General features: G+C 73.8%; 46 protein-coding genes, 3 tRNA genes and 2 rRNA genes (1 of these 51 only partly in view). 27 read left to right on the top strand and 24 right to left on the bottom strand.

The window, feature by feature from the left end:
- Positions 1 to 1,112: the 3' portion of a xylulokinase gene (gene xylB, locus ACA514_RS07750; protein WP_375040330.1), read on the top strand. Its footprint begins 277 nt before the window's first position; 1,112 of the gene's 1,389 nt are visible here — the last part of the coding sequence; the start codon falls outside the window, past its left edge; its stop codon occupies positions 1,110 to 1,112.
- Positions 1,113 to 1,123: 11 nt separating this feature from the next.
- Positions 1,124 to 2,281 carry a xylose isomerase gene (xylA, locus tag ACA514_RS07745; protein WP_375040329.1) on the top strand — a complete coding sequence of 386 codons (1,158 nt, stop codon included), beginning with the start codon at positions 1,124 to 1,126 and terminating at the stop codon, positions 2,279 to 2,281.
- Between the two features lie 136 nt (positions 2,282 to 2,417).
- On the opposite strand, the gene ACA514_RS07740 is transcribed toward xylA, so the two are convergent.
- Genes ACA514_RS07740 through ACA514_RS07725 form a run of 4 tightly spaced genes read right to left on the bottom strand, consistent with a single transcriptional unit; the run spans position 2,418 to position 5,903 of the window.
- Positions 2,418 to 3,635 carry an ABC transporter permease gene (locus ACA514_RS07740; protein ID WP_375040328.1) on the bottom strand — a complete coding sequence of 406 codons (1,218 nt, stop codon included), beginning with the start codon at positions 3,633 to 3,635 and terminating at the stop codon, positions 2,418 to 2,420.
- A complete protein-coding gene (locus tag ACA514_RS07735; protein WP_375040327.1) occupies positions 3,632 to 4,321 on the bottom strand; it encodes an ABC transporter ATP-binding protein in 690 nt (229 codons plus the stop codon). Before ACA514_RS07735 ends, ACA514_RS07740 begins: the two co-directional genes overlap by 4 nt.
- Positions 4,318 to 5,361 carry a peptidoglycan-binding protein gene (locus ACA514_RS07730; RefSeq protein WP_375040326.1) on the bottom strand — a complete coding sequence of 348 codons (1,044 nt, stop codon included), beginning with the start codon at positions 5,359 to 5,361 and terminating at the stop codon, positions 4,318 to 4,320. The genes ACA514_RS07735 and ACA514_RS07730 overlap by 4 nt, the downstream gene beginning before the upstream one ends.
- Positions 5,358 to 5,903 (bottom strand): hypothetical protein, encoded by a 546-nt coding sequence (locus ACA514_RS07725; protein WP_375040325.1) that lies wholly within the window; start codon positions 5,901 to 5,903, stop codon positions 5,358 to 5,360. The genes ACA514_RS07730 and ACA514_RS07725 overlap by 4 nt, the downstream gene beginning before the upstream one ends.
- A 160-nt stretch (positions 5,904 to 6,063) precedes the next feature.
- Between ACA514_RS07725 and ACA514_RS07720 the strand changes: the two genes are divergently transcribed.
- The 5 genes from ACA514_RS07720 to ACA514_RS07700 all read left to right on the top strand — a co-directional run bounded on the left by ACA514_RS07720 (position 6,064) and on the right by ACA514_RS07700 (position 11,294).
- Positions 6,064 to 6,720, top strand: a complete 657-nt coding sequence (locus ACA514_RS07720) for a response regulator transcription factor (RefSeq protein WP_375040324.1) — start codon at positions 6,064 to 6,066, stop codon at positions 6,718 to 6,720.
- Positions 6,717 to 8,000 (top strand): sensor histidine kinase, encoded by a 1,284-nt coding sequence (locus ACA514_RS07715; protein WP_375040323.1) that lies wholly within the window; start codon positions 6,717 to 6,719, stop codon positions 7,998 to 8,000. Before ACA514_RS07720 ends, ACA514_RS07715 begins: the two co-directional genes overlap by 4 nt.
- A gap of 35 nt (positions 8,001 to 8,035) precedes the next feature.
- The gene (locus ACA514_RS07710; protein WP_375040322.1) at positions 8,036 to 9,094 is read left to right on the top strand and encodes a sensor histidine kinase; all 1,059 of its coding nucleotides are present in this window, start codon (positions 8,036 to 8,038) and stop codon (positions 9,092 to 9,094) included.
- Between the two features lie 4 nt (positions 9,095 to 9,098).
- A complete protein-coding gene (locus ACA514_RS07705) occupies positions 9,099 to 9,782 on the top strand; it encodes a response regulator (protein WP_375040321.1) in 684 nt (227 codons plus the stop codon).
- Positions 9,783 to 9,857: 75 nt separating this feature from the next.
- Positions 9,858 to 11,294 carry a nitrilase-related carbon-nitrogen hydrolase gene (locus ACA514_RS07700; protein ID WP_375040320.1) on the top strand — a complete coding sequence of 479 codons (1,437 nt, stop codon included), beginning with the start codon at positions 9,858 to 9,860 and terminating at the stop codon, positions 11,292 to 11,294.
- A gap of 1,001 nt (positions 11,295 to 12,295) precedes the next feature.
- Here ACA514_RS07700 and ACA514_RS07695 read toward each other — a convergent pair.
- On the bottom strand, positions 12,296 to 12,547 hold the full coding sequence (locus tag ACA514_RS07695) for a protein phosphatase (RefSeq protein WP_375040688.1): 252 nt from the start codon (positions 12,545 to 12,547) through the stop codon (positions 12,296 to 12,298).
- Between the two features lie 141 nt (positions 12,548 to 12,688).
- On the opposite strand from ACA514_RS07695, the gene ACA514_RS07690 reads away from it, so the two are divergent.
- Positions 12,689 to 13,198: a DUF664 domain-containing protein gene (locus ACA514_RS07690; RefSeq protein WP_375040319.1), complete on the top strand. Its 510-nt coding sequence runs from the start codon at positions 12,689 to 12,691 to the stop codon at positions 13,196 to 13,198.
- A 354-nt stretch (positions 13,199 to 13,552) separates the two neighbouring features.
- On the opposite strand, the gene ACA514_RS07685 is transcribed toward ACA514_RS07690, so the two are convergent.
- Positions 13,553 to 16,666, bottom strand: coding sequence for a tetratricopeptide repeat protein (locus ACA514_RS07685; RefSeq protein ID WP_375040318.1), 3,114 nt, complete (start codon positions 16,664 to 16,666; stop codon positions 13,553 to 13,555).
- Positions 16,667 to 17,008: 342 nt separating this feature from the next.
- Here ACA514_RS07685 and ACA514_RS07680 point away from each other — a divergent pair, with 342 nt between their 5' ends.
- Genes ACA514_RS07680 through ACA514_RS07670 form a run of 3 tightly spaced genes read left to right on the top strand, consistent with a single transcriptional unit; the run spans position 17,009 to position 19,714 of the window.
- The gene (locus tag ACA514_RS07680; protein WP_375040317.1) at positions 17,009 to 18,154 is read left to right on the top strand and encodes a hypothetical protein; all 1,146 of its coding nucleotides are present in this window, start codon (positions 17,009 to 17,011) and stop codon (positions 18,152 to 18,154) included.
- On the top strand, positions 18,147 to 18,788 hold the full coding sequence (locus ACA514_RS07675; RefSeq protein WP_375040316.1) for a hypothetical protein: 642 nt from the start codon (positions 18,147 to 18,149) through the stop codon (positions 18,786 to 18,788). Before ACA514_RS07680 ends, ACA514_RS07675 begins: the two co-directional genes overlap by 8 nt.
- A complete protein-coding gene (locus tag ACA514_RS07670) occupies positions 18,785 to 19,714 on the top strand; it encodes a carbohydrate kinase family protein (protein WP_375040315.1) in 930 nt (309 codons plus the stop codon). The genes ACA514_RS07675 and ACA514_RS07670 overlap by 4 nt, the downstream gene beginning before the upstream one ends.
- A 13-nt stretch (positions 19,715 to 19,727) precedes the next feature.
- Here ACA514_RS07670 and ACA514_RS07665 read toward each other — a convergent pair whose 3' ends face one another.
- From ACA514_RS07665 to ACA514_RS07645, 5 genes are all read right to left on the bottom strand, one after another.
- Complete coding sequence (locus tag ACA514_RS07665) at positions 19,728 to 21,872, bottom strand: hypothetical protein (protein ID WP_375040314.1); 2,145 nt, start codon at positions 21,870 to 21,872, stop codon at positions 19,728 to 19,730.
- A gap of 130 nt (positions 21,873 to 22,002) precedes the next feature.
- Positions 22,003 to 23,232, bottom strand: coding sequence for an Ig-like domain-containing protein (locus ACA514_RS07660; protein ID WP_375040313.1), 1,230 nt, complete (start codon positions 23,230 to 23,232; stop codon positions 22,003 to 22,005).
- A gap of 163 nt (positions 23,233 to 23,395) precedes the next feature.
- On the bottom strand, positions 23,396 to 24,568 hold the full coding sequence (locus tag ACA514_RS07655) for an Ig-like domain-containing protein (RefSeq protein ID WP_375040312.1): 1,173 nt from the start codon (positions 24,566 to 24,568) through the stop codon (positions 23,396 to 23,398).
- 138 nt (positions 24,569 to 24,706) lie between these two features.
- Complete coding sequence (locus ACA514_RS07650) at positions 24,707 to 25,423, bottom strand: VC0807 family protein (protein ID WP_375040311.1); 717 nt, start codon at positions 25,421 to 25,423, stop codon at positions 24,707 to 24,709.
- Between the two features lie 252 nt (positions 25,424 to 25,675).
- Complete coding sequence (locus ACA514_RS07645; protein ID WP_375040310.1) at positions 25,676 to 26,602, bottom strand: LysR family transcriptional regulator; 927 nt, start codon at positions 26,600 to 26,602, stop codon at positions 25,676 to 25,678.
- 142 nt (positions 26,603 to 26,744) lie between these two features.
- Between ACA514_RS07645 and ACA514_RS07640 the strand changes: the two genes are divergently transcribed.
- Positions 26,745 to 28,091, top strand: coding sequence for a pyridoxal phosphate-dependent aminotransferase (locus ACA514_RS07640; RefSeq protein WP_375040309.1), 1,347 nt, complete (start codon positions 26,745 to 26,747; stop codon positions 28,089 to 28,091).
- A gap of 48 nt (positions 28,092 to 28,139) precedes the next feature.
- Here the strand turns inward: ACA514_RS07640 and ACA514_RS07635 are convergent.
- The 3 genes from ACA514_RS07635 to ACA514_RS07625 all read right to left on the bottom strand — a co-directional run bounded on the left by ACA514_RS07635 (position 28,140) and on the right by ACA514_RS07625 (position 28,426).
- Positions 28,140 to 28,227, bottom strand: a tRNA-Ser gene (locus ACA514_RS07635).
- A gap of 41 nt (positions 28,228 to 28,268) precedes the next feature.
- A tRNA-Ala gene (locus ACA514_RS07630) sits at positions 28,269 to 28,339 on the bottom strand.
- A 15-nt stretch (positions 28,340 to 28,354) separates the two neighbouring features.
- Positions 28,355 to 28,426: transfer RNA gene (locus ACA514_RS07625), tRNA-Trp, on the bottom strand.
- 329 nt (positions 28,427 to 28,755) lie between these two features.
- Here ACA514_RS07625 and ACA514_RS07620 point away from each other — a divergent pair.
- A complete protein-coding gene (locus ACA514_RS07620; protein ID WP_344277329.1) occupies positions 28,756 to 29,328 on the top strand; it encodes a hypothetical protein in 573 nt (190 codons plus the stop codon).
- Positions 29,329 to 29,343: 15 nt separating this feature from the next.
- On the opposite strand, the gene ACA514_RS07615 is transcribed toward ACA514_RS07620, so the two are convergent.
- The gene (locus ACA514_RS07615) at positions 29,344 to 30,918 is read right to left on the bottom strand and encodes a Na+/H+ antiporter (protein WP_375040308.1); all 1,575 of its coding nucleotides are present in this window, start codon (positions 30,916 to 30,918) and stop codon (positions 29,344 to 29,346) included.
- A 275-nt stretch (positions 30,919 to 31,193) separates the two neighbouring features.
- Here ACA514_RS07615 and ACA514_RS07610 point away from each other — a divergent pair, with 275 nt between their 5' ends.
- Entirely contained in the window at positions 31,194 to 31,751 is a 558-nt protein-coding gene (locus ACA514_RS07610; RefSeq protein WP_375040307.1) for a CGNR zinc finger domain-containing protein, read from the top strand.
- On the opposite strand, the gene folP is transcribed toward ACA514_RS07610, so the two are convergent.
- Positions 31,752 to 32,588 carry a dihydropteroate synthase gene (folP, locus tag ACA514_RS07605; protein ID WP_375040306.1) on the bottom strand — a complete coding sequence of 279 codons (837 nt, stop codon included), beginning with the start codon at positions 32,586 to 32,588 and terminating at the stop codon, positions 31,752 to 31,754.
- A gap of 244 nt (positions 32,589 to 32,832) precedes the next feature.
- Between folP and ACA514_RS07600 the strand changes: the two genes are divergently transcribed.
- The 5 genes from ACA514_RS07600 to ACA514_RS07580 all read left to right on the top strand — a co-directional run bounded on the left by ACA514_RS07600 (position 32,833) and on the right by ACA514_RS07580 (position 38,417).
- Positions 32,833 to 33,867 carry a GDP-mannose 4,6-dehydratase gene (locus tag ACA514_RS07600; protein ID WP_375040687.1) on the top strand — a complete coding sequence of 345 codons (1,035 nt, stop codon included), beginning with the start codon at positions 32,833 to 32,835 and terminating at the stop codon, positions 33,865 to 33,867.
- A gap of 65 nt (positions 33,868 to 33,932) precedes the next feature.
- Positions 33,933 to 34,163, top strand: a complete 231-nt coding sequence (locus ACA514_RS07595; protein ID WP_375040305.1) for a UBP-type zinc finger domain-containing protein — start codon at positions 33,933 to 33,935, stop codon at positions 34,161 to 34,163.
- Positions 34,164 to 34,209: 46 nt separating this feature from the next.
- Positions 34,210 to 35,787, top strand: a complete 1,578-nt coding sequence (locus tag ACA514_RS07590; protein WP_375040304.1) for an MFS transporter — start codon at positions 34,210 to 34,212, stop codon at positions 35,785 to 35,787.
- A 72-nt stretch (positions 35,788 to 35,859) separates the two neighbouring features.
- Positions 35,860 to 36,747, top strand: coding sequence for a LysR family transcriptional regulator (locus ACA514_RS07585; protein ID WP_375040303.1), 888 nt, complete (start codon positions 35,860 to 35,862; stop codon positions 36,745 to 36,747).
- Positions 36,748 to 36,821: 74 nt separating this feature from the next.
- Positions 36,822 to 38,417 (top strand): Na+/H+ antiporter, encoded by a 1,596-nt coding sequence (locus ACA514_RS07580; protein ID WP_375040302.1) that lies wholly within the window; start codon positions 36,822 to 36,824, stop codon positions 38,415 to 38,417.
- Between the two features lie 43 nt (positions 38,418 to 38,460).
- Here ACA514_RS07580 and ACA514_RS07575 read toward each other — a convergent pair whose 3' ends face one another.
- The gene (locus tag ACA514_RS07575) at positions 38,461 to 39,372 is read right to left on the bottom strand and encodes an Lrp/AsnC family transcriptional regulator (RefSeq protein ID WP_344277355.1); all 912 of its coding nucleotides are present in this window, start codon (positions 39,370 to 39,372) and stop codon (positions 38,461 to 38,463) included.
- Positions 39,373 to 40,091: 719 nt separating this feature from the next.
- Here ACA514_RS07575 and ACA514_RS07570 point away from each other — a divergent pair.
- From ACA514_RS07570 to ACA514_RS07545, 6 genes are all read left to right on the top strand, one after another.
- A complete protein-coding gene (locus tag ACA514_RS07570) occupies positions 40,092 to 41,528 on the top strand; it encodes a GuaB1 family IMP dehydrogenase-related protein (protein ID WP_375040301.1) in 1,437 nt (478 codons plus the stop codon).
- Positions 41,529 to 41,719: 191 nt separating this feature from the next.
- Positions 41,720 to 43,030, top strand: coding sequence for a hypothetical protein (locus ACA514_RS07565; RefSeq protein ID WP_375040300.1), 1,311 nt, complete (start codon positions 41,720 to 41,722; stop codon positions 43,028 to 43,030).
- A 110-nt stretch (positions 43,031 to 43,140) separates the two neighbouring features.
- Complete coding sequence (locus tag ACA514_RS07560; RefSeq protein WP_375040299.1) at positions 43,141 to 44,670, top strand: LCP family protein; 1,530 nt, start codon at positions 43,141 to 43,143, stop codon at positions 44,668 to 44,670.
- Positions 44,671 to 44,755: 85 nt separating this feature from the next.
- Positions 44,756 to 45,202: a hypothetical protein gene (locus ACA514_RS07555; RefSeq protein WP_375040298.1), complete on the top strand. Its 447-nt coding sequence runs from the start codon at positions 44,756 to 44,758 to the stop codon at positions 45,200 to 45,202.
- A gap of 81 nt (positions 45,203 to 45,283) precedes the next feature.
- Positions 45,284 to 46,351, top strand: coding sequence for an enolase C-terminal domain-like protein (locus ACA514_RS07550; RefSeq protein WP_375040297.1), 1,068 nt, complete (start codon positions 45,284 to 45,286; stop codon positions 46,349 to 46,351).
- Positions 46,352 to 46,371: 20 nt separating this feature from the next.
- Complete coding sequence (locus ACA514_RS07545; RefSeq protein WP_375040296.1) at positions 46,372 to 46,914, top strand: AAA family ATPase; 543 nt, start codon at positions 46,372 to 46,374, stop codon at positions 46,912 to 46,914.
- Positions 46,915 to 47,025: 111 nt separating this feature from the next.
- Here the strand turns inward: ACA514_RS07545 and ACA514_RS07540 are convergent, their stop codons facing one another.
- The 5 genes from ACA514_RS07540 to ACA514_RS07520 form a co-directional block, all read right to left on the bottom strand.
- Positions 47,026 to 47,220, bottom strand: a complete 195-nt coding sequence (locus ACA514_RS07540) for a hypothetical protein (RefSeq protein WP_375040295.1) — start codon at positions 47,218 to 47,220, stop codon at positions 47,026 to 47,028.
- Between the two features lie 116 nt (positions 47,221 to 47,336).
- On the bottom strand, positions 47,337 to 48,491 hold the full coding sequence (locus ACA514_RS07535; protein WP_375040294.1) for an acyl-CoA dehydrogenase family protein: 1,155 nt from the start codon (positions 48,489 to 48,491) through the stop codon (positions 47,337 to 47,339).
- Positions 48,488 to 50,488, bottom strand: coding sequence for an acetyl/propionyl/methylcrotonyl-CoA carboxylase subunit alpha (locus ACA514_RS07530; protein ID WP_375040293.1), 2,001 nt, complete (start codon positions 50,486 to 50,488; stop codon positions 48,488 to 48,490). Before ACA514_RS07530 ends, ACA514_RS07535 begins: the two co-directional genes overlap by 4 nt.
- A gap of 4 nt (positions 50,489 to 50,492) precedes the next feature.
- On the bottom strand, positions 50,493 to 52,025 hold the full coding sequence (locus ACA514_RS07525) for an acyl-CoA carboxylase subunit beta (RefSeq protein WP_375040686.1): 1,533 nt from the start codon (positions 52,023 to 52,025) through the stop codon (positions 50,493 to 50,495).
- A 56-nt stretch (positions 52,026 to 52,081) separates the two neighbouring features.
- Complete coding sequence (locus ACA514_RS07520; protein ID WP_375040292.1) at positions 52,082 to 53,866, bottom strand: acyclic terpene utilization AtuA family protein; 1,785 nt, start codon at positions 53,864 to 53,866, stop codon at positions 52,082 to 52,084.
- 97 nt (positions 53,867 to 53,963) lie between these two features.
- Here ACA514_RS07520 and ACA514_RS07515 point away from each other — a divergent pair, with 97 nt between their 5' ends.
- The gene (locus ACA514_RS07515) at positions 53,964 to 54,575 is read left to right on the top strand and encodes a TetR/AcrR family transcriptional regulator (protein ID WP_375040291.1); all 612 of its coding nucleotides are present in this window, start codon (positions 53,964 to 53,966) and stop codon (positions 54,573 to 54,575) included.
- 21 nt (positions 54,576 to 54,596) lie between these two features.
- The gene (locus ACA514_RS07510; RefSeq protein WP_375040290.1) at positions 54,597 to 54,902 is read left to right on the top strand and encodes a YciI family protein; all 306 of its coding nucleotides are present in this window, start codon (positions 54,597 to 54,599) and stop codon (positions 54,900 to 54,902) included.
- Positions 54,903 to 55,018: 116 nt separating this feature from the next.
- On the opposite strand, the gene rrf is transcribed toward ACA514_RS07510, so the two are convergent.
- Together rrf and ACA514_RS07500 are read right to left on the bottom strand one after the other, a co-directional pair.
- Positions 55,019 to 55,135: ribosomal RNA gene (gene rrf, locus ACA514_RS07505) — 5S ribosomal RNA — on the bottom strand.
- Between the two features lie 154 nt (positions 55,136 to 55,289).
- Positions 55,290 to 57,120 (bottom strand): 23S ribosomal RNA (locus ACA514_RS07500); the annotation flags it as partial.

Genomic DNA, 57,120 nt, shown 5'->3' with positions numbered 1-57,120 from the left:
GCTCGGCGCCGCAGGCCCGCGCCCTGGTCGCCGAGCACGGCGGCCCGAAGGCGTGGGCGGAGCGCACCGGCAGCGTGCCGCTCGCCTCGTTCACCGTCGGCAAACTGCGCTGGATGGCCGAGCACGAGCCGGACAACGCCCGCCGCACCGAGCGGGTGATGCTGCCGCACGACTGGCTGACGTGGCGGCTCGGCGCGACCGAACCGGTCACCGACCGGGGCGACGCGTCCGGCACCGGCTACTGGTCCCCCGCGACCGGCGCCTACCTCCCCGACCTGCTGCGCGCCGCGCTCGGCCACGACGCCGCGCCGCCTCGCGTCGCCGGTCCCGGCGAGACGGTCGGCGAGACGTCCTGGGGCGCGGCGATCGGGCCGGGCACCGGCGACAACATGGGCGCCGCGCTCGGCCTCGGGCTGGAGCCGGGCGACGTCGTGGTGTCGATCGGCACGTCCGGGACGGCGTTCGCCGTCGCGGACTCCGCCGCCGCCGACCCGTCCGGCCTGGTCGCCGGGTTCGCCGACGCGACCGGCCGGTTCCTGCCGCTCGTCTGCACGCTGAACGCGGCCCGGATCCTGTCGGCCGCCGCGTCCATGACCGGCGCGGGCCTGGACGAGCTGTCGGCGCTCGCGCTCGCCGCGGAGCCGGGCGCGGGCGGCCTGACGCTGCTGCCCTACCTCGACGGCGAGCGCACCCCGGACCGGCCGGACGCGACCGGCGTCCTCGCAGGGCTGACCACGTCGAACGCCACGCGCGAGAACATCGCGCGGGCGGCGGTGGAGGCGCTGCTGTGCTCCCTCGCCGACGCGGTCGGCCATCTCGCCGCGCAGGGCGTGACGCCGCGCCGCACCCTGCTCATCGGCGGCGGCGCCCGCTCGGAGGCCGTCCGCGCGCTTGCCCCGGCGATCCTGGGTACGCCGGTCACGGTGCCGGAACCCGCCGAGTACGTCGCCCTCGGCGCCGCCCGCCAGGCGGCGTGGGCGCTGGCCGGGACGCCGGAACCACCGCACTGGCCCGCGCCGCCCGCCACCGGGCACACCATCGACCACGCGGCGGACGCGGAGCGGATCCGCGCGCGCTACGCCGCGCTGCGCGACACCGCCCCGCAGATCTGAGAGGAATTCCCATGAGCGACTACACGCCCGTACCGGAAGACCGGTTCTCGTTCGGCATCTGGACGGTCGGCTGGCAGGGCGTCGACGTGTTCGGCCCCGGCACCCGGCCGCCGATGGCCGCCGACCGCGCCGTCCGCGAGCTCGCCGAGATCGGCGCCTACGGCGTCAACTTCCACGACAACGACGTGTTCGACTTCGACGCCTCGCCGGCCGAGCGCCAGGAGAAGATCGACGCGTTCAAGAAGGCCCTGGACGAGACGGGCCTGGTCGTGACCACCGCGACCACCAACCTGTTCTCCCACCCGGTCTTCAAGGACGGCGCGTTCACCGCCAACGACCGCGAGGTCCGCCGGTTCGCGCTGCGCAAGGTCATGGACAACCTCGACCTCGCGGCCGAGCTGGGCGCGAAGACCTACGTGTGCTGGGGCGGCCGGGAGGGCGCCGAGTCGGGCGCCGCCAAGGACGTCCGCGCCGCGTTGGACCGTTACAAGGAGGCGTTCGACGTCCTCGGCGACTACGTCGCCGACCAGGGCTACGACCTGCGCTTCGCCATCGAGCCGAAGCCGAACGAGCCGCGCGGCGACATCCTGCTGCCGACCATCGGCCACGCGCTCGCGTTCATCCAGACGCTGGAGTACTCCCAGAACGTCGGCCTCAACCCCGAGGTCGGCCACGAGGAGATGGCCGGCCTCAACTACGCGCACGGCCTCGCGCAGGCGCTGTGGCAGGGCAAGCTGTTCCACATCGACCTGAACGGCCAGCACGGCCCCCGCTACGACCAGGACCTGCGGTTCGGCGCCGGCAACGCGCGCGGCGCGTTCTGGGTCGTCGACCTCATCGAGAACAGCGACTACAGCGGCCCGGTCCACTTCGACTTCAAGCCGCCGCGCACCGAGGACGACGAGGGCGTCTGGGAGTCGGCGAAGGCCTGCATGCGCAACTGGCTGATCCTGCGCGAGAAGGTCCGCGCCTTCCGCGCCGACCCCGAGGTGCAGGAGGCCCTGCGCGTCGCGAAGCTCGACGAGCTGGCCGTCCCGACCCTCGCCGACGGCGAGGACTGGCGCGCCGTCCGCGAGGCGTCCCCCGACATCGAGGCGCTCGCCGCCCGCGGCGGCGCCTTCGAGCGCCTCGACCAGCTCGCCCTGGAGCACCTCTACGGCGTCCGGTAAAGGCGGCACCCAGGGCACGCCCGCCGACCGACAGGCCGTTTCACGCCAGGCGTGAAACGGCCTGTCGGTCGTTGACGGGGATTCCAGGGGGCGCCCTCCGGGCCGGCACAGCCCCCTGGGTCACACCGCCGCTGGGTCACACCGCCGCCAGCGCCTCGGTGGGGGCGAGGCGGGCCGCCCGGATCGCCGGGTAGAGGCCTGCCACGGCGCCTATCAGGAGGGTGGCGAGCACGCCGCCCGCCATCGCCCAGACCGGGACGACCGTCGGCCATCCCTGCGTCGCCGCGAACACGGCGGTGACGGCGATACCGAGGGCGACGCCGCCGACGCCGCCGAGGCCGGCGAGCAGCTGCGACTCGGTGAGGAACTGGAGCCGGATCTGGCCGCGGGTGGCGCCGAGGGAGCGGCGCAGCCCGATCTCGGCGCGGCGCTCCAGCACGGAGATCACCATGGTGTTGGCGACGCCGACGCCGCCGACCAGCAGCGCGACGCCGCCGAGGCCGAGCAGCAGCGCGGTGAACGTCTCGTCCGTGGCGTTCTCGGCGGCGAGCGCGTCGGACGGGCGGGCGACCTCGACCTCGGTGGGCGATTCGGGGTCGGCGGTGGCGGCCAGCAGGTTCCGGGCCCGCACCACCGCGTCCTTGCGGGCGCGGGCGTAGAGGGTGGTGGGGTGCCCGTCGAAGCCGAGGTGGGCGGCCGCGGCGTCCCAGCCGACGAGCGCGGCGCTGTCCAGTTCGGGGGCGAGCGGGTCCGGGGCCAGGATCCCGACGACGGTGAACCACTGCGAGCCGAGCCAGACCTGGACGTTCGGCGTGGAGATCCCGAGCGCCGCGGCGGCGTCCGAGCCGAGGACCACCGCGGGGTAGCGGGCCGTGCCGGCGTTCAGCCAGGTGCCCGCGGCCATGGTGAGGCCGACGGTGCGGGGCAGGTCGAGGCGGGCGGCGAGCACCGAGATGCCGCCGGTCTGGCCCTGGGGGATGTGGTCGTTGCGGAAGACGTCGGCGTCCTCCAGCTTGCCGGTGGCGGACGCCGACTCGACGTCGCGCATCCGCCCGACCATGCCGGTCGCCTCCGCGGGCAGCTCGCTGTCCGCGCCGAACAGGTCCTTGCCGGGCGCGACGGTCAGCAGGTTGGTGCCGAGCTCGTCCAGGGTGGCCTGGAGCTGGGCGCGGCTGGAGGTGGAGATGCCGACCACGGCGATCATGGCGGCGATGCCGATCGCGATGCCGAGGGCGGACAGGAACACCCGCATGGGGCGGGCGCGGAGCCCGGCGGCGCCGACGCGCACGACGTCGGCCGGGCCGAGGCGCGCGGGGACGTCGCCGCTCCTCGGCGGCGGTGCGGTGAGGGTCATCGCGCCGCCTCCAGTCCGGCGTCGTCGTGGACGATCCGCCCGTCGCGCATCCGGACCTGGCGGGGCATCGCCGCGGCGATGTCGCGGTCATGGGTGATGAGGACGACCGTGGTGCCGCCGCCCGCCAGCTCGTGCAGCAGGCCGAGCACGCCGGCGCCGGACGCCGAGTCCAGCGCGCCGGTCGGCTCGTCGGCCAGCAGCAGCGCCGGCTCCCCGACGACGGCGCGGGCGATCGCGACCCGCTGCTTCTCGCCCCCGGACAGCTGGTGCGGCCGGTGGCCCAGACGGTGCCCGAGGCCGACGCTCTCCAGCGCCCGGCGCGCCCTGCGGCGCCGCTGCGCGAGCGGCACGCCCCCGTAGAGCAGGCCGTCGGCGACGTTGTCGAGCGCGCTGACCCCGGCCGCGAGATGGAACTGCTGGAACACGAACCCGATGCGGCGGGCGCGCAGCGCCGACAGGCGGCGGTCGCTCATCGAGGACGCGTCCCGGCCTTCCACCAGCACGGTCCCGGTGCTCGGCCGGTCGAGGGTGCCGAGCAGATGCAGCATCGTCGACTTGCCGGAACCGGACGGGCCGGCGATCGCCATGAGCTCGCCCTTCCCCACGGTGACCGACACCGCGTCCAGCGCGGTGACGCCGCCCGGGTAGGTCTTGGTGACCTCGCGCAGCTCCACGACCGGCGTCATGAGGGCACCCCCACCTTCATGCCCTCCGACAGGCCGGATCCGGAGACCTCGACCTTGCCGTCGGTGAACACGCCGGTCTCCACCGCGACGGTGCGGACCGTCCCGTTCTGGACGACCTGCACCGCGTACCCGCCGTCGCCCTCCGCCAGCAGCGCGGCGATCGGCACGGCCAGCACGTTCGGATGCCTGCCGGCGATGAGGTTCACGCTTACGGGCGCCTTGTCGTAGGAGCCGAGCGAGCGCCGGCTCTGGAGGGCGATGGTGAGGTGGACGGTGGAGGGGTCGTCGCCCTGCCCCTGGGTGGCGACCTTCCCGACCGAGCTGATCGTGCCCTTCGTCGTGCTGTCGTCGGGCAGCACCACCTCGACCTGGGCGCCCTTCCTGACCAGCCGCTGGTACTGCACGTCCAGCTCGACGCCCACCACCCGGGTGGTTCCGGTGCAGGTCAGCACCGGTCCGCCGAGCTTGTCGCCGACCTGCGCCTTGTGGTCGGCGACGCGGATCCGGCCGGACGCGACGACCGCGGCCCCGGGCGCGATCGTCCCCGTCTCGTCCACCCCGAGGTCGTCCTGCCACTGCTTCACGGCCGCCGCGGTCGCGGAGCTGTAGGTCTTGTCGACGGTGAACCCGGTGTAGCCGAGCGCGGCGAGGTTCTTCTCGAACTGCAGGACGTCGGCGCCCTTCGTCCCCTCGGAGAGGGTGCGGTAGAGGGGCAGCTTCCCGTACAGCAGCGGCACGGGCTCGTTGTCGACCCGGTACACCGGCTGCCCGCGCGTGACCACGGCCCCTTCGCCGGCCAGCCAGGTCAGCGTTCCGCGGCCCGCGGCGGACATGGTGCGGGACGTGCCGTAGCCGAGCGTCCCGTCCACCTTCTGGGTCTCGACGAGGGTCGTCCGCTCGACCGCCGCGGTCGCGGGCGGCAGCGTGCTGTGCGCGGCCGACGGGCCGTCGCCGCCGCCCAGCCCGGCGGCGGCGAGGCCGGCGCCGCCGACCACCACGACGCCCGCCGCGCCGAGCGCGGCCGTGCGCCTCCGACTCACTTCCCGCCTCCGCCGGAGAGCCTGGGGGCGCCCTTGCGGCCGCCCGGCTGGTACTTCTGGCACGCCTTGTCGGCGGCCTTGAAGGTCTGGCTCTGCGGGTCGATCCCCGTCCCCTCGCCGGCCTCGATCTGCATGCCGCCGTCGGGCTTCGGGTCGGGGAACGCGGTGATGCCGTGGTCGCGCATGCACTTGGAGTAGGCGCGCATCTTGGCCAGCTCCGCCGTGGACGGCTTCTGCGGTTTGCCGCCGTTCGGCATGAGGTGCGCGCACTTCTTCTGCGCCGCCTCGATCTTCGGATCGGTGTGCTCCGGGCCGCCGCGCGCCGAGGGCTGCGCGCTCGCCCGGATCTCGACCCGGCCGTCCTTCGGGTCCTGCATGTCGACGCCGTTGTCGCGCATGCACTGGGCGAACTTGCGCATCTTGGCCTCGTCGCTCGCGGTCTTGGACGCGCCGGTGCCGCCGCCGTCCCCGCCGCCGCATCCCTGGAGCCCCAGGGCGAGGGCGGGCACCAGGGCCAGCATCGCGAGCGTGTTCCGTCTCATCGGTCGGTCTCCTCCGGCCGCCGGGCGGACGCCGGCGGGCGAGCGCAAGTCCAGCGTCCGGCGGGTAACCCCGCCGTAACCGGAACGCGTTATGCCGGCGTTACGCCCGATGGCGGAGGCTGGGCGCCGACGGTCCGGGCCGAGGTTGAGGACGGCAGAGGTGCGCGTATTGATCGCCGAGGACGAGCGGATGCTCGCCGACTCGATCGCCGAGGGCCTGCGGGCCGAGGCGCTGGCGGTGGACGTGGTGTACGACGGGGACGCCGCGCTGGAACGGCTCGGCGTCAACGACTACGACGTCCTCGTCCTGGACCGGGACCTGCCGGTGGTGCACGGCGACGACGTGTGCCGCGCCGTGGTGGAGTCGGGCGCGCTGGTGCGGGTGCTGATGCTCACCGCCGCCGCGGCCGTCCCGGCGCGCGTCGACGGCCTGCGGATCGGCGCGGACGACTACCTGACGAAGCCGTTCGCGTTCGAGGAGCTGGTCGCGCGGATCCTGGCGCTCGGCCGGCGGGCCCGCCCGGCGGCGCCGCCCGCGCTGGAGCGCGCGGGCATCCGGCTGGACCCGTCCCGCCAGGAGGTCGTGCGGGACGGCCGGTACGTGCGGCTGGCCCGCAAGGAGTTCGGGCTGCTCGCCGAGCTGCTGCGCGCCGACGGGACGATCGTGTCGGCGGAGCGGCTGCTGGAGAAGGTGTGGGACGAGCACACCGACCCGTTCACCAACACCGTCCGGGTGACGCTGATGAAGCTGCGCCGCAAACTCGGCGAACCGCAGGTCATCGAGACCGTGCCGGGAGCGGGGTACCGGATCCCGTGAACCGCCTCGCCGAACGCGTCCGCCCCACCATCCGGATGCGCCTCACCCTGCTCTACACCGGCCTGTTCCTCGGCGCCGGCATCGTCCTGCTCGGGCTGACGTACCTGCTGGTGCAGAACAACCTCGCGCAGGCCGGCCCCAAGGAGATCAGCGGCTCCACGCAGGGCGGCCCCAGCGACCGGGTCTACACACAGGCGCCGGCCGGCGCGGCCGCCGTCCCCGAGACCGGCAAGAAGATCACGCCGGGCGAGATGCAGGGCGTGCTGATCAGGGCGAAGCGGGACTACAAGGCCGACACGCTGAACGCGCTGCTGACGCAGGGCGGGATCGCGCTCGGGCTGGTCGGCGCGGCCGGGCTCGGGTTCGGCTGGCTGCTGGCCGACCGCGCGCTGCGCCCCGTCCACAAGATCACCGAGACGGCGGGGCGGGTGGCGCGCAGCCACGACCTCACCGAGCGGATCGGCTACGAGGGGCCCCGCGACGACGTCAAGGAGCTGGCGGACGCCTTCGACACCATGCTCGGCCGCCTCGCCCGCGCGTTCGACGGGCAGCGCCGGTTCGTCGCGAACGCCTCGCACGAGCTGCGCACCCCGCTCGCCATCAACCGGACGCTGGTGGACGTGGCGCTCCGCCGCCCGGACGCGACCGGCGACGTCAAGCGGCTCGGCGAGTCGCTGCTGGTCGTCAACACCCGGCACGAGCGGCTGATCGACGGGCTGCTCACACTCGCCGGGACGGAGAACGCCGTGGCCGGCACCGACCCGCTGGACCTGGCGGACGTCGCCGGGCACGTCCTGGACCAGGCCGCGCCGGAGGCCCGCGGGCACGGGGTCACCGCGGACCGGCGGCTCGGCCCCGCGCCGACCACGGGTGACCCGGTCCTGGTGGAGCGGCTCGTGCAGAACCTCGTGGAGAACGCGATCCGGCACAACCGCGAGGGCGGTGAGCTGTGGGTGTCGACGCGCGGCCGGGACGGCTGGGCCGAGGTGCGGGTCGCCAACACCGGGCCCGCCGTGCCGGCCTACGAGATAGAGACGATCTTCGAGCCGTTCCGCCGGCTGGGCAACGACCGGGTGCGCTCGGACCGCGGGTCGGGGCTCGGCCTGTCGATCGTCCGCGCGATCGCGGGCGCGCACGGCGGGACGGTGACGGCGGAGCCGCGGGCCGGCGGGGGCCTCGTCGTCACCGCCCGGCTGCCGTCCCGCATACCCGGGCCGCCACCGGCCCGCGGCGTCCATGCCGTCCGCGAGGACGAGGCGGTGTCTCACTCGCGCGGGTGAGGTGCGCGGCGGCCCCGGTCCCCGACACTGGCGGCATGCGCGACGCGAGGACCGCCGACCGGGCGGTGGCCGCCGCCGTCACCGCCGCGACCGTGGCGCCGGCGCTGTGGGCGGCGCGGCCGTGGTGGGTGGTGGCGCTGGCGCTGCTCGCGTCCGTCCCGGTGCTGTGGCGGCGCCGCGCCCCGCTGTGCGTCGGCATCGTCGTGGGCCTCGCGATGACCGCGCTGGTCGTGTGGCAGAAGCCGCTGCTGCTGCCGTGGGGGCCGCTCGTGGCCGTCTACACGATCGCCGCGCTGGGCCGGCCGCTGCTGCGGCTGCTGTCGGTCCCCCTGCTGACCGCCTCCGTCTACGCCTCGATCGTGCTGCCGGGCGAGGACTCCGACGTGTACCCGCTGCTCGGCACCGCCTTCACCGCCGCGTTCGCGCTCGGGACGGTCGAGCAGGCCCGCCGCGCGCAGGCCGCCGAGCACGCCGAGCGGACGCGCCGGCTGGAGCAGGAGGGGGCGATGGCCGCCACCGCCGAGCGGGCCCGCATCGCCCGCGACATGCACGACGTCCTCACCCATTCCGTCGGGCTGATGGTGGTGCAGGCCGAGGCGGCGCCGCTCGCCGGCCCGGACCGGGCGGACGAGGCGTTCGGGCGGATCGCGGATACCGGACGCGGCGCGCTGGCCCAGCTGCGCACCATCCTGGACGCGCTGCGCGACGACGCGGCGGCGCCCAGCAGCGCGCAACCGGGTCTGGCGACGCTGCCCGACCTCGTGCGCGACTGCGGGCTGCCGGCCGCGCTGACCGTGGACGGCGAGCCGCGCCCGATCGCGCCGGACGCCGGCGTCGCCGCGTACCGGATCGTGCAGGAGGCGCTCACCAACGTCCGCAAGCACGCCGGTCCGGTGGCCGCCGTGACCGTGGCGGTGCGCTGGCGGGACGCGCTGGAGATCGAGATCGCCGACGACGGCCGGGGCGGCGAGCCCGCCGCGTCCGGGCACGGTCTCGCCGGGATGCGCGAGCGCGCGGCCGCCTGCGGCGGCGCCGTGCGGACCGGACCGGGCCCGCGCGGATTCACCGTTCTGGCCCGGCTTCCGGTTGAATGAGCCCGTGACGGACGATCCGGCGCTGCGCGTTCTCGTCGCCGACGACCAGGACCTCTTCCGCGCCGCGTTCACGATGATCCTGGACGCGCAGCCGGACATGACCGTCGTCGGTGAGGCGACGGACGGCGCCGCCGCCGTCCGCGCCGCCGGGGAGCTGCGCCCTGACGTCGTCGTGATGGACGTGCGGATGCCCGTGATGAACGGGATCGAGGCGACGGAGCGGATCTGCGCCACGCTGCCCGCCAAGGTGCTCGTGCTGACGATGTTCGACACCGACGAGCACGTCTACGACGCGCTGCGGGCGGGCGCGGGCGGCTTCCTGCTGAAGGACATCCGGCGCGACGAGCTGGCGGACGCCGTCCGGGTCGTCGCCGCCGGGGACGCGCTGCTCGCGCCGGCGGTGACGCGGCGGCTGGTCGAGGACCTGGTGCGGCGGCCCGGCCACGGCGTCGTCCCGCGGCTCGCGGCGCGGCTCGCCGGGCTGACCGAGCGGGAGGCCGCGACGCTGCGGCAGGTGGCGCGGGGCCGGTCCAACGCGGAGATCGCCGGGGCGATGGTCGTCAGCGAGCACACCGTCAAGACGCACGTCAGCCATGTCCTGGGCAAGCTCGGGCTGCGGGACCGGGTGCAGGCGGTCGTGTTCGCCTACGAGTCCGGGCTGGTCGTCCCGGGCGACCCCGCGGACTGATACCCGCGGGAGTGAGGCGCGGATTCCCTCGTCCCGGCGACGCGGCGCGGGGCCCGCGCGGCCGAGGCTCGCTCCATGACCGTCATCGTCTCGACACTGCTGTCGTCCGTCCTGCTGCTGTTCGGCACCGGGCTGCATCCCGTGGCCTGGCTCACCTGGCTCGGCCCGCTGCCCGTCCTGTGGCTCGCGCCGCGGGTCGGCGGACGGGCCGCGTTCGCCGCCGCGTCCGTCGCCTGGCTCGCCGGGCAGAGCCGGATGTGGCCCTACTACCTCGGCACCCTGGAGATGCCGCCGCCTGCGGCGGCCGGGATCATCGTCGGCACCGCGCTGGTGTTCGGCCTGCTCGTGCTGGCCTTCCGGCGGCTGCTGCTGCGCGGCTTCCCGCTCGTCGCCGCGCTGACCGTCCCGGCGGGCTGGGCGGCGCTGGAGTACGCGCTGTCCCTGGCGGCGCCGCACGGCGCGTGGCTGAGCCTGGCCTACACGCAGGCGGACGTCCCGCCGGTCGTGCAGACCGCGTCGCTGACCGGCCCGTGGGGGATCACGTTCCTCGTCATGGGCGTCCCCGCGGCCGTGGCGGCGGCCGCCGCGCCCGGCGCCGCGCGGCGGTGGCGGGTGCTGCTCGCCGCCGCGCTCGTCCTCGTCCTGCCGCTGGCCTACGGCGGCTGGCGGCTCCGGCAGCCCCACGACCCCTCGCGGGCGACCGTCACGCTGCTCGACACCGACCGTCCCGACGACACGATCGACCTCGCGACACCGCAGGGCCGCGACCTGCTGAGCCGCTACCTCGCCGCGATCCGCGCGACGGCGCCCGCCGGCACGGTCGTCCTGCCGGAGAAGACGTTCGCGGCGGACGAGTCGACCCTTCCCGCGCTCACCGGGCCGCTGGCGCGGCTCGCCGCCGAACGCCACGAGGACATCGTCGCCGGGCTCGTCCTGACGACCGAGGGGACGGCGCGCAACGCCGCGCTCGGGATCCGCGCGGACGGCGGCCCGCCCGCCCTGTACTTCAAGCACCACATGATCCCCGGGCTGGAGGACGGCCTCACTCCGGGCTCCGATCTCGCGTTCCTCTCCCCCGGCCGCGGCCTCGCCATCTGCAAGGACCTGGACTTCCCGGGCCTCGTCCGCGCCTACCGGGCCCGCGGCGCGACGGTGCTGTACGCGCCCGCCTGGGACTTCACCGGCGACGGCCGGCTGCACGGGCGGATGGCGCTCGTCCGCGGCGTCGAGAGCGGGCTGACCGTCGCACGGGCGGCCCGCGCGGGGACGCTCCTGGTCAGCGACCCCTACGGCCGGGTGCTCGCCGAACGCGCCACCGGCGGGCCCGGGTTCACCTCCGTCACCGCGGCGCTCCCCGCACGCGGCGTCCGGACCGTCTACTCCCGCTTCGGCGACTGGTTCGCCTGGCTCTGCGTGCTGCTGCTCGCCGCCGGCCTCTCCGGGACGAGCCTCATGTACCGCAGGTGCGCCGCCGACGCGGCGACGGCGACCACCGACCCGATGACGGCGTAGCCGGCCAGCACTCCCAGCGCGTGCGCCGTCGCATGGCCCGAGAAGTAGACGGTGTTGCGGACCGCGGTCGTCCCCGCGCCCGTGGGCAGCCACTCCCCGATGGCCCGCCAGAACGCCGGCAGCAGGGTCATCGGGTAGGCGCCGCCGGCGCTCGGGTTGCCGAGCACGACGAACACCAGGATCGCCAACCCGACGCCGAGCATCCCGAGCAGGATCTGGAACGCGACGGTCGTGGCGGCGGCGGCCATGACGACCAGCGCGCCGATGCCCCACAGGGCCCAGAAGTGCCCGTCCAGCGCGCCCAGGACCGGCCCGGCGATGATCGCGCCGCCCAACCCGGACACGATCGAGTACAGCGCGAGCGCACCCAGCCGGATGACGGTGCGGCGCAGGTTCGCCGGGCGCGCGCCGCCGGCGAGGCCGAGGATCGCCGCCGCCAGGTAGCCGCCCACGATCCAGCCGATGACCAGGTAGAACGACGACAGGCCCCGGCCGTCCCCGGCGGCCGGGGGCCGGATGTCCACCGTCCGCACCTGCCGGTGCCGCGACTGCTCGATCCCGGCCGCGATCTGCTGGGTCGTGCTGGAGACGGCGGGGCCGCTCGCGGACGCCACCAGCAGCGTGTCGGTGCTGCCGCGCGGTTCCACGACGATCGCCGCGTCCACCGTCCGGTCCAGGATCAGCCGCCGGGCCCGCCGCTCGCTCGGGGCCGTCCGCGCCTTGAGCGGCGCGTCCCTCAGCCCGTTCAGCTGGGCGGCGACCTGCGCCGCCGTCCGTCCGGGGGCGACGACGGCGACCGGGATGCGGTGCGGGGACGGCGAGTGGAACGCGCCGATGTAGGACAGGATGAACGCCAGCTGCAGGATCAGCACGCCCACGACCAGGGCGAAGGAGCGCACCGTCACGGCGTCGCGCAACTCCTGGGCGAAGCCGCGGTCGGGCGGCGCGGGCGGGCCGGTCGCGGGTGTGCTCATGCCGCTGACGTACCCGCTCTACGGCCGCTACTCGCGGGGGAAGCGCAGCACCCAGCGGCGCTGCCAGGGCGTTTCGACCGCCTTGCGGTGGTAGTTCTCCCGCGTCCAGGCGACGGCGCGCTCCGCCGGCACCCCGGACAGCACGGCCAGGCAGGCGATCACGGTGCCGGTGCGGCCGACGCCGCCGCCGCAGGCGACCTCGACCCGCTCCCCGGCGCCGGCGCGCGCGTGCAGGTCGCGGATGAGCGCGACGGCGCGCTCCTTGTCGCGGGGCAGCAGGAAGTCCGGCCAGAGGAGCCTCCGGGCAGTTCGATGGCGCCCTCAAGGCGTGTGTTGACCATCGCCCCATCCTGGCGCGGCGCACCGCACCGCGCCCGGCCGTGCGCTGAGAGCGGACGCCCGCGGGGTAGCGTCGGGAAGATGACCAGTGCGCAATTGCTCACCGACGCCTTCGACCGGATCCAGGAGGTGGTCCACGAGGCCGCCGACGGGCTCGGCCCGGACCGGCTCGCCTTCCGCGCCGACGCCGAGGCCAACTCCATCGCCTGGCTCGTGTGGCACCTGACCCGCGTCCAGGACGACCACATCGCCGACGCCGCCGGCACCGCCCAGGTCTGGACGTCCGCCGGCTGGGCGGACCGGTTCAAGCTGCCGCTCGACCCGTCCGAGACCGGCTACGGCCACGACCCGGACCAGGTCGCGGCCGTCCGGGTCGAGTCGGCGGACCTGCTCACCGGCTACCACGACGCCGTGCACGACCGGACCGTCGACTACGTCGGCACGCTGACCGACAAGGACCTCGAACGCGTCGTCGACACGGCCTGGGACCCGCCCGTCACCCTCGCGGTCCGCCTGATCAGCGTGATCTCCGACGACCTCCAGCACGCCGGCCAGGCCGCCTACGTCCGAGGCCTCCTCCAACGCACCTGACCCCAGGGCGGCGCGCCCGCGGCGCGGAAAGGGCCGGCGCGACCGTCGATGGTCGCACCGGCCCTCCCCTCGGGACGGGTCAGTCCCTCATGCCATCAGCGGCCGGAGGAAATGCTCGACGACGGGGATACATGTCATGAACATGCCCCCCGTCAGGGTGAGGCCCGCCAATATACGCATAGTGCGTCCTTATCTATGAGTATTTTTCGTCTCCGACATTTTTCCCATCGGCGGCGAACTCCCAGAAACTTAGCATGACGGTCACCAAACTCGCCCGCAGAACACCGGTGAAGCGGGCGACTTTTCGGTGCATCTTAGAACGGCATTTCACAATAAATGCCACTATCTACGCTTTCAGCCCTCGGAGGCGTCACCGGAGTCCAGAAGGCGCGCCCGGAGGACATCCGCCTCCGGAACACCCAGAACCTCATAGAGTTCCAGGGCCTTGCGACGGTGCGCCTCGGCGTGGGCCGGCCCGCGGGTCCGTGCGGCCACCTCGCCGAGGCCGTCGAGGGCGCGCGCCTCCTGGTAGGCGTCGGCCATCGCACGGGCGAGCGCGAGGGAGCCCTCGAAATGGGCGCGCGCGACCGCGGCGCGTCCCGCGCGCAGGTGCGTCTCGCCGAGGCCGTGCAGGGCACGGGCCTCCTCGAACCGCTCGTACAGTTCGCGCGCGAGGCCGAGGGCCTGCCGATGATGCACGGCGGCCTCGCCGTCGCGTCCGAGTTGGGCGAAGCAGGCGCCGATGTTGTTGAGCGAGTCGCACTCGCCGCGCCGGTCGCCGATCTCCCGGTAGATGGCGAGGGCCTCCCGGTAGCGGCCGATCGCCTCGTCCGCGCGGCCGGTCTCGCGGTGGACGGTCGCGACGTTGTTCAGCCAGATCGCCTGGTGCTGCCGGTTCATCTCCCGGATGCCGGCGGCGTCCAGGTAGTGGCGGAGGGCGGCGTCGTACCGGCCGGCACCCGCCTCGATGTCACCGATGTTGTTCAGCATGATCTGCCGGCCGCGCGCGTCCCCGATGTCCTGGTAGAGGTCGAGGGCCGCGTTCATCCGTTCGGCCGCCTCCGTGTAGCGCCCGAGGTGCCACAGCACGATGCCGAGATGATTGAGCACCTCGGCCTCTCCCCCGGCGTGCGCCTCGGCGCGGTAGCCCGCCAGTGCCTGCTCGTAATAGCCGAGCGCGACGTCGAATTCGGAGCGGTGCCAGTGGACGAGGCCGAGCTGGTCGAGCAGCGCGGCCGCCGCCCGCCGGTCATCGCGGGCCCGCGCGATCCGCAGCCCCTCGTCCGCGGCGACGAGGGCCCTGTCGTGGTCGCCCGCCCGCCAAAGGAGCCGGCTCAACTCGGTCAGGGCCCGGACGAGGCCGGCCTCGTCCCCGCCGCCGCGCGCCGCCTCGGCCATGCGCTCCTGCAACCGGGTGGCGTCGCCCCACTGCCCGGCGGCCTCCAGAAGTGGGGCGAGGATCGCGGCGAAGGAGGCCGCGGCCCGCTCGCGGCCGGTGTCCGCCGCGCACAGGGCGGCCCGGACCAGGTCGCCGGTCTCCGCCGCGAGCCGGCGCCGCGCGCCGTCGGCGGAATCGAGCGGCGGCTCCGGCGCGCCGTCGTCGGCGGGCCCGTCCCGCTGTGCGCCGAGGAGCCGCTCCGCGCGCTCGGCCCTGCCGAGGTAGTGGTCCAGGACCCGGTCGACGGCCGCCGCGTGCCCGGCCGGCGGGTCGTCGGCGGCCAGCCTGGCCGCGTACTCGCGGACCAGGTCGTGGAACCGGTAGCGGCCGGGACGCGGCCCGGTGATCAGGTGATGGTCGAGCAGCGTCTCCAGGACGGCCTCCGCCCGGGCCCGCCCGGTGCCGAGCAGCGCGGCGGTGTCGGCGGCGGTGATGTCGGCGCCCGGATGCAGGCCGAGGAGGCGGAACGCCTCCCGGTCGGGGTCCGGAAGGCAGGTGTACGACAGCCGGAACACGGCGGTCAGCTCCCGGTCCTCCGCCCGGATCTCGGTGAGCGGATCGCGGCCCTCGCCGAGCCTCTCGGCCAGGTCGGCGGCGCTCCAGCCCGGCCGGTGCAGGAGCCGGGCGCCCGCCAGCCGGAGGGCGAGCGGAAGCCGCCCGCACAGGCGAACGACCGCCCGCACTCCCGGATCGCCCGGGGCGGCACGCCCGCCGGCGGCCCGGGCGAGCAGCTCGGCCGCGTCATCGGTCCCCGGCACGTCCAGGCTGAGCGGACGGGCGCCCTCCAGTCCCGCGAGCCGGTGCCGGCTGGTGACGACGACGAGGCTGCCGGGCGTGCCGGGCAGCAGCGGCCGGATCTGCTCATGGCCCGACGCGTCGTCGAGGACCAGCAGCACCCGGCGGCCGGCCAACTCGCTCCGCCACAGCGCGGACTGCTCGTCCAGGGTCGGGCGGAAGCGGTCCTCGTGGACGCCGAAGGCCAGGAGCAGCCGTTCGAGCGCCGAGGCCGGGCCGAGCGGGTCCTGCGCGGCGTCGTGGGCGTGCAGAGGGAGGAAGATCCGCCCGTCCGGATAGCGGGCGGCGAGCCGGTGCGCGAGGCGCACCGCCAGGACGGTCTTGCCCACGCCCGGCATCCCGTCGACGGCGAGCACGGTGACCGCGGTGCCGTCCTCGCCGGCCAGCTCGGTGAGCCGGGCCAGCTCGGCCTCGCGCCCGGTGAAGGTGTGCAGGTCGCCCGGCAGATCGTTGGGCGGGCGGGCGCTGCGCGGGCGGGGCGCCGCGCGCGTCAACTCGGGGTCGGCCGCCATGATGCGCCGGTGCAGGTCGCGCACGTCGGCGCCGGGCGCGACGCCCAGCCGCTCGTCCAGCCGCTCCCGGAGCCGCTCGAACGCGCGGACGGCGTCGCCGGTGCGGCCGCACCGGTGCAGCGCCAGCATCAGCAGTTCGGTGCACTTGTCGTCCTCGGGGAACCGGGTGGTGAGGTCGTCCAGCTCGGCCAGGACCTCGGCGTGGCGGTCCTGCCCGAGTTCCAGGGCGAGACGGTCGAGGACTCCGCCGAGCAGTTCCCGCTGGATCGCGTTCCGGCTGAGCTCGGCCCAACTGCCGTCGACGCCGCCGAGCGGGACGCCGCGCCACAGCGTCCCCGCCTCGCGCAGCAGCGTGATGGCGTGCTCAGGGTCGCCGCTCGCCGCGATGGACCGGGCCTGCGCGCACAGTTCCCGGAACCGGTGGTAATCGATCGTCGCGGGGTCGGCCTCCAGCGTGTAGGCGCCGGATCGGTGCGGCAGCCGGATGTCGCCGTCCAGCGCTTGCAGGCGGCGCCGCAGCCGGGTGACCTGGGAGTGCAGCAGCGCCCTGGCACGGGCCGGCGGGCGTTCGTCCCAGAGCCGGTCGATCAGCGTCTCGGTGGCCACCGGGCGGCCGGCGTTCAACAGCAGGACGGCGAGCACCAGCCGTTCCTTGGCCCAGCCCGGATCGTGCCGCTGCCCCCGCGCCCACAGTTCCACCTGGCCGAGCACGCGGAATTCCATCCGCTCTCCCTCACCGGGAAAGACACCCTGACCTCGCCATGACCGTCTTTGACAAGAACGATCATCGCATTGTCAAGTTCGGATGGCCACAAGTGAGCGATGTGTTCCCTGGCCGGTATGGGCCGGGCGCTCCGGGGTTCCGCAACCCCGCCCGCAAGTGCCACCGCAAGGACACCGCAAGAACGGTTCTGCAGCATCGGCGGCGGGTCGCGTCGAATCGACAATCGCAGCGCCGGACCACAAGGGGGCACAAGCGCGATGTCAGGCAGTGAATGGCGGCGGGTTCCGATAGGGCTCGACGCGGGACGGTGGGCGACGGGCGGCGCGTGCAGGACCGTCCTGATGATCGTCCACACGGTCACCTCGGGGCAGCGGCTGCTGGAGGCGGCCCGGCTCCTGGAGAACGACCTGCGCGTCCAGGTGGTGTTCACCCAGGGACCCGACGTGTTCGGCGAGGAAGTGCAGCGGTTCCTGGCGCGCCTCGGGGCCGCGACGGTGTCCTGGGCACAGGCGACCCAGACCCGGTTCGACCTCGCGATCGCGGCGAGCCACGGCGGCCTCCACGAGGTGCACGCGCCGCTGATCGTGATGCCGCACGGGGTCGGCCACACCAAGTTCGTCGCCCGGCGCGCCGGGCGCGCGGCGGGCAGCCGGCTGGCGTACGGGCTGGATCCGCAGCGGCTGGTGCACGACGGCGCCCTCGTCCCGTCGACCATCGCGCTGGCGCACCGCGACGACCGGGCGGCGCTGGCCCGCTCGTGCCCGGAGGCGCTGCCGGCGGCCGGCGTGGTCGGCGACCCGTGCTACGACGTGCTGGCCGCCAGCCGGGACCGGCGGGCCTCCTACCAGGTGGCGCTGGGCGCGGGCGGCGGCCGCAAGCTGGTGGTCGTCGCCTCGACGTGGGGGCGCCACTCGCTGCTCGGACGCCGTCCCGGCCTGTGGCCGCGGCTGATGGCGGAGCTGCCGGAGGAGGAGTTCCAGGTCGCGACGCTGCTGCACCCGAACGTGTGGTCGGGGTACGGGTCGTGGCAGGTGCGGACGTGGCTGGCGGGCTGCGTGCGCCGCGGTATGAGGCTGGTACCGCCCGAGGCCGACTGGCGGGCGGTGCTGGCCGCCGCCGACTGGGTGTTGGGTGACCACGGGTCCGCGACGGTGTACGGGGCCGTGGCCGGGGTCCCGGTGCTCCTCGGAGCGTTCCACGAGGCTGACGTCGCGCCGGACTCGGCGGCGGCGCGGCTGGCCGAGAGCGCGCCGCGGATCACCGGCCGCGGTTCGCTGCGCCGCCGGCTGGCACAGGCCGCCGGCGGCTTCCGGCCGGAGTCACTGCTGCCGGTCGCGGAACGGATCACCTCCGAGCCGGGCCGGTTCGCTCGCAACATGCGCCGGCTGATGTACCGGCTGCTGCGGCTGCCGCAACCCGCCACCGTGCCGGTGACGCCGCCCGCAGACCTGATGTTCCTGGACCGTCAGGGGATGCGCCATGACTGAGAGGATCGTGCACACCCGGCTGTTCGGGCTGGACCGCGCCCTCTGCGTGGCCCGGCCCGGGCGGGGCACCGCCGGCGACGTGGCCGCCGTGCTGGTGATCCCGCGCGGCGGCACGACCCGCGAACCGCGGCTCGCGCTGTTCACCGCGTCGGAGGCGGCGCTTCCCGCGCCGCCCGGCCGGCTCCGCGCCGCGGACGCCCACACGGTCGTCCGTCACGATGACAGCGGGGACGGCCGGCGGCTGGAGACCGCCGACGTGCTCGCCGGGCCGGTGGGCGGGCCGCCATCGGCCGCGACCGCGCGCCTGGGCGCACTGCTGCACCGCTACCCGGGCTGCGGCGTGGCGGTCGGCCACACCCGCGGGGGCTCCCTGGCGGTGCTGCGCTCCGGCCGGACCGTGCGCGCCGCCGTCCCGCCGGGCGCCGAGGATCTGTGGCGGGAGGTGTACGGCTCGTTCCTCTACTGCTGGACGGCGGCGGGCCTGCCTGCCGACGACCTGGACCGCGCGATCGTCGTCCCGGGGCGTCTGCACGGCGCGGACTCCGGCCCGGCCTGCCTGCTGGAGGCCGTCGGGAGGGTCGAGCTGATCCCGTCCGCGCCCGACGGGACGGCCGTGCGGGGAGCGGCGTCGTGACCGCGGCGATCGTCGTGGCGGGCGTCGTGAGCCTGTACGTGTCGGCCGCCGTCGGAGAGTTCCCCGTGCGGTACGCGCCGTCCCGGCGTCCAGGCTGGATGGAGGCGGGCGTGTCCGGTGCCGCGGGGCACATCGCCCGGGTCCAGCGGATGCTCGGCGACGACGTGCGGTTGTGCGCCCCGGTGGGCCGGGACGCGGCGGGCCTGCTGATCCGCGGCGAGCTGGGCCGGCTGGGTCTGGCCGGGCCGGGGATCGTCGACAGTCCCGCGTCGTGCCTCGGGCTGGTGCTGGTGGGACCGGGCGGGCGCCGGATGGGACTGCCCCACCTGGCACCCGCCGACCGGATCGCCTACCCGTTCGAGCTCCTGGCGGAGCAGGCGCGCGGCGCGGACATGGCGGTGCTCACCAACGCCCGGTTCGTCCGGCCGCTGGTGCCTCGCGCCGCCGGCCTCGCCGTGCCGATCGCGGTGGACGTGCACCGCATCGCCGACCCGGCGGACGAGTACGACCGGCCGTGGTTGGAGCACGCCGACGTGGTGTTCTGCAGCCATGAGCGGATCGGCGAGCCCCGCGCCTGGATCGCCGCGCTGTTCGCGCGCCACCGCCGCTGCCGAATGGTGGGCGTCGGCAGGGGTCCGCGCGGCGCCCTGCTCGGACTGCGCGACGGGACCCTCATCGCGGTGGAGGCCGTGACGCCGGGCGCGCCGGTGAACACCTCCGGGGCCGGCGACGCGCTGTTCGCGACCTTCCTGCACGTCCTGCTCGACACCGGGGACCCGGTGGCGGCGCTGCGGTCGGGTGTCGTGCACGCGGGCTGGAAGATCGCCCATCGGCTGCCGGTCGCGGCGTCGCTGCCCCCACCGGAGCTGGCCGCACTGCTCGACGCGGCGCCCCCGGAGGCCCGGGTGGGACGCTGGGATCGCTGACCCGCCGGCCCGGTCACTCCGGGTTCGGGCTCTGACCGGAGTCGGTGGCCGCCGCCAGCCGCTCGTCGAGGGTCCTGGTGGACGCGCCCGCGTCCACCAGGACCTCGCGTGCCCGGTGGTAACGCCGCAGCGCCTCGTCCCGCCTGCCGTCCCGCAGCGCCAGGTCGCCCAGGACGAGCAGCGCGTCCGCCTCGCCGGCGGCCGAACCGATCTCGCGCATCGCCACGAGGCCCCGGCGTACCAGTTCCTCGGCCCCGCGTCCTTCGGCGGCTCGGGCACGGCCGAGCAGCACCAGGACGCGGGCCTGATTGTAAGGGTCGTCGGCCGCCGCCAGGGAGTCCCGTGCCGCGGTAAGGATCGCGGCCGCCTCCGTCTCGCGCCCGCTGCCGAGGAGGGCCGCGGCGAGGTCGCAGAGGGTCAGCGCCGCCCGGCGGTCGTCGCCGGCGGCGCGGTAGGCGCCCAGCGCCGAGCGGAAGTGGGCGCCGGCCGTGTCGAACCGGCTCCGGTCCAGCTCGAGCAGGCCGATCCTGCGTTCGGAGCCCGCGAGCCGGGACCGGTCCCCGAGTTCCCGCCAGATGTCGCGGGCGGCCAGGAAGTCGCGCGCCGCCTCGTCGGGGCGGGCGAGGTCGCGAAGTGCCAGTCCGGTCCGGTTGAGCATCTTCGCCTCGCCCGCGCGATCGCCGGCCGCACGGGCCGCCGACAGCCCGATCCGGTCGAACCCGAGCCGCCGGGCCTGCCGGCCACGGTGCAGGAACAGCGGCCACGCCCCGTCCACGATCAGGTACGCCGCCCGGTTCAGCCCGGCGGCGCGCGCCCTCTCCGCCACCGCCTCCAGGTCGGCGAACTCCCGGTCCAGCCAGCCGAGCGCCTGCGCGGCGGAGTCGAAAGCCGGCGGTTCGGGCACGCCCGGCTCCGGCGGCGGGCCGGGCAGCCTCCGGTACGGCGCGGCGGCCCGGCTCGCGGCGAGCGTGGCGGCGGCCGTCCAAACGGCCAGGCGGGTGAGCGCCGCGGCGCGTTCATGCTCCGGTTCGCGGGTCTCTGCCAGCCCGAGGGCGTGCAGCCGGGTCAGCTCGTGGAAGCGGTAGCGGGCGCCCGGCGCGTCGTCCAGCAGGTTCACCTCGGCCAGTTCATCCAACCGCTCCCCCGCCTCGGTCGCCGCCGTGCCGGTGAGCGCGGCCGCCACGCCGTGGTCGAACGTCCTGCCCGGGTAGGTGCCGAGCAGCCGGTACAGGCGCCGGGCCGGGCCGGGAAGGTTTCGGTACGACAGCTCCAGCGCGGCCCTCACCGTCATGTCGCCCTCCGCGTCGCGCGCCGCCAGCACCTCGAGCCGGCGGCGCTCCTCGGTGAGGGCGCCGACCATCTCACCGAGCGGCCAGCGCGGGCGGGTGGCGAGCCGGGCGGCGGCGACGCTGAGGGCGAGCGGCGAACGCGCGCAGAGGTCGACCAGCCGGGCCGCCATGTCCGGCTCGGTCTCCACACGGCCGGAACCGAGCGCCCGGCCCAGCAGTTCCATCGCGGCGTCGGCGCCGAGCGGACCGAGCTGGACGCCTCGGGCACCGTGCACCAGCAGCGCGGCGAGCCGCCACCGGCTGGTCACCACGGCGACGCCTCCGGGCGCGCCCGGCAGCAGCGGCGTCACCTGTGCCACCGAATAGGCGTCGTCGAGGACGACCAGCAACCGCCGCCCGGACGTCAGGGACCGGTACAGGGCGGCCCGCTCGGCCAGGCCGGACGGCACCCGGTCGGCGGCGACGCCGAGGCCGCGGATGAAACCGCCGAGGACGTCTCCGGGGCGTGCCGGACGGACGGCCGAATGCGCCCGCAGGTCCGCGTACAGCTGCCCGTCGGGGAACGCGTCAAGGCGGCGGTGTGCCCAGTGCAGCGCGACCGCGGTCTTGCCGATGCCCGCCGGCCCGGTCACCACCGCGACGGCGGGCGGACCGGCGCTCGCCCGGTCGAGGGCACCGAGCGCCTCGTCACGGTCGACCAGGGCGACGGCGCCGGGCAGCTGCCGCGGCCGGGGCAGCCCGGCGGCCGGAACGTGCAGGTGGACGCCGCCGCGCACGTCACGGGCCTGGACGAGGCCGCCGATGACGGTGGCGTCCACCTCGTTGACGGGCCCGCCCGTCCCTTCACCGTCCCCCGGTCGCGTGTGCATCGCCCTACAGTGCGTGAGGATCCGGGCCGGGGCCGCCGCCTGCGGGCGTTGCGGCGGCGGTCCGGCCTACGTCATCCTCGACTTTACTGTGCGCGGCACCCCGGTCAAGGCGGAGTCAAGAGCCGGGGGGTCAGCCGGTGGTCACGGTGCGGTCGAGGGCGCTGCCCTTGACCCACTTCTTCCAGGACATCTGGTAGTAGCCCCAGCCGTTGTCCCAGCCCAGGTCGCGGTCGGTGCCGGTGATGATCACCGGGTCGCCGCGGTAGGAGAACTTGTAGAACCAGCGGGCCGCGGAGGGCGGGGAGTTCACGCAGCCGTGGCTGACGTTCTGGTGGCCCTGCGCCCACACCGTCGAGGCCATCGAGTGGATGTACTCGCCGCTGTTGGAGATCCGCACCGCGAACGGGATGACCTCCTTGTAGCCGCCGGGCTCGTCCGGCTTCACGCCCATCCACTCCGACGTCATGATCGCCGGATTCTCCTTGCCCATGGTCAGGTGGACGCCGCTGGTGGTGGCGTAGGTGTCCACCCCGTTGACCACGCGGCCGCCGCGGCCGGCGCTGATCGGCCAGCTCTTCACCTTCTTGCCGTTCTTCTTGACGGTCAGGTGATGGGTCTTGGTGCTGGCGGTGATGATGTGGGAGTCGCCGACGCTGAACTTGCGGCTGAAGTCGCTCGTCCCGTAGGTCTTCTTGCCCGACTTCACGCCCGACAGCTTGGCGGTGAAGGTGACCTTCTGGTTGGGCTGCCAGTAGTGCCCGTTCTGCGTCCGGAAGATCGCCTGGGTGTCGCCGACCCAGTGCCAGGCGCCGGTGGCGGGCTTGCTGGACTTGACCTCCAGGGCCTGCTCGACGGCCTTCTTGTCGCCGACGGCGCGGTTGAAGGTGACGATGATCGGCATGCCGACGCCGACCTTCTCGCCCGAGGTCGGGGAGACGTCGGTGATGTCGAGCTCGTTGGCCGCCTTGAGCGTCTTGAAGGTGGAGTTGACGGTGGTCGACTTGCCCTTGGGGCTGGTCGCGACCGCGGACACCTGGTACTGGGAGCCGGGACGCAGCGTGCGCGACTTCCACGACTTCTTGTCGGCCGCCATCGCGCCGTCCACCGGCTTGCCCTTGCGGGTCACGGTGACCTGCTGCAGCGTGCCGCCCGCCGCCGTGACGGTCACGCCGTGCTCGGGCGCCGCCTTGCCGTTGCCGTTGCCCGGATCGATCGTCACCTGCGGCACGGCGGCGTCGCCCTTCTCGCCGACCGGGACGCCGTGCTCCTTCTCGCCGCCCGAGCAGGCGGTGGTGAGGAGCAGCACGGCCCCCGCCATCCCCGCACCGGCCCGGACACCCGCGGACACCCTCCGCTGCACGTCAAACCTCCAGAACCCCGCCGTCTATCTCAGCGACATTAGCGACAAAATCCCGTGATGAGGCCACGACCCGGGGTTTTGGCCGTAGTCCGAGATCAAAGCGTTGCAACCGGACAACGGTCGGTAGCGCGGATCGCGCGCCGCCGGGGCGGGCCCGCCGTGCTCAGCCAAGGGCGCCGCCCTCCTTCCACTTGGCGAACGGCAGCTGCCAGAAGCTCCAGCCGTTGTCCCACTCGACCTGGCGGTCGGTGCCGGTGAGGTTGAGCACATCGCCGCGCTGGGCGATGCCGTAGAACCACTCGGCGTTCGCGGGGCTGACGTTCAGGCAGCCGTGGCTGACGTTCGCCGACCCCTGCGAGCCGACCGACCAGGGCGCCGAGTGGACGTACTCGCCGCTGTTGGAGAAGCGCACCGCGTTGTCGACGACCTCCTGGTAGTAGCCCGGGTCACCGGGCTGCCGGCCCGGGGACGTCATCGTCACGGGGTTGCCCTTGTCCATCAGCAGGTGGACGCCGCTGGTGGTGGTGAACTCCCGGGTCTCGCCGTTGCCCGCGCTGAACGGGATCGTCCGCAGCTTCCGGCCGTCCCGCGTCACCGTCATGTGGTGGCCGCCGATGTCGCCGGTGGTGATCTGCGCGGCGCCGACGTTCATCGTCGCCGCGGCGTCCGCGGCCCCGTAGACGCCGCCTCCGGCGTTCACGCCCGCCAGGTCGGCCCGGAACCGGACGGTCTGGTGCGGCTGCCAGTAGGTCTTCGTGCGGTAGACGACCTCCTGGGACCCGATCCAGCGCCAGGCGCCCTCGACCGGCTTGTCCGGGGACACGTGCAGGACCTTCTCCACCGCCGCCTTGTCGGCGACCGGGCGGTCGAACTGCAGGATGATCGGCATGCCGACACCGACCTTCTCCCCGGGGAGGTTCGGCGTGACGTCGGTGATGGACAGCGTCTGCGCCGGGGTCAGCGTGGTGAACGCGCTGGTCACGGTGCGCAGCTTGCCGCCGCTCTTGGCCTGCGCGGTCACGGTGTAGGTCGCGCCGGGCGTCATCGTGCGGGTCGAGCGCCACGTCTTGTGGCCGCCGGTGAGCCGTCCGGTGACGGCCGAGCCCTTGTTCCCCTGGACGGTGACCTTCGCCAGCTTCCCGCCGGACGCCTTCACCTCGATCACCGCGTCCGGCTTGACCGCGCGCGTCCCGGTCGCCGGTGTGATCGTCATCGTGGTGTCGGACTCGCCCGCCGACAGCACGCCCGTGCCGCCGATGCCGCACCCCGCCGCGAGCACCGCGACGGCACCCGCGATTCCGGTCGCCGCCACTGCCGGCCGCCCGTTGATCGTCACGAAACTCCCCCAAGTCCCAAGACTCACCCGTCTTCGGTGAATGCCTGTACAAAGGGAGATGGGCGCGGAGCCCGAAAAGTTCGCGCGGACGCCGGGGAACAGCAGCTCAGGACGTCGGGGGGCCGGCCGGGCCGGGGGTCAGGCCGCCGGGGAGGGGTCGCGGTTCACGTGCCGCAGGAGCCGCTTGAACCCCATCACCGAGACGCCGACGCCCAGGGCGCCGAGGCCGGCGACCATGCTGGTGCGCAGCCACAGGTAGGTGCCGATCGACTCGTTGAACAGCATCCACAGGCTGAGCCCGACGTTGACGAACAGCACCATCGACCACAGCAGCGAGATGCGCAGGAAGAACTGGTGCACCTTGTCGTGGCGGAAGAAGGCCTCGGGGATCGGCACCATGTCGCGGGCGAGCTTCATCGCCAGCGGCCGGCCGAGCGGCACGGAGGCGAGGAAGGCCATGCTCACCATCAGCGTGCCGAGGGTCGGCTGCAGGAAGTAGACGACGGCGCTGTGCGTGGCCGCCGCCAGGACCGCCCGCACGGTCACGCCGACCGCGGCGAGGAGCAGCATGCCGGAGACGGGATGCCCGCGCAGGTAGCGGAAGATGATGCCGCCGTACACCCACGCGACCGCTGCGGCCAGCGCGCCGTTCAGTCCCAGCAGCGCCAGCGCGGCGTAGAAGACCGCGACGGGCGCGATCACCCCTTCGGCGAAGCGCGGGAGCGCGTGCAGCAGCAGCGCCCGGATCCGCGGCAGTTCGAAGTGGTGCCCGCCGCCCTCGGCGACCACGGCCACCGCCGTCGCGCCGGAGGGCCCGGCCGCCGTCGCGGCCGGCGTCGTCGCTGGTCGTTCCATCGAGTGCTGCGCTCCCCGATCGGTGTGCATGGACTGATGCATGGCCTGGGATGCCGTCACGATTCGCACCACCGTACGTGATGATCCGCGCGCATCTTCCCGTTTTGACGAACCTGGGGGCGTCCGTGTTCCGACCGTCCGTCGGATTGCTCTCTCATCCTGCGACTTCCCCCCACAGAGCGATCTATTGAGGCGTTTTGTCTCTTAGTTCGGATTTCTCCCTCTCTTGGTGCGGGCCGCGGCCGGAAGCGGTCAGGAGTCCGGCGGCGCGGGCTGGACGTCGCGGGCGGCGGCGTAGATCGCGCGCAGCGTGACCGCCACCGACGGCCGCCGCACGCTGGCCCGCCGCGTCACCGCGTACACCTCCCTGGCCAGGGTGCATTCCGGGATCCGGCGCACCGCCACGCCCCGGTCGCCGGCCGCCAGCGCCAGCGCGGGCACCGCGGTGATCCCGATCCCCCGCGCCACCAGGCTGAGAATGGTGTGCAGGCCCTCGAACTCCCACGGGACGGGCCGGGCGCCGCCGACGGTGTCCAGCAGCCGCTCGACGGCCTGCCGGGACGGCTCGCCCGGCGGCGCCGCCATCCACGGCTCCTCCCGCAGCCGCTGCAGCTCCACGGGACGGCCCGGGTCCGACATCGGGTGCGCGGCCGGGACGACCAGCACCAGCGGGTCGCGGCGCAGGTGGAAGAACTCCAGCACCGCCGGGGACTGGTCGGGGACCTTGCCCGTCCAGTCGTCGATCAGCGCGATGTCGACCTCGCCGTTCTGCACCTGGCGGACGCCGTCGCCCGGACGGGTCTGGCGGAGCACGAAGGTCAGCCCCGGATGCTCGCCGAGACTGCGCGCCAGCGCGGGCGCGAACGCGACGGCGGCGGTCGGGAACGCGGTGACCACCACGCGCCCCGTGGGCGTGTCGGCCTGCGCGGACAGCTCCGCCTCCGCGGTCTCCACCAGGCTCAGGATCTCCTCGGCGCGCGCGGCGAGGCGCCGCCCCGCGTCGGTCAGCTCCGCGCTGCGCGCCGTCCGGTCCAGCAGCGGGACGCGGGCCTGGCGTTCCAGCGCGGCCAGCTGCTGGGAGACCGCCGACGGGGTGTACCCGAGGGCGGCGGCGGTCGCGGCGATGCTGCCGCGGCGGGCGAACTCGGCGAGCAGCCGCAGGCGGCGCAGCTCCAGCATCACTCCAGCTTACGGTCACCATCGCCGAGACTCGCTTGTGATGATGCTGAATGCGGGAAAGCATTGATCGAACCCGGCCGGGTCGCACAGGGGGATTCTTCCGCCGCACACCGTTGTTCTCGTCATGCCCTTTGGAGCGTTGATGGCTGCCCATAACCTGCCCGCGCACGATCGCCCGGCCCGGCCCGTGTCCTTCGCGCCCCGTCCCGTCCCGCTTTCGCCGACGCTCGCGGTGAACGAGGCGCTCGCCCGCAAGCGCCGGGAGGGGGTGCGCGTCCTGCCGCTGGGCTTCGGGGAGGCCGGCATCCCGATCCATCCCGCGCTGACGCGGGAGCTCGCCGCCGCCGCCGGGCGCGGCGGCTACGGCCCCGTCGCCGGGTCGGCCGCCCTCCGCGCCGCCGCGGCCGGGTACTGGGCGCGGCGCGGGCTCCCGACCGACCCGTCCACGGTCGTGTGCGGCCCGGGCAGCAAGCCGCTGCTGTTCGCCTTGCTGATGGCGCTCGGCGGGGACGTGGTGGTGCCCGCGCCGAGCTGGGTCAGCTACGCCGCGCAGGCGCCGCTCGCCGGGGTGCGGCCGGTCCGGGTGGCGACACCGCCGGGCGAAGGCGGGGTGCCGAGCCCGGCGCTGCTCGCCGACGCGGTCGTGCGCGCGCGGGCCGCCGGGCGGACCGTCCGGACGGTGATCGTGACGCTGCCGGACAACCCGACCGGCACGCTCGCCTCCGCGGAGACCGTCCGGCGGCTGTGCGCGGTGGCCCGCGACCTCGACCTGGTGATCATTTCGGACGAGATCTACCGCGATCTCGTGCACGACCCCGCCCGCGCGGTGCCGTCCCCCGCCCGGTACGCGCCGGAGCGGACGGTGGTGACGACGGCGCTGAGCAAGAGCCTGGCGGCCGGCGGCTGGCGCCTGGGGGTGGCGCGGCTGCCGGACGGCCCGTTCGGCGCGGCGCTGCGCTCCGGCCTGCTCGGGACCGCCAGCGAGATCTGGTCCAGCGCGCCCGCCCCGATGCAGCACGCCGCCGCGTACGCGTTCGCCGAGCCGCCGGAGCTCGTCGAGCACATCGACCGCAGCCGCCGGCTGCACGCGGCGGTCGCCCGGGCGGTCGCCGGCCGGTTCACCGCGGCGGGGGCCCGGGTGCCGCGCCCGCAGGGCGCCTTCTACGTCTATCCCGACCTGGCCCCGCTGCGCGAGGAGCTGCGGGACGGGCACGGCGTGCGGACGTCCGCGGACCTGTCCGGACTGCTCCTGGAGCGCTACGGGGTGGGCGTGCTGCCGGGCAGCGCGTTCGGCGAGCCGCCCGGGGCGCTGCGCCTGCGGGTCGCGCCCAGCCTGCTGTACGGGGAGACCGACGAGCAGCGCCTCGCCGCGCTCGCCTCCCCCGACCCGGCGTCGCTGCCCTGGATCGCCGGCGGCCTGGACCGCCTCTCCGAGGTGCTCGCCGATCTGAAGGAGGCCGCGAGGGCGGGACGGGCCGCGTTCGCCTGACGCGAGACCGCGACCGCGCGAGAGGCGACCGCGGGCGTTCGCCGTGAATGGCGGAGGGTAAGGGAGTCGAACCCCTTCGAGTTTCACCTCGACGTCAGTTTTCGAAACTGCTGCCTTACCGTTCGGCCAACCCTCCTCACGCGGGCGGGAGAGCGCCCGGCGGCGGCCGGAACCGCGTGGACCGGCAGGGAGTCGAACCCTGATCGCTTCCTTGCAAGGGAAGTGTGCTGCCGTTGCACCACAGGCCCATCGAGCGTGCTCAGCAGGGGCGGTAGGAGTCGAACCCACGTTCCGCCGGTTTTGGGGACCGGCCGCCTATCCGGTGGCTCACCCCTTCGTGCCGTCCGTTCGACGTGTTTCGATGATGGGCCTTTTCGCGGCACCGCCGCAAAGCATTTATCGGGCGGCGGGCGGCCTGCCGGAGCGCCCCTCCGCCGGGCGCGGTATGCGACGACCCGGGCACGGAGAGAAACGATCAATATGCGCCCGTACGGCACGTATAAGCGTGGTGTAAGGTCCAACGACGCACGGGGCGAACACCGCGAACACGCCCGTTGGCAGTGGCAGGCAGGTCGAGGGACTTCCTGGCGGGCGGACCCGTGGTGAACCCAGGACGAGCTTGGTGTCACGTACGTGAGGAAAGAAGAAGGCGAGGGGGCCCGCCATGAGGCACGCACGGGACGGGGCTGCCGCGGCGATGGGCGCCGCCTCGAGGATTCTCGTCGCCCGGGGCAAGAACGAGCCCCAGGAGATGGAGAACCCCGACGTCGCGTGGGGGCAGCGCGCGCGTGACGGCGTGTGGGTGCCCACCAAGGACGGGCAGCGCATCCATCTCGGCATCGACGTGGCGGCGGCCGACACGGTCGCGCAGGTGCTGCGGCCCAGCCTGCGGGTGTTCGTCGGCGTGGACGTCGACACCGACATCGTCGCGCAGACGACCGACAACGGCGTGCGGCTGCTCACGGTCGTGCACGGCCCGGACGCCCCCTCGGAGTTCCGCTTCCCCGTGTCCCTCGCCGACGGGCTCGCCCTGGAGGCGATGCCGTCCGGCGGCTACGACGTCGTCCACCTGCGCTACGGCGCGACCGTCGGGCGGCTCTACAACCCCTGGGCCAGCGACTCGATGTTCCGCCAGGTGAAGGCGGACTACACGCTGGAGGGGTCGGTCGTCACCATGCGGGTGCAGCACGCGGACGCCTACTACCCGGTCGTGGCCGATCCCCACTACGCCCGCTGAGGGCGCCCGGCCGGTTCAGGAGCGGGTCCGGCGGATGACGATCGGGTCCTCGAAGTCGAGTTCGCGGCTGATCTGGCGCAGGGTGCCGGCGCCGATCCGGCCCCTGCGGTACAGCGCGGTCAGCTTCGCGCGCTGGGCCTTGACCAGCTCGCCGCGCACCTTGCGGCTGTTGGGCGGCGGGCCGCCGGTCTCGTCCTCCTCGTCCAGGAAGTAGCGGACGCGCTCCAGCCGCAGCTCGAGCATCTGCCGGAACGCCTCGGCGGTCTGGTCGTCGACCTCCTCGTCCTCGGCCAGCTCGTCCAGCCGGGCCAGGGCGGCCTGCAGCCCGGCCTTGCGCGCCGTCATCACCTCCAGCCGGTGCTTGTCGGACTCGATCAGCCCGAGCCCGCGCAGCAGCGGGGGCAGCAGCGGCGCCTGCCCGATCAGCGTGATCAGCACGACCAGCGCGGTGAGCAGCACCAGCACGCCCCGGTCGGGGCCGACGGCGGCGGGCAGCGACAGCGCGATCGCCAGCGAGATCGCCCCGCGCATCCCGCCCAGGCCGATCACCAGCCGCTGCCGCCAGCCGAGGCCCTGCCGGCTGCGCCGGCCGCCCGGCACCAGCCGGGCGAGCGGTCCGTTGCCCAGCTCCCAGAGCAGCCGGACGCCGATGACGACGGCCGACACCGCGAGCGTGGTGAGCAGCACCGCGTGCCAGGTGTGCCCGCCGGGCGCCCGGATGATCTCGCGGATCTCCAGGCCGAGCAGCACGAACAGCGCCGACTCCAGCAGGAAGGTCAGGATCCGCCAGAACGTGGTGCCGGCCAGCCGGGACGCGGGCTGCAGCACGCCCTCGCCGTGGGTGCCGATGGAGAAGCCCGCCACGACGGTCGCCAGCACCCCGGACGCGCCGAAGTTCTCCGCGGGGATGAACGCCAGGTAGGGGGTGACCAGCGAAACGATCACCTGGCTGATGGGGTCCTGGATGCGCCGCCGGATCCGGCGGACCACCACGCCGAGCACCAGCCCGTAGGCGACGCCGCCGAGCACCACCTGGACGAGCCGGACGGCGCCGTGCGCGGGCGCGAACCCGACGCCGATCGCCTCGATGGCGAGCCCGAAGATCGTCAGGGCGACGCCGTCGTTGATCAGGCTCTCGCCCTCCAGGATGGTGACGAGCCGGGCGGGCGCGCCGAGCCGCTGCAGGACCGCGGTGGCGGCGACCGCGTCGGTGGGCGCGACCGCGGCGCCGAACGCCAGCGCGGCGGCCCAGCCGAGGCCGGGCAGGAGCGCGTGCACGGTGGCGGCGACGGCCGCGGTGGTGACGGCGGTCAGCCCGAACGCCAGCGTGACGATGGGGACCGCGTCGGCGCGGGCCTCGCGCGGGGCGGTGAAGAAGGCGGCGTGGTAGACCAGCGGCGGCAGGAACCCCATCAGCACCAGCTCGGGCGGGGCGACCACGGCGGGCAGTCCCGGCACGAAGCCGGCCGCCATGCCGAGCAGCACGAGCACGATCGCGTCCGGCAGCCGCAGCCGCCCGGCCAGCGCCCGGGCCGCCAGGACCACCACGGCGACGACCAGGAACACGATGAACAGCCGGTCCCCCTCCACGCCGTGATCCTCTCCGGATCACGGCGCGGTACGCGCCCGGCGCGCGCCCGGAACCGATCGTGGAACGTTCCCGCAGGCAGTGGGGCCGGAACCGGGCGGGCCGAGCCGCCCGGGTCGGCGCGGGCGGGGCCCTCCGGCGTCGTAGGGTGGGGGCCGGGCCGCGTTCCGGCCCCGGCGGCGCTGCCGGGCGCTCGGCCGTCCTGACCTCGTCAGGGCGGTCTGGGGGTCGCCCCCCAGGAGCAGTACGACCCCGGTCCCCCGAGACTGGAGCCATTGTGATCTTCACTCATGACACCGAGCACGCGCTCGCCGTCGTCGTCGACCTCATCAACACCGGCGGCGCCGCGTCCGGCACCGAGGGGCTCGGCGGGCTGCCGCAGCTGCGCGCGTTCGTCGGGCGCAGCGCGTTCAGCGACGTCGGGGCGCTGACCGAGGCCGACCTGGCCCGGGTGCTGGCGCTGCGCGACCGGTTCCACGCGGTGTTCCGCACCGCGGACGTGCCCACCGCGGTCCGGCTGATCAACGAGATCGTCGGCGAGGTCCGCGCGACCCCGCACCTGACCGACCACGACGGCTACGACTGGCACGTGCACTTCTTCGCGCCGGGCGCGCCGGTGGGCGAGCACCTGGCGGCCGACTGCGGGATGGCGCTGGCGTACGTGGTGGCGTCCGGCGAGCTGGACCGGCTGCGCACCTGCGAGGCGCCGGACTGCTCGCGGGTGCTGGTGGACCTGTCGCGCAACCGCTGCCGCCGCTACTGCGACAGCCGCACCTGCGGCAACCGCATGCACGTCGCCGCCTACCGCGCCCGCCGGCGCGAGGCCGCGCTCTGATCAGGCGATCGCGGCGACGGCGTCCAGCGCGCGGCGGGCGGCGGCGACGTCGTGGACGCGGAAGACGCGGGCGCCCAGCAGCGCCGAGACGCCCAGCACCGCCATGGTGCCGACGCCGCGCTTGTCGACGGGCCGGCCGAGGGTCTCCCCGATGAAGTCCTTGTTGGACACCGCGACCAGTACCGGCCAGCCGGTCGCGGTCATCTCGCCGAGCCGCCGGGTGATCTCCAGCGAGTGCCGGGTGCTCTTGCCGAAGTCGTGCGCGGGGTCGATCAGGATCGACTCCCGCGCCACGCCGAGCGCGAGCGCCCGTTCCGCTTCGGCGGTGACATGGGCGACCACGTCCGCGACCACGTCGCCGTACCCGATCCGGTGCGGCCGGGTGCGCGGGTCCAGGCCGCCCGCGTGCGCGCAGACCAGCCCGACGCCGTGCGCGGCGGCGACCTCGGCCAGCGCGGGGTCGGGGCCGCCCCAGGTGTCGTTCAGCAGGTCCGCGCCCGCCTCGGCGACGGCGTCGCCGACCTCCGCCCGCCAGGTGTCGACGCTGATCACCACGGCGGGGTGCCGCTCCCGGACGGCGGCGACCAGGTCCACCACCCGGCGCAGCTCCTCGGCGACGCCGACGTCCTCGCCGGGGCCGGCCTTCACGCCGCCGATGTCGACGATGTCGGCGCCCTCCGCGACGGCGCGGTCCACCGCGTCCAGCGCGGCGCCGAAGCCGTAGGTCGCGCCCCTGTCGAAGAACGAGTCGGGCGTCCGGTTCACCACGGCCATGATCGCGTGGCGGCCGAGGTCGCGCCCGTTCAGCCGCAGCGGCGCGGCGTCGGGAGTGGTCATGATGCCCACACCGTGGCACACGCGGGGCCCCGGGCGCCACGCGGCGCGGCGCCCGCGGGCCCCCTGGACGGCGGGCGGACCGGCGGCGCCGGGCCGGCCGGCCGAACCAGAAGCAAATTCGGTTCAAACGGCGCCCTCCCTCGTCAGCATCCCCGCGAGGTCGCTAACCTCATATTTCACGCTCGCCCCGGGTTCGTCCCGGCGGCGGGCCCCGCGCCGCACCGATCAGCCCATGGAGGATCCGCTGTCCAGGCGAGCACTCATCACCGGCATCACCGGACAGGACGGCTCGTATCTGGCCGAGCATCTGCTTGAGCTGGGGTACGAGGTGTGGGGCCTGGTCCGGGGGCAGGCGAATCCGCACGTGTCGCGGCTGCGCAAGCACATCGGCGACGTCCAGATCACCACCGGGGACCTGCTCGACCAGGGCAGCCTGATCTCGGCGGTGGAGCGGGTCCAGCCCGACGAGGTCTACAACCTCGGCGCGATCTCCTACGTCCCGATGTCGTGGCAGCAGGCCGAGCTCACCGCCGAGGTGACCGGCATGGGCGTGCTGCGGATGCTGGAGGCGATCCGGGTGGTGTCGGGCATCAGCCCGTCCCGCACGCCCGGGCGCGCGCAGATCCGCTTCTACCAGGCGTCGTCCTCGGAGATGTTCGGGATGGTCCGGGAGACGCCGCAGAACGAGAAGACGCCGTTCCACCCCCGCAGCCCGTACGGCGTCGCCAAGAGCTACGGGCACTACATCACGCAGAACTACCGCGAGTCCTACGGGATGTTCGCGGTCAGCGGGATCCTGTTCAACCACGAGTCGCCGCGGCGGGGCGCCGAGTTCGTGACCCGGAAGGTGTCGCTCGGCGCGGCCCGCATCAAGCTCGGCCTGGCCAAGGAGCTGCGCCTCGGCAACCTGGACGCCCGGCGCGACTGGGGCTACGCCGGCGACTACGCCCGCGCGATGCGGATGATGCTGGCCCAGGACGCCCCCGAGGACTACGTGATCGGGACCGGCCAGACGCAGTCGGTGCGGGAGCTGGTCGAGTTCGCGTTCCGCACCGCCGGGCTGAACTGGGAGGACCACGTCGTCCTGGACGCCAAGTACACCCGGCCGGCGGAGGTCGACCTGCTGTGCGCCGACCCGAAGCGGGCCCGCGAGCAGCTCGGCTGGGAGCCCGACGTGACCTTCGAGGGCCTGGTGACGATGATGGTCGAGTCCGACCTGCGGCTGCTGGCCGAGTCCGCCCGCCCCGAGGACGAGCCGTTCAGCCCCGACCACTGGTGATCCCTTGACCGCGGGCGTGGCACGATGCCCATATGGCCATTTGTGAGCATGTGCAGTCCGTCCCGATGGAGGATCCGGCCCCGAACACGCCGCAGGGCTGCCAGGAGTGCCTGGAGCAGGGCACCCGGTGGGTCCACCTGCGGCTGTGCCTGAGCTGCGGGCACGTCGGCTGCTGCGACTCCTCCCCGATGCGGCACGCGACCGCGCACTACCAGAAGGAAGCGCACCCGATCGTCCGGTCGTTCGAGCCGGGCGAGGACTGGCGCTGGTGTTTCGCCGACGAACTGATCGTCTGATGCGGATGGAAAGGCCAGGGGCGCCCTCCCGCGTCGGGGGGCGCTGATGCCGGACGTCCGGCTGGGCACGGCGCCCGGCCGCTGGATCATGCTGGCGACCGTCCTCGGGTCGAGCGTGGCGATGCTCGACTCCACCGTGGTGAACGTCGCCCTGCCGAGGCTCGCGCGGGACCTGCACGCCGACATGGCGGGCCTGCAGTGGACGGTCAACGCCTACACGCTGACGCTCGCCGGGTTCATCCTGCTCGGCGGGTCGCTGGGCGACCGGTACGGCCGCCGCCGGATCTTCCTCATCGGCGTGGTCTGGTTCGCGGTGGCCTCCGTGCTGTGCGGGATGGCGCTCAACGTCGAGATGCTCGTGCTGTCGCGGGCGCTGCAGGGCATGGGCGGCGCGCTGCTGACCCCGGGCTCGCTGGCGATCATCCAGGCGTCGTTCGCCTCCGACGACCGGCCGCGCGCGGTCGGCGCCTGGTCCGGGCTCGGCGGCGTCGCCGGGGCGGTCGGGCCGTTCGCGGGCGGCTGGCTGGTGGAGGCGGCGGGCTGGCGGTGGGTGTTCCTCTTGAACGTGCCGCTCGCCGCGGTGGTGGTGCTGGTCGCCGTCCGGCACGTCCCCGAGAGCGTCGACCCGGGCGCCCACGGCCGCTTCGACGTGCCCGGCGCCGTGCTGGCCGCGCTCGCGCTGGCGGGGACGACCTACGCGCTCACCGAGGCGCCGGGCGGGCGCACGGCCCCGGCCGTCATCGGGGCCGCCGCCGTGGTGGGCTTCGCGGCCGCGGTCGGCTTCGTCCTGGTGGAGCGGGCGCGCGGGCGGGGCCGGCGGCTGTTCGGCGGACGGGCCGGGCGGGAGGTGCCGCAGCCGATGCTGCCGCTGGAGGTGTTCGCCTCCCGGCAGTTCTCCGCCGTCAACGCCGTCACGTTCATCATGTACGGCGGGATGGGCGTGATGTTCTTCCTGTTCGTCCTCAACCTGCAGGTCGTCGGCGGGTTCTCGCCGATCGCCGCGGGCACCGCGCTGCTGCCGGTCACGGTGCTGATGCTGCTGCTGTCGGCGCGGGCGGGCGCGCTCGCGCAGAAGGTCGGCCCGCGGCTGCCGATGACGGCCGGGCTGCTGGTCGCCGCGGTCGGGATGCTGCTGGTCGGCCGGATCGGCAAGGACTCCTCCTATCTGCGGGACGTGCTGCCGGCCGTGGTGGTGTTCGGGCTCGGGCTGGCGGCGGTCGTCGCGCCGCTGACGGCCACGGTGCTGGCGACGGCGGACGTCCGGCACGCGGGCGTGGCGAGCGGCGTGAACAACGCGGTCGCGCGGGCGGCCGGGCTGCTGGCGGTCGCGGCGATCCCGCCGCTGGCCGGGCTCACGGGCAACGCCTACAACGATCCGAGCCGCTTCTCGGACGGCTTCCACGTCGCCATGACGGCCTGCGCGGCGCTGCTGGCCGCGGGCGCGGTGCTGACCTTCGTCACCGTGTCCGGCGACGCGCTGCGCGCCCCGTCCGGCGAGCCGGTCGAACCGGAGTGCCGCAGCCACTGCTCGGTCGGCGCTCCCCAGTTGCAGCCCGAACGCGACACCGTCCCCGCGGCGCGGACGGCGCCGGACGGGACGAGGGCGTCACCGCCGCGGCCCTGACCGCGGACCCGTTCTCGGGCCGATTCCGGCTATGTCCAGGACCGGAGCGGTTCGTTGTCATACGGTCGTGACATGAATCTGCGGCAGCTGCGCTATGTCGTGGCGACCGCCGACCACGGCACGATGACGTCGGCGGCCCAGGCTCTCTATGTCGCGCAGCCCGCGCTGTCGCGCGCCGTCCGCGAGCTGGAGCGCGAGCTGGGCGTGGAGCTGTTCGCCCGGTCGGGCCGCGGCGTGGTCCTCACCCCGGTCGGCGAGCGGGTGGTCCGGCAGGCGCGGGCCGCGCTGGACGCCGTCGACGCGATCGAGGGGATGTCGGCGGGCCGCTCCGACGGCCGGGGCGCCGAGCTGCGGGTGGCGACCACCCCGTCGCTGGAGCCGGAGCTGACCGGCCGGCTGATCCCGCGGTTCGCCCGCGACCAGCCGGCGGTGCGGGTCCGGGTGGTGCGCTGCGGGGGCCGCGACGAGGTCGCCGCCGTGCTGCGGGCCGGGCGCGCCGACCTCGCGCTCACCGACCTGCCGGTGCCCGGCGACCTGACGGCGCACCCGTTCGAGCAGCGCGAGCTGGTGCTGATCTCGCCGCTCGCGCTGAAGGTGCGCGAGCCGGTGCCGCCCGCCGCGCTGGACGGCATGCGGCTGGTGCTGCCGGCCCGGGGCGGCGCCCGGCGCGCGGAGATCGACACCGTGCTGCGGCGGGTCGGCGCGAAGCCGGTGCCGGTGGTGGAGACCGACGAGCGCGCCGCCTGGCTCGGCTGGGTGCGCGCCGGGATGGGCTCGCTGCTGTGGTACCGCAACCAGCTGGACGACACCGAGGGCGTGGCCGTCCGGTCGTTCCTGCCGCCGATCACCCGGCTGATCGGGCTGGTGCACGCGCACCGCCGGCTCCCCTCGTCCGCCCGCGACTTCCTGGCCTTCGCCAAGGACGCCGGGCGGGAGCCGCGGGGGCGCGAGCACCGCTGAGCCCCCTGCCCGCCGCTGAGCCCGCGCGGCCGCTCGGTTCGGGGCCGCCGCCCAGGCCGTGCCATGATCTGCGCGTGGAAACGACGCACGCACTCTGGCTGCTGGCCGTGCCGGTCGTGGCGCTGGCGGTGGCCGCGGCGGCGCGCCGCGGCGGGGCGCCCGCGCCGCTGGTGCTGGTGATCGCGGGGCTGGTGTTCTCGTTCGTGCCGGGCGTGCCGGAGTTCGAGCTGGATCCCGAGTTCGTCCTGTACGTCTTCCTGCCGCCGCTGCTGTTCTCGGCGGCGTGGCAGAGCTCCTACGCGGGCCTGCGGGAGAACGCCTGGTCGATCGGGCTGCTGTCGGTCGGGCTGGTGCTGTTCAGCACGTTCGCCGTCGGGTACGCGGCGCATCTGCTCGTCCCGGGGCTGCCGCTGGCGGCCGCGTTCGTGCTCGGCGCGATCGTGGCGCCGCCGGACGCGGTCGCCGCGGTCAGCGTGGCGCAGCGGCTCGGGCTGCCGCGCCGGACGGTGACGGTGCTGGTCGGGGAGAGCCTGTTCAACGACGCGACCGCGCTGACGGCGTTCCGGGTCGCGGTGATCGCGGCGACGGGCGCGGGGTTCACGCTGGCGGACGGGGCGTGGCGGTTCCTGTTCGCGGCGGGCGCCGGCGCTGTGGTGGGGCTGCTGCTCGGGCCGCCGCTGCACTGGCTGCGGACGCGGCTGGACGACCCGCTGGTGGAGAACGGGGTGGCGGTGCTGGCGCCGTTCGCCGCGTACCTGATCGCCGAGAGCCTGCACGCCTCCGGGGTGATCGCGGTGGTGGTCAGCGGGCTGTACCTCGGCCACCGGTTCACCGAGTCGGCGCCGGTCACCCGGCTGATCGGGCACTCGTTCTGGAAGGTCGTCGTCTTCGTGCTGGAGTCGGTGGTGTTCCTGCTGATCGGGCTGCAGCTGCCGCCGGTGGTGGACGGGCTGTCCGGGCACGGCTGGCCGGAGCTGGCCGGGTGGGCCCTGGCGATCTTCGCGGTGACGGTCGCGGCCCGGTTCGTCTGGGTGTTCCCCGCGTCCCGGCTGCCGCGGCTGCTGTCGCGGCGGGAGCGCGCGCGGGAGCCCGTCGGGTGGCGCGGCGCGACCGTGGTCTCGTGGGCGGGGATGCGCGGGGTGGTGTCGCTCGCGGCGGCGTTCGCGGTGCCGTTCGGCGCGTCCGGCGACGACCCGTTCCCGGGCCGGGACCTGATCATCTTCTTCACCTTCACGACCGTCCTCGGGACGCTGCTGGTGCAGGGGCTGACGTTCCCGGCGCTGATCCGGCTGCTCGGCGTCGCGAGCGACCGGGAGCGCTACACCGACACGGTCGCCGAGGCGGGCGCCCAGCACGCGGCGGCGAACGCGGCGCTGGAGCGGCTGGCGGAGCTGACCGCCGCCGAGGACCTGGACGAGGCGGTCGTGCAGCGGCTGCGGCAGCTGGCCGAGCACCGGCAGCTGCGCGCGTGGGAGCGGCTCGGCGGCGGGACGGGCCCGCAGGGCGAGGAGGTGCCGACCGCCACCTACCGGCGGCTGCGGCGGGAGATGCTGGCGGCGGAGCGGCGGGTGTTCGTGCAGATGCGCGACGACCGCCGGATCGACGACGAGGTGCTGAACCGGGTCCTGCACGAGCTGGACCTGGAGGAGGTCGCCCTCAGCCGCGACTGACGCCGCCGGGGCGCCGTTCCCCGGCGCCCGCGGCGGCTCTCCCTCACGCCCCGTTCAGGGGGCGGTCCGGGAGTTCGACGGCATAGGACTCCTTCACCACGTCCAGGTGGTGCCAGGACTCCCGCACCGTCACGCCGGGCACGGACCGGATCGCGTCCAGGACGGCGACCAGCTCCGCGCGGGAGGCGGCCTCGGCCTGGCCGACGATGTCGTAGCGGCCGAAGCCCGTCGCCAGGTAGCGGACGCCGTCCTGCGCGGCCACCGCCTCGGCGATCTTGCGGAGCCCGCCGGTGACCACGAGCCCGAACCCGCCGAGCTCGGCGGCGCCGAGGGCGAGGGGGTCGGCGAGCCCGGTGACCTGGATGACGCCGGTGCGCATCAGCCGGACCACCCGGGCCCGGGTGGCGGCCTGGGACAGCCCGATGATGTGGGCGAGCCGGGTGTAGGGGGCGCGCCCGTCGCGCTGCAGCTCCTGGAGCAGCCGCCAGTCGATGTCGTCGAGGGTGACCTCGCCGAGCTCCCGCACCACCGCGTGGGTGTCGCGGACGGTGGAGACCGAGCGGAACACCTCCGCCGAGCGCACGCCGGGGACGGACCGCAGCTGGTCCACCTCGGCCGCGAGCGCGGCGTCGTCGCGGGTGCGCACCTGCGCGACCAGGTCGTGCGGCCCGGCGGTCAGTGCGGTGAAGCTGACCGCCGGGTGGCCCGCGATGGCGTCCGCGACCTCCCGGGCCGATCCGTCCACGGTGATCGAGACGTGCCCGATCGCCTCCGCCCCGACGACGGCGGCGTGCACGATGCCGACGACGCGCACGACGCCGGTCTCGAGAAGGTTCTGCACCCGTGCCCGCACGGCCGTGCGGGAAAGCCCGACGCGGTCGGCGAGCGCCTGGAAGGTCGCCCTGCCATCCCGCTGGAGCTCGCGGACGAGCACGGCGTCGACCGCATCCAGCACGGCTGTCCTCCTCGACATGTGATGAATCGTTCTGCTGGCAACTGCAAGATCATTCCATTTCAGGACGGTATGACGTCAAATATTGATCTTGCTCGTGTTCGTCCCGCCCGATGACCGTGGAAGCGTCGGCGCCGGGTTGCGGGCGGCGCCGTTTCCGACGCCGCGCGAGCCGGTCCGGGAGCGCAACGCGGCCGGGGCCGGTCCGCGCGCGGGCGCTTCCCGGGACGGGGCGGCGGGCGCGCGGGGTGGCGATGGTCACTCCCGGGGGGACGGCGCGGACGGGGCGGCCCGCGGCGCGGACGGGTGCGGCAGACCGGGCTCGAGTGCGTGACCTGCATTGCGCCTTCTCCCGGTGTTCTGATGTGCGCGCCCTAGGGCGGGTCGGCCGTCCGCATGACGCACATGTAAGAAAAGTGCATCGAGGGCGCAGTTACGTCAAGAGGTAACTTTACAGAGAGCCAAGCCCCACGTTGCACGCTTTTCAGCCTCGTCCGGTAAGACACTTCCGTTGCGCCTGGAAGGGGACGGACGCAGCGCCGGAGATCACCCGGGCGATCCCCGGGGACACACCATCATCACCCCCGGTCACGGGGCCGGGGCGGCCCCGGGCATGGCGCCGGAGGGCTTCGGGCGAGCGCTTGGCCGGAGCACCGGCGGGTATGGATCACAATGTACGGTGGCCCAGCCACTCTGATCCGCGATTGGTGTGTAGTACAGCCGTGCACCTGCTGACCGGTGAGCGCTCCGCTCACGATCTCACCTACAACGACGTCTTCATGGTCCCGCGCCGCTCCGCGGTGGGGTCCCGCCTGGAGGTGGACCTGTCCACGGTCGACGGCAGCGGGACGACCGTGCCGCTGGTCGTGGCGAACATGACGGCGGTGTCCGGCCGCCGGATGGCCGAGACGATCGCCCGGCGGGGCGGCGTCGCGGTGATCCCGCAGGACATCCCGGTCGAGGTCGTCTCGGAGGTCATCGGCTGGGTGAAGGGCCGCGACCTGGTCGTGGACACCGCCATCCGGCTGGACCCGGGCAGCACCGCGGGCGAGGCGCTGGCGCTGCTGCCCAAGCGCGCGCACGGCGCCGTGATCGTGGTGGAGGACGACCGGCCCGTCGGCGTCGTCACCGAGGCCGACTGCCAGAGCGTCGACCGGTTCGCGCAGCTGCGCGACATCATGTCGCGCGACCTGGTGACGCTGCCGCACGGCGTCGACCCGCGCGAGGCGTTCAACCGGCTGCACGAGCGCGGGCACCGGCTCGCGCCCGTGGTGGACGGCGAGGGCCGGCTCACCGGCGTGCTCACCCGGACCGGCGCGCTGCGCGCCACGCTCTACAAGCCCGCCGTCGACGCGGCGGGGCGGCTGCGCATCGGCGCCGCCGTCGGCGTGAACGGGGACGTCGCGGGCAAGGCGAAGGCGCTGCTGGAGGCGGGCGCCGACCTGCTCGTGGTGGACACCGCGCACGGCCACCAGGAGAAGATGATCAGCGCGCTGGCCGCGGTCCGCGGCCTGGACCCGGCGGTCCCGGTCGTGGCGGGCAACGTCGTGACCGCCGAGGGCACCCGCGACCTGATCGAGGCGGGCGCCGACATCGTGAAGGTCGGCGTGGGCCCGGGCGCGATGTGCACCACTCGGATGATGACCGGGGTCGGGCGGCCGCAGTTCTCCGCCGTGCTGGAGTGCGCCGCCGAGGCCCGCCGGCTCGGCCGGCACGTGTGGGCGGACGGCGGCGTCCGGCACCCGCGCGACGTCGCGCTCGCGCTCGCGGCCGGCGCGGCGAACGTGATGGTGGGCTCCTGGTTCGCCGGCACCTTCGAGTCGCCGGGCGACCTGCAGCACGCCGCCGACGGCCGGATGTACAAGGAGAGCTTCGGCATGGCCTCGGCGCGGGCCGTCCGGCTGCGCACCGCCGAGGACTCGCCGTTCGACCGGGCCCGCAAGGCGCTGTTCGAGGAGGGCATCTCCACCTCGCGGATGTTCCTGGACCCGCGGCGGCCCGGCGTCGAGGACCTGGTCGACTCGATCGTGGCGGGGCTGCGCAGCTCGTGCACCTACGCGGGCGCGCGCACGCTGGAGGAGTTCCACGAGCGGGCGACGGTCGGGATCCAGAGCTCGTCCGGCTACGCCGAGGGCATGCCGCTGTCCACCAGCTGGTGACCGGCCGCCGCCGAGCTGCATGCCGCGTCCCTGAGCGCCCCGGGGCCCTCCCCTGAGGCAATACTGACCGTGACAGGGCGCCGGATTTACGGGACACGACCCCGGATCCGCCTCACGATCAAGGCCGTGACCTGCACGCTCTTGTCCCGGGACGGGAGATGCGGGGTCTGCCGTCCCCGAGGGGGCGCAGCATGGTCGTGGACGATCCGGCCGCCGCACGAGGCGGAACCGACGGGTCGGGCGGGCCCGACGGGCCCGGCGGGGGCGCGCGGGGCGGGCGCGCGCGGCCGATCACCGGAGCGGCGGCGCCCCTGCGGATGGGTGAGGCCCTGCTGATCGCGGCCGTCTCCCCGGTCCTGCCGGGGATCGCGCATCTGCGTGCCGGGCGGGTTCGCCTGGGCGGGGCGCTGCTCGGTGCGCAGGCGGCCGCGCTGACCGCGGCGGCGCTCGTCAGCGGCCGTTACCGGGCCCTGTTCCTGGAACTGTCGGTGCGGCCGTCCTGGCTGCTGGTGCTGGTGGCGGCCTGCGTCGTCCTCGCGGGGCTGTGGGCACTGCTGATCGCCCATTCGTACGCGGTCCTGGCACCGGACGGGCTCGCGCCGCTGTGGCGGCTCGCCGGGGGCACGACCGTCTCGGTGCTGTGCCTGCTGGTGATCGTGCCGCCGCTGAGCCTGGCCCAGTACGGCTACGTGCAGCGCGACCTGATCCGGACGGTCTTCAAGGACGCGCCGGTGGCGTCCGCCGCCGTCCAGGCCGCCGCGCGGCCGGGGGACGCGGCCCGCTGGCCGGGCACCGCGCGCCTCAACGTGCTGCTCGTCAGCTTCGCCCCCCGCCCCCCGCGGGAGCCGGCCCGCGTCGCCGGCATCACCCTGGCCGCGGTCGACACCCGGACCGGCGGCACGACGCTGCTGAGCCTGCCGGGCGACCTGCGGCACGTCCCGGCGTGGTCGGGCGCGGGGCCGGTGCCGTTCCCGCCGGGACGCCCCCTGGCCGCCGTCTACCGGGAGGGCGCCGCGCACCCGGAGCTGCTCGGGGACGGCGCGCGCGTCCCCGACCCGGGGGCCGAGCTGCTCAAGCGGACGGTCGCCCACATGATCGGCCAGGAGGTCCCCTACTACGTGAAGGTGGACGCGCGGGGGGCCGGTGAACTCGCCGCAACGCCTTCCGGGGCCGTGACTGCCAAGAAAGGATGCCCTTTTTGGGCAAATATTCGGGATGCTGAGCCATTGGCGATGCTGAAGCGTTACCAGCGGCTCGCCCGGGTTCTCATCAATTCGGTAAACACCGACCTGCCCCGCCGGCTGCTCCCGCCGCTCGCCGCGCTCGCCGCCAAGATCGAGAACGCCGAGATCACGAGCCTGCGACCCGCCCCGGGCAGGGCGTTCGCGGGCCGCGCCGACCACCCCGCGCTGCGGGCCCTGGCCGCCGTCGCGCCCGGTCGCCCGGTACCGGCCGCACGCGCTCCGGCCGGATTGCCTATCCTGAGCGTGAGCTGCAACTGATCGACGCCAGCTCGCATGCGGTCGACTCCCACGCAACCTTTGTCCGGTTCTGCGCGTCCATAATGTGAGCCACGGGCTTAATTCACCATGGGTGGGGGACGGAGCGTTACATGTCGAGTCCATCGGCGGGCCGGCGCGCCCCGGAAGAGGACGCGGACCGTTCCCCGGGCGGCGCGGAGGGTCTGCTCCGCGCGCTCGCGCTGACACTGGCGTCGGCGCTCGTCTGGGGCGTCGCGCACCTGGTCGCGGGCCGCCGGCTGGCCGGCGGGCTGCTGCTCGGCCTGTGGGCCGTGGTCGCGGCGACCGTGCTGGTCACCGTCACCGTGTACCGCTCCAGCCTCGTCCACCTCGCCGTCCGGCCGGACGAGCTGCAGGGCCTGGCGGGCGGCATCATCGTGCTGGGCGTCGTGTGGGTCGCCGTGGTGATCCGCTCCTACCTGGTGCTGCGCCCCGTCCGCCAGTCGATCAGCGCGCGGACGCTCGGCGCCGCCGCGGTCGCGGTGATGTGCTTCGCCGTCGCCGTGCCCGTCGCGTGGGGCGCGCACAGCACCTACGTGTACCGCGACGCGCTGACGAGCATCTTCCGCACCGGCAGCCAGAACGGCCGGCACATCGACACCTCGGACCCGTGGGACGGGCAGCCCCGGGTGAACGTCCTGCTGCTCGGCGGCGACGCCGCCGCCGACCGGACCGGCGTGCGCACCGACAGCATGACCCTCGCCAGCGTCGACACCAAGACCGGCGACACGGTGCTGCTCAGCCTGCCGCGCAACCTGGAGAGGTTCCAGATGCCGCCCGGCCCGGCCCGCGACCGCTTCCCCTACGGCTTCACCGGCGACGGCCCCGAGAACCCCGGGCTGCTGAACGAGGTGTACGAGTACGCCGAGAACCATCCGGACGTGGTCCCGGGCGTGCCCAAGAACCGCCGCGGCCCCGAACTGCTGAAGGCCACCATCGCCGGAGTCCTCGGGCTGCGCGTCGACTACTACATCCTGGTCGACATGTTCGGCTTCGCCGACATCGTGGACGCGATGGGCGGCGTGAAGATGAAGGTCACCCAGCCCATCCCGTACGGGCTGGAGGGCCAGGTGCTGCAGCCCGGCTACCGGACGCTGAAGGGCAAGGAGGCGCTCTGGTACGGGCGCTCGCGCACCGACAGCGACGACTACGTGCGGATGGGCCGGCAGAAGTGCCTGATGCGGGCGATCGCGCAGCAGGCCGACCCGCAGACCGTGCTGACCAGCTTCGACAAGCTCGCCGCGGCGGCGAAGCGGACGCTGTCCACCGACCTGCCGCAGGAGCTGCTGCCCGCGCTGATCAAGCTGTCCGGGAAGGTCAAGGACGGCGCGCAGATCAACAGCCTGCAGTTCGTCCCGCCGCTGATCAACAGCGGGAACCCGGACTTCGCGCTGATCCGCAGGCTCGCGGCCAAGGCCGTCAGCCCGGAGCAGGCGCAGGCGACCACCTCGCCGAACCCGTCCGCCTCGCCCAGCCCGAGCGGCTCGTCCAGCCTCGCCGCGAACGGCTCGGCGACCGCGACGCCGAGCCCCGGCGCGTCTCCCGGCGGCTCGCCGAGCCCGTCCGGCTCCCCCTCGGCGGAGAGCAAGCCGACGTCCCTCGCGGCGACCTGCCCGTCCTGATCCCCCGCTGAGGCCGGCCCGCGGCGGCCCGGTTCCGGTAGCGCGGGAGTCGCGCGGCAGTGGCCCGCGACGGGACACTGGCGGGGTGAAGTCCGCGTACCGTGTCCGCCTGGTCGTCAACGCGCTGAACCTGTCGACGGCGCTCGGCCTGCTGCTGGCGGTGACGGCGACGCGCCGCTCCGATGGCCCACGCCTGCGCGGCGCTGGGGACGGCCTGCTGGTGGCGGGCGGCTACCGGCCACCGGTGCCGGTGGCGTCGGCGTTCACCGTGGGCAACGTGATCCTCCTCCGCGGTGACGCGGCGGATCTCCTGGCTCGGCCGCGGCTGCTGCGGCACGAGGCCCGCCATTCCACCCAGTACGCGTGGTGCCTCGGCATCGTCATGATCCCGCTTTACCTCGCGTGCGCCGGCGTGTCGATGGCGCTGTGCGGCGACTGGGCGTCCTTCAACCCGTTCGAGCGGCTTGCGGGCCTCGCGGACGGCGGCTACGACCGGCGCCCCCTGCGCCCCTTCCGGCGGGGCCGCCGATGACCTTCCGGCCCGCCGGTGTTCTGGCAGGTCCCGGGAGGGGGGATCATTGAGGGGAGAACACTGCCGACCACGAGAGGGCGGATGCGGGTGCCCCGGATCCTTGGCTGCGACGCCTTCCGTGTCGCGATGCCGCGCGGGCGGCGGCCGGAGAGCATTCTCGTGCGGCTGCACGGCGGCGACGGCGCGGCGGGCTGGGGCGAGATGGCCGTCCCGACCGGCACCGCGAACCCCGGCCCCGGCTGGGCCGACATCGAGACGCGGATGGCGCCGGCGCTGATCGGGCTGGACTGGGACCGTCCCGAGGACGTGTCCGCCGCCGCCGACCTCGGCGCGAACGAGGCGGCCGCGGCGATCGACGTCGCGTGCTGGGACCTGTGGTGCCGGGAGCGGGGCCTGCCGCTGGCGCACGCGCTCGGCGGGACGCGGACGTCCATCGTCACCGGCGCCCGGCTCACCCCCGAACCGGTGCTGGACACGGTCCCGGGCCGCGTCAACCAGGCGGTCGGCGCGGGCCACACCCGCGTCACCCTGGCGATCCGGCCGGGCTGGGACATCGAGCCCGTCCGGGCGCTGCGGGAGGCCTACCCGGCGCTGGCGCTCGTCGCGGACGCCGGCCACGCCTACACCGACTCGCCGGAGCACCTGACGGTGCTGGAGGCGCTGGACGCCTACGGGCCGGTGGCGATCGAGCGGCCGTTCGCCGCGGGCGACCTCGCCGCGCACGCCCGGCTCCAGCTGCGCATCGGCGCGGCGGTCGCGCCGGCCGTCGGCGACCTGGAGACCCTGGACGCGGCGATCACGCTGGAGGCGGGCCGCGCCCTGCACCTGCGGCTGGACACGCTCGGCGGGCTGACGGCGGCGCGCAGCGCCCACGACCGGGCGTACGCGGCGGGCTGGGACGTGTGGTGCAGCGGCGCCGGCGCGTTCGGCATCGGCCAGGCGGCGGCGGTGGCGCTGGCGGCGCTGCCCGGCTGCACGCTGCCGAGCGACGTCTCGGACCCGGCGGGCGGCCCGGTGTTCGTGACGCCGCCCGTCCGCTCGTCCGGCGGGGTCGTCGGGGTGCCGCTGACCCAGCCGGGCCTCGGCCACGAGATCGACGAGGCGCGCATCGAGCGGCTGGCGACCCGGCGGATGCGGCTGCCGGCCTGATGCCCGCGACCGTCTGGATCGTGGCGGGCCCACCGGGCGGCGGCAAGTCGACGGTGTGCGACCTGCTGCTGGCGCGGCTGCGCCCCGTCCCGGCGCTGCTGGACAAGGACACGCTGTTCGGCTCGTTCGTCGCGGCGACGCTCGCGGCGCACGGGCGCGACCCGGGCGAGCGCGAGGGCCCCTGGTACGACGAGCACGTCAAGCGGCACGAGTACGCCGGGCTCACCGCGGCGGCGCGGGAGGTCCGCGGCCACGGGTGCCCGGTGCTGCTGAGCGCGCCGTTCACCGGGCAGATCCGCTCCCCCGCCCGCTGGGCGGAATGGGTGGACGCGCTCGGCGGCCCGCGGGTGCGGCTGCTGTGGATCCGCACCGACGCCGCCACGCTCCGGTCCCGCCTGGAGCGGCGCGGCCTGCCCCGTGACACCGGGAAGCTCGCCGGGTTCGAGGCGTTCGTCGCCCGGATGCGCCCGGCGGAGCCGCCGCCCGTGCCGCACACGGAGGTCGACAACCGCCTGACGGCGCCGCGGTCGCTGGAGTCGCAACTGGACGCGCTGCTCCCCTGACGCGCCGCCCGGGTGGCGGGCCGGTCCGGCGGGGACCGCGCGGTCCCCGCCGGGAGGTCCGGCCGCGGCCGCCGCGCCCTGGACGGGCGGGCGGGCGGACGCGGCCCGGCCTCAGTCGTTCAGGTTGATATTGATGTTGGTGTTGTCGTTGTCACCGCAGCAGTGGTGGCAGCCGCCGGCGACCGTCATCGGCGCGGCGGCGGACGTGGCGGACGCGGTGGTGGCCGACGCGGCCGAGGTGAGGCCGAAGAAGCCGGCGAGGAACGCGGCGGCGGTCAGGATCAGAGCCGAGAGAAGCTTCCGCATGATCATCCCTTTCGTTCGTTATGCGGCGGTCGCCTCGCGTTGGTCCCCGGATCGTGACGCCCTGTAACTCGCCTATCACCATAAGTGGGTAAAGTGTGCCGCGGCCGGCCGCCGGGTCAGTACGACTTGGGCAGGCCGAGCGAGTGCTGCGCGACGAAGTTGAGGATCATCTCCCGGCTGACCGGGGCGATCCGCATCAGCCGGACGACCCCGGCCAGCATCCCGACGCCGTACTCGGTGGTGAGGCCGTTGCCGCCGTGGGTCTGGATGGCCTGGTCGACGCAGTGGATCGCGGCCTCGGCGGTCGCGTACTTCGCCATGTTCGCGGCCTCGCCGGCGCCCATGTCGTCGCCCTCGTCGTACAGCCAGGCGGCCTTCTGCCCCATCAGCCGGGCCAGCTCCAGCTCGATCTTGGCGGCGGCGAGCGGGTGCGCCAGGCCCTGGTGCGCGCCGATCGGCGTCTTGAAGACCTGCCGGTCCTTGGCGTAGGAGACCGCCTTGCCGAGCGCGAGCCGGCCGATCCCGGCGCCCATCGCCGCCGCCATGATCCGCTCGGGGTTGAGGCCGGCGAACAGTTGCAGCAGGCCGCCGTCCTCGTCGCCGACGAGGGCGTCGTAGGGCAGCCGGACGTCGTCGAGGTGGCAGATGAACTGCTTCTCCGGCGACACGATCTCCATGTCGATCGGGGTGTGGGTGAAGCCGTCGGTGCCGGTCGGGACGATGAACAGCGACGGCCGCAGGTTGCCCTTCTGGTCCTCGGTGCGGCTGACGAACAGGACCGCGTCGGCCTCGTCCACACCGGAGATGAACGTCTTCTGCCCGTTCAGGACCCAGCCGTCGCCGTCGCGGCGCGCGGTGGTGGTGATGCGGTGCGCGTTGGACCCGGCGTCCGGCTCGGTGATCGCGAACGCCATCTTCACCGATCCGTCGGCGAACCGCGGCAGCCAGTGCTTGCGCTGCGCCTCGGTGCCGGACCGCGCGATGATCGTCGCGCAGATCGCCGGGGAGACCACCATCAGCAGCAGCGGGCAGCCGGCCGCGGCCAGCTCCTCGCACACGGCGGCGAGGTCGCCGATGCCGCCGCCTCCGCCGCCGTACTCCTCGGGCACGTTGACGCCGAGGTAGCCGAGCCGTCCGGCCTCGGCCCACAGCTCGTCGGTCTTCTGGCCCGCCTTGGCCTTCTCGACGTAGTACGAGGCGCCGTACTTGGCGCCCAACTCGGCGACGGCGGCGCGCAGCGCCCGCCGTTCCTCGGTCTCGACGAAGCTCATTCGGGGGTTCCTTCCACGAAGATGACGGCGAGGACGGCGCCGGACTCGACCTGCCGCCCGGCCTCCACGTTCAGCTCGGCGACGGTCCCGCCGGCCGGGGCGGCGATGCGGTGCTCCATCTTCATCGCCTCCAGGACGACGAGGGTCTGACCCTCGGCGACGGCCGCGCCGGGTTCGGTCTCGACCCGCACGACCGTCCCGGGCATGGGGGCGAGCAGGGAACCGGGGGCGACCTGCGTGCTCGGGTCGGTGAAGCGGGGCACGGCCCGCAGCGCGACGGGGCCGAGCCGCGAGTCGACGAACACCGCGTCCCCGGCGGTCGCGACCGTGAAGGTCTCGCGCAGCCCGTCCCGGTCGAGGACGACCCGGCCCGGCTCGGCGCTCACCAGTGCCGTGCCCGGGCACAGCTCGCTGACCAGGCCGTCGCGGCCCAGGCGGTAGTCGACGTCGACCGTGCCGTGCGGGCCGTCGAACGACCGGCGCTGCGGCTGCGAGCGGACGTTGCGCCACCCGGACGGCAGCCCGCCGAGCACCCCGGCGGACGCCCGCTCCCGCGTGGCGGCGGCGAGCGCGGCGGCCAGCGCGGACACCGCGACGGTCTCCTCGCCGGCGAGCGGCGCGGCGAGGACGTCCAGGCCGATCCGGTCGAGGTAGCCGGTGTCGGTGTCGCCGGCCAGGAACGCCGGCTCCTCCAGGATCCGCACCAGCAGGTCCCGGTTGGTGGTGAGGCCGTGGACGCGGGCGCCGCGCAGCGCCGCCGCCAGGCGGCGGGCGGCGGCCGCGCGGGTCGGACCCCACGCGATCACCTTGGCGAGCATCGGGTCGTAGTGGACGCCGACCTCGCTTCCGCTCTCCACACCACTGTCGAGCCGCAGCCCGTAGAGGGCGGGAACGACCTGGTCTGTCTCCCCGTGGCCGGCGGGGACGGCGAACTCGGCGTCCACGCCCGGCACCTCGAAGGTGTGCAGGGTGCCGCTCGCGGGACGCCAGTCGTTGGCCGGATCCTCGGCGTACAGGCGGACCTCGATGGCGTGGCCGCGCGGCTCCAGGTCGTTGCCGGTGAGCGGGGCGCCTTCGGCGCACTCGATCTGCATGCGGACGAGGTCCACCCCGTACACGCATTCGGTGACGGGGTGCTCGACCTGGAGGCGGGTGTTGACCTCCAGGAAGGAGAACCGGCCGTCCGGCGCGAGCATGAACTCGACCGTCCCGGCGCCCACGTACTCGATGGCGCGGGCCGCGTTCTCCGCCGCCTCGCACAGCGCGCCGCGCAGCTCGTCGGCGACCGCGGGCGACGGCGCCTCCTCGACGATCTTCTGGTGGCGGCGCTGGATGGAGCATTCGCGTTCGCCGAGCGCCCGGACGCCGCCGTGCGCGTCCGCGATGATCTGCACCTCGATGTGGCGGGCGTTCTCCAGCAGCGGCTCGCAGAACACGGTCGGGTCGCCGAACGCCGACTCGGCCTCGCGGCGGGCGCCGGCGACGGCGTCCGGCAGCTCGTCCAGGGCCCGGACGATCCGCATGCCGCGCCCGCCGCCGCCCGCGGACGCCTTCACCAGCAGCGGCAGATCCGCGGCGGTGACCCGCGCGGGGTCCAGTTCCGGCAGGACCGGGACCCCGGCCGCCGCCATCAGCTTCTTCGCCTCGATCTTCGATCCCATCGCGGCGATCGCGGCGGGCGGCGGCCCGATCCAGGTCAGGCCCGCGTCGATGACGGCCCGCGCGAACGCGGCGTTCTCCGACAGGAACCCGTACCCGGGGTGGATCGCGTCGGCGCCGGCGCGGCGCGCCGCGTCCACCACCTTCCCGGCCGCGAGGTAGGTCTCGGCGGGGGACGCGCCGGGCAGCCGCACCGCCACGTCCGCCTCCCGGACATAGGGGGCGCCGGTGTCGGGGGCGGAGTGGACGGCCACGGTCCCGATGCCGAGGTCCCGGCAGGCCCGGAAGACGCGGCGGGCGATCTCGCCGCGGTTGGCGACCAGCACTGTCTTGATCATCAGCTCACATCCGGAAGACGCCGAAGCCGTCGGCTCCGCGCACGGGCGCGTTGTGGACAACGGACAGGCACAGGCCGAGGACGGTGCGGGTGTCGCGCGGGTCGATCACCCCGTCGTCGTAGAGCCGGCCGGACAGGAAGAACGGCAGCGACTCCGCCTCGATCTGCGCCTCGACCAGCTCGCGCATCGCGCGGTCCTGCTCCTCGTCGTAGGCCTGGCCGCGGGCCTCCGCCGCCTGCCGCGCCACGATCGACAGCACGCCCGCGAGCTGCTGCGGCCCCATCACCGCCGACTTCGCGCTCGGCCAGGTGAACAGGAACCGCGGGTCGTACGCGCGGCCGCACATGCCGTAGTTGCCCGCCCCGTACGAGGCGCCCATGACGATGGTGATGTGCGGGACCTTGCTGTTCGCCACCGCGTTGATCATCAGGGCGCCGTGCTTGATGATGCCGGCCTGCTCGTACTCCTTGCCGACCATGTAGCCGGTGGTGTTGTGCAGGAACAGCAGCGGCGTGTCCGCCTGGTTGGCGAGCTGGATGAACTGGGCGGCCTTCTGCGCCTCCGCGCCGAACAGCACGCCCTGCGCGTTGGCGAGGACCCCGACGGGGTAGCCGTGGACGCGGGTCCAGCCGGTCACCAGGCTCGTCCCGTACAGCGGCTTGAACTCGTCGAACTGCGAGCCGTCGGCGATCCGGGCGATGACCTCGCGGGGGTCGAACGGGACCTTCAGGTCCTCGGGGACGATCCCGGCCAGCTCCTCCGCGTCGTACAGCGGCTCGCGGACCGGGCCGGGCGCCGGACCGAGCTTGCGGTGGTTGAGGTTCTTGACGATCTGCCGGCCGATGCGCAGCGCGTCCGCCTCGTCCGCGGCCATGTAGTCGGCGAGGCCGGACGTGCGGGCGTGCATCTCCGCACCGCCGAGTTCCTCGTCGTCGGCCTCCTCGCCCGTCGCCATCTTCACCAGCGGCGGACCGCCCAGGAACACCTTCGCGCGCTCCTTGACCATGACGACGTGGTCGCACATGCCTGGGATGTACGCGCCGCCGGCGGTGGAGTTGCCGAACACCAGCGCGATCGTCGGGATCCCCGCGGCCGACAGCCGGGTCAGGTCCCGGAACATCCGACCGCCGGGGATGAAGATCTCCTTCTGCGTCGGCAGGTCCGCGCCGCCCGACTCGACCAGGTTGATCACGGGCAGCCGGTTCTCCAGCGCGATGTCGGACGCCCGGAAGCTCTTCTTCACCGTCCACGGGTTGCTGGACCCGCCGCGCACCGTCGGGTCGTTCGCGACGATCATGCACTCGACGCCCTCGACGACGCCGATGCCGGTGACGACGCTCGCACCGACCGGGAAGTCGCTGCCCCACGCGGCGAGGGGGCTCAGCTCCAGGAACGGTGAGTCGGGGTCGAGCAGCAGCTCGATGCGTTCACGGGCGAGCAGCTTTCCGCGCTTGCGATGCCGGGTGACGTACTTCTCGCCGCCTCCCTCCAGCGCCCTGGCGTGCTCGGCGTCCAGCGCGGCCAGCTTCTCCAGCATGGCCGCGCGCCGCTCCCGGTACTCCGGGCCGCCGGTATCGAGCGTGCTCTTGAGCGTCAACGGACTCCCTCCGGTTTCTGGGTGCTCTCCGGGGCCCGGGCTCGGGCCTGGTCTTGCTGGCCGAGAACGGACGCGGGGACGTCCACGAGGCGGGACCGCAGCCACTCCCCCAGCGCCTTGCCCTGCGGGTCGAACCGGGTCGACGCGGACACGCCCTCCTGCAGCAGCCCTTCGATGACGAAGTTGACCGCCCGCAGGTTCGGCAGGAGATGGCGGTGGACGCGGTGGTCGCGGGTCTCGGGCAGCAGCTCGTTCAGCCGCTCGACGGTGAGGAAGGGCTCCAGCCACCGCCATTGCGCGTCCGTCCGGGCCCAGACGCCGATGTTGGCGTCCCCGCCCTTGTCCCCGCTCCGCGCTCCCGCGACGCTCCCCAACGGAACCCGCACCGTCTCCCCGACCTCGCAGGCGGGCGGGGGCTGTCGCGCAGGCGATGGAACGGCGACGTCCGGCGCGGCGGAGACCGAGGCGGCGGGGATCGGCACCCGCTTCCCGTCCGGCAGGACGGCGACGTGCTCGACTTCCCCGTTGGGGACGAACGCCGGCTTGTACACCCCGTACGGGCTGCCCTTGCCGGGCGGCGACGTCATCGTGAACCCGGGGTATCCGGCAAGCGCCAGCTCCACGACCGCGCCGCTGAAAGCCCGGCCGACTTTCTCCGGGTCCGGGTCGAGGACGGCGCACCTCAGCAGCGCCGTCGCCTCGCCCTGCGTGGCGGGATCGGGCTTGGCGCCGCCGACGAGCGTCCATTCGACGCGGGCGGGCGGCGCGTCACCGAACGCGGCCTCCATCTGGGCGCGCGCGAACGCGGCCTTGGCCTCGATCCCGAGCCCGGTGAGGACGAACGTCATCTCATTGCGGTGGCCGCCGAGATGGTTCAGGCACACCTTCATCGTGGCGGGCGGCGGCGAGCCCCCGACCCCGCTGATCCGCACCCGGTCGGGCCCCTCCTGCGCCAGCTGGACGGTGTCGAAGCGGGTGATCACGTCCGGGCCGGCGTAGGCGGGCGCGCCGATCTCGTAGAGCAGCTGCGCGGTGACGGTCTCGACGGTCACGGCGCCGCCCGTGCCGGGATGCTTGGTGATCACGCTGGAGCCGTCGGGGTGGATCTCGGCGAGCGGAAAGCCCAGCGGCTTTACATTGTAGATTTCTTCGAAGAACGCGTAGTTGCCGCCGGTCGCCTGCGCGCCGCACTCCAGGACGTGCCCGGCGGCCGTCGCGCCGGCCAGCGCGTCCCAGTCGTCGCGCGCCCAGCCGAAGTGCGCCGCGGCCGGGCCGACGACCAGCGACGCGTCCGTCACCCGCCCGGTGACCACGACGTCCACGCCGGCCCGCAGGCATTCGGCGATGCCCCACGCACCCAGATAGGCGTTCGCGGTCAGCGGGTCGCCGTACCGCGCATCCGAGAACCCCAGCTCACCGGCCCTGGACAGCAGGTCGTCGCCCTCAACGTGGGCGATCCGCACCTCGACGCCGAGCCGTCCGGCCAGTTCGCGCAGCCGCTCGGCCAGCCCGCGCGGGTTCAGCCCGCCGGCATTGGTGACGATCCTGACGCCGCGCTCGGCGGCGAGCCCGAGCGACTCCTCCATCTGCCGCAGGAACGTGGCGGCGTACCCGGCACCGGGGTCCTTCAGCCTGCCCCGGCCCAGGATCAGCATCGTCAGCTCGGCGAGATAGTCACCGGTGAGGACGTCGAGCGGCCCGCCCTCCAGCATCTCCCGGACGGCCGAGAAGCGGTCGCCGTAGAAGCCGGAGGCGTTGCCGACCCGCAGCGGTTGGCTCATGCCTGAACCCTGCCAGCCCGCCCCGAAAAAATCAATCGTGCTTGATTGTTCCTGGATCGGTCTGTTTGACTGGACGTCTCACCGACCCGAGGACACGATGACGACGCAGGCCGTTCCCCGCGAACCGCAGCAGGACCGCAGCCGGGCGACCCGGCAGCGGCTCCTGGAGGCGGCCGTCGACTGCCTGGCGTCCATGGGCTGGGCCCGCACCACCGTCGCCGTCGTCGCCGAGCGCGCCGGCGTCTCCCGCGGCGCCGCCCAGCACCACTTCAGGACCCGGGAGGAACTCGTCACGGCCGCCGTCGAGTACGGCGCCGAGGTGCGCATGGACCGGATGCGCGACCGGCTGGACGCCCTCGCCGACCACCGCCCGTCCACGCTGGAGGTCGTGACGCTGCTCGGCGAGATGTACACCACCCCGCTGTTCCGGGCCGCCCTCCAGCTCTGGGTCGCCGCCAGCTCCGACGAGCAGCTGCGCGCCCAGGTCCTCCCGCTCGAGGCCCGCGTCGGCCGCGAGGCGCACCGCCTCACCGTCGAGGCGCTCGGCGCGGACGAGTCGGTGCCCGGCGTCCGCGAGACCGTCCAGGCGACCCTCGACCTCGTCCGCGGCCTCGGCCTCGCCGACCTGCTCACCGACGACTCCGCACGCCGCACCCGCCTGCTCCGCCAGTGGGCGACGACCCTCGACATGGCCCTCGCCTCCCGCTGACCCGAGACCACAAGGACAGGAATGCTGCATCTGCTGAGGTTGGAGTACACGAAGTCGGAGCAGGCGGCCGAGCCCCACATCAAGGATCACGTGGCGTTCCTCGACCGGTATCACGCCGCCGGCACCTTCCTGGTCTCCGGGCAGACGGTCCAGTCCGAGCAGGGCGGCCTCATCATCGCCGCGGGCGTCGACCGCGCCACCGCCGAGAAGATCGCCGCCGAGGACCCGTTCGTGCACGCCGACGTCGGCCGCTACACCATCACCACGATCGTCCCCGGCCGCATCCGCCCCGATCTCGCGGACCTTCTGGCACCGGACGCCCCGTGACCGGCGAACCATCCCGGAACAACTGCCCCACCTGGTAGCAGGCCCGGTCATGGCCGCCATCAAAGACCCGGAAATGCGGAAGGCCCCGCCGAATCGGCGGGGCCTTCCTAAAAAATGTCCGGCGGTGTCCTACTCTCCCACACAGTCTCCCATGCAGTACCATCGGCGCTGAAGGGCTTAACTTCCGGGTTCGGAATGGGACCGGGTGTTTCCCCTCCGCCATAACCACCGAACGCCTCACGCACCACCCGAATCGGGTGGGCAAACTCGACGTCCCGAGCAGCCGGCTCGAGAATCTTCACTTATAACAAACGGGTTGCCCAGTTGTTTCCTGGGAACCACACAGGGACGCGAACACCACACAGCGACTTGCCTTGAACGTGTCGTGTGTTCAAGCCACTCGGCCTATTAGTACCGGTCGACTCCACACGTTACCGCGCTTCCATCACCGGCCTATCAACCCAGTCGTCTACTGGGAGCCTTACCCCCACCAAAGATGGGGAGGGAGAACTCATCTCGAGGAAGGCTTCCCGCTTAGATGCTTTCAGCGGTTATCCCGACCGAACGTAGCCAACCAGCCGTGCCCCTGGCGGGACAACTGGCACACCAGAGGTTCGTCCGTCCCGGTCCTCTCGTACTAGGGACAGACCCTCTCAATTCTCCTACGCGCGCAGCGGATAGGGACCGAACTGTCTCGCGACGTTCTAAACCCAGCTCGCGTGCCGCTTTAATGGGCGAACAGCCCAACCCTTGGGACCTACTCCAGCCCCAGGATGCGACGAGCCGACATCGAGGTGCCAAACCATCCCGTCGATATGGACTCTTGGGGAAGATCAGCCTGTTATCCCCGGGGTACCTTTTAGCCGTTGAGCGACACCACTTCCACACGTAGATGCCGGATCACTAGGCCCTGCTTTCGCACCTGCTCGACACGTCCGTCTCACAGTCAAGCTCCCTTGTGCCCTTGCACTCGCCACCTGATTGCCAACCAGGCTGAGGGAACCTTTGGGCGCCTCCGTTACTCTTTAGGAGGCAACCGCCCCAGTTAAACTACCCACCAGGCACTGTCCCCCACCCGGATACACGGGCGCGGGTTAGACGCTCAAAACGACCAGAGTGGTATTTCACCAATGACTCCACCCACACTGGCGTGCGAGCTTCACCGTCTCCCACCTATCCTACACAAACCGTTCCAAACGCCAATGCCAAGCTGTAGTGAAGGTCCCGGGGTCTTTCCGTCCTGCTGCGCGAAACGAGCATCTTTACTCGTACTGCAATTTCACCGGGCCTGTGGTTGAGACAGCGGGGAAGTCGTTACGCCATTCGTGCAGGTCGGAACTTACCCGACAAGGAATTTCGCTACCTTAGGATGGTTATAGTTACCACCGCCGTTTACCGGCGCTTAGATTCTCAGCTTCGACCCCCAAAGGGATCTAACCGGTCCTCTTAACGTTCCGGCACCGGGCAGGCGTCAGTCCGTATACAGCGTCTTACGACTTCGCACGGACCTGTGTTTTTAGTAAACAGTCGCTTCCCCCTGGCCTCTGCGACCACACCCAGCTCCCATCGCAAGGATGTTCACCGGGCCTGGTCCCCCTTCTCCCAAAGTTACGGGGGCAATTTGCCGAGTTCCTTAACCACAGTTCACCCGATCGCCTCGGTATTCTCTACCTGACCACCTGAGTCGGTTTGGGGTACGGGCCGCCGGTACACTCGCTAGAGGCTTTTCTCGACAGCATGGGATCACTCACTTCACCTAAAACGGCTCGGCATCACATCTCACCCTTAAATGGCGCACGGATTTACCTGCACACCGGGCTACATGCTTACCCCAGGACAACCATCGCCTGGGCTGAGCTACCCTCCTGCGTCACCCCATCACTCACCTACTACCCCCTCGGGTCCCACGCTCCCCAACCAAGAAGACCCGAAGGTCCTCAAGGCGGTTCGGGTGGTTAGCATCAGAGGATTCAGCGTTGGCGCATACCAGCGGGTACGGGAATATCAACCCGTTGTCCATCGACTACGCCTGTCGGCCTCGCCTTAGGTCCCGACTTACCCTGGGCGGATTAGCCTGCCCCAGGAACCCTTGGTCATCCGGCGGGAGAGTTTCTCACTCTCCATTCGCTACTCATGCCTGCATTCTCACTCCCACAGCCTCCACCACTCGATCACTCGGCGGCTTCACCGGCTGCAGGACGCTCCCCTACCCATCCCA

It is taken from the genome of Actinomadura sp. NTSP31 (assembly GCF_041951385.1).
Lineage (GTDB): Bacteria > Actinomycetota > Actinomycetes > Streptosporangiales > Streptosporangiaceae > Spirillospora > Spirillospora napierensis.
This window is presented reverse-complemented; position numbering and strand designations above follow the sequence as displayed.

What these genes read in the sequence shown, in the direction of transcription:
- ACA514_RS07675 (WP_375040316.1), top strand. Translation starts at nt 18,147, where the DNA reads ATGACTGAGAGGATCGTGCACACCCGGCTGTTCGGGCTGGACCGCGCC.
- ACA514_RS07690 (WP_375040319.1), top strand. Translation starts at nt 12,689, where the DNA reads ATGACCAGTGCGCAATTGCTCACCGACGCCTTCGACCGGATCCAGGAG.
- folP (WP_375040306.1), bottom strand. Translation starts at nt 32,588, where the DNA reads ATGACCACTCCCGACGCCGCGCCGCTGCGGCTGAACGGGCGCGACCTC.
- ACA514_RS07645 (WP_375040310.1), bottom strand. Translation starts at nt 26,602, where the DNA reads ATGCTGGAGCTGCGCCGCCTGCGGCTGCTCGCCGAGTTCGCCCGCCGC.
- ACA514_RS07535 (WP_375040294.1), bottom strand. Translation starts at nt 48,491, where the DNA reads ATGAGCTTCGTCGAGACCGAGGAACGGCGGGCGCTGCGCGCCGCCGTC.
- ACA514_RS07595 (WP_375040305.1), top strand. Translation starts at nt 33,933, where the DNA reads ATGGAGGATCCGGCCCCGAACACGCCGCAGGGCTGCCAGGAGTGCCTG.
- ACA514_RS07740 (WP_375040328.1), bottom strand. Translation starts at nt 3,635, where the DNA reads ATGACCCTCACCGCACCGCCGCCGAGGAGCGGCGACGTCCCCGCGCGC.
- ACA514_RS07680 (WP_375040317.1), top strand. Translation starts at nt 17,009, where the DNA reads ATGATCGTCCACACGGTCACCTCGGGGCAGCGGCTGCTGGAGGCGGCC.
- ACA514_RS07520 (WP_375040292.1), bottom strand. Translation starts at nt 53,866, where the DNA reads ATGAGCCAACCGCTGCGGGTCGGCAACGCCTCCGGCTTCTACGGCGAC.
- ACA514_RS07700 (WP_375040320.1), top strand. Translation starts at nt 9,858, where the DNA reads ATGACCGTCATCGTCTCGACACTGCTGTCGTCCGTCCTGCTGCTGTTC.
- ACA514_RS07735 (WP_375040327.1), bottom strand. Translation starts at nt 4,321, where the DNA reads ATGACGCCGGTCGTGGAGCTGCGCGAGGTCACCAAGACCTACCCGGGC.
- ACA514_RS07585 (WP_375040303.1), top strand. Translation starts at nt 35,860, where the DNA reads ATGAATCTGCGGCAGCTGCGCTATGTCGTGGCGACCGCCGACCACGGC.
- ACA514_RS07710 (WP_375040322.1), top strand. Translation starts at nt 8,036, where the DNA reads ATGCGCGACGCGAGGACCGCCGACCGGGCGGTGGCCGCCGCCGTCACC.
- ACA514_RS07640 (WP_375040309.1), top strand. Translation starts at nt 26,745, where the DNA reads ATGGCTGCCCATAACCTGCCCGCGCACGATCGCCCGGCCCGGCCCGTG.
- ACA514_RS07550 (WP_375040297.1), top strand. Translation starts at nt 45,284, where the DNA reads ATGCGGGTGCCCCGGATCCTTGGCTGCGACGCCTTCCGTGTCGCGATG.
- ACA514_RS07540 (WP_375040295.1), bottom strand. Translation starts at nt 47,220, where the DNA reads ATGCGGAAGCTTCTCTCGGCTCTGATCCTGACCGCCGCCGCGTTCCTC.
- ACA514_RS07560 (WP_375040299.1), top strand. Translation starts at nt 43,141, where the DNA reads ATGTCGAGTCCATCGGCGGGCCGGCGCGCCCCGGAAGAGGACGCGGAC.
- ACA514_RS07590 (WP_375040304.1), top strand. Translation starts at nt 34,210, where the DNA reads ATGCCGGACGTCCGGCTGGGCACGGCGCCCGGCCGCTGGATCATGCTG.
- ACA514_RS07515 (WP_375040291.1), top strand. Translation starts at nt 53,964, where the DNA reads ATGACGACGCAGGCCGTTCCCCGCGAACCGCAGCAGGACCGCAGCCGG.
- ACA514_RS07510 (WP_375040290.1), top strand. Translation starts at nt 54,597, where the DNA reads ATGCTGCATCTGCTGAGGTTGGAGTACACGAAGTCGGAGCAGGCGGCC.
- ACA514_RS07725 (WP_375040325.1), bottom strand. Translation starts at nt 5,903, where the DNA reads ATGAGACGGAACACGCTCGCGATGCTGGCCCTGGTGCCCGCCCTCGCC.
- ACA514_RS07650 (WP_375040311.1), bottom strand. Translation starts at nt 25,423, where the DNA reads ATGGAACGACCAGCGACGACGCCGGCCGCGACGGCGGCCGGGCCCTCC.
- ACA514_RS07525 (WP_375040686.1), bottom strand. Translation starts at nt 52,025, where the DNA reads ATGCTGGAGAAGCTGGCCGCGCTGGACGCCGAGCACGCCAGGGCGCTG.
- ACA514_RS07685 (WP_375040318.1), bottom strand. Translation starts at nt 16,666, where the DNA reads ATGGAATTCCGCGTGCTCGGCCAGGTGGAACTGTGGGCGCGGGGGCAG.
- ACA514_RS07665 (WP_375040314.1), bottom strand. Translation starts at nt 21,872, where the DNA reads ATGCACACGCGACCGGGGGACGGTGAAGGGACGGGCGGGCCCGTCAAC.
- ACA514_RS07565 (WP_375040300.1), top strand. Translation starts at nt 41,720, where the DNA reads ATGGTCGTGGACGATCCGGCCGCCGCACGAGGCGGAACCGACGGGTCG.
- ACA514_RS07620 (WP_344277329.1), top strand. Translation starts at nt 28,756, where the DNA reads ATGAGGCACGCACGGGACGGGGCTGCCGCGGCGATGGGCGCCGCCTCG.
- xylA (WP_375040329.1), top strand. Translation starts at nt 1,124, where the DNA reads ATGAGCGACTACACGCCCGTACCGGAAGACCGGTTCTCGTTCGGCATC.
- ACA514_RS07530 (WP_375040293.1), bottom strand. Translation starts at nt 50,488, where the DNA reads ATGATCAAGACAGTGCTGGTCGCCAACCGCGGCGAGATCGCCCGCCGC.